We start from the raw sequence: 52,110 nt of genomic DNA, 5'->3' as shown, positions 1-52,110 counted from the left end.
GCCACCCGCTACGACAAGCGAGATGATAACTTCCTCGCGTCAGTCCAACTTGCATCCATACGGATTTGGCTGCGACATAATGAGTCGGTGGCCTAATGCGGCGCCATGCTCAGTACTCGATGCCCGCCTGGGCCTTCACGCCCTGTTCGCGGAACGGGTGCTTGACCAGCGTCATCTCGGTGACGAGATCGGCGGCGGCGACCAGTGCTTCGGGCGCGTTGCGGCCGGTGACGATGACGTGCTTCATGGCCGCGCGCCCGGTCAGCACCGGCAGCACTTCGTCGAGCGACAGGTAGTCGTAGCGCAACACGATGTTGAGCTCGTCGGCCAGCACCATGTCGTAGGCGGGATCGGCGACCATGCGCTTTACCTCCTCCCATGCCTCCCGCGCCACCGCGATGTCGCGGGCACGGTCCTGAGTGTCCCAGGTAAAGCCTTCGCCCATCGGCTTGAACTCGACATGAGCGGGGAACGCATCGAACACCGCCTTCTCGCCGGTCGTCATCGCGCCTTTCACGAACTGGACAACGCCCACCTTCTTGCCATGGCCGATCGCGCGCACCACCATGCCCAGAGCCGCGGTGGTCTTGCCCTTGCCCTTGCCGGTGTGGACGATCAGCAGGCCTTTCTCGGCCGTCTTGCCGGCCATGATCTTGCCATGCGCGGCTTGCTTCTTCTTCATCTTCTCTGTGTGGCGTTCCTCGGTGCGTTCGATCATGTTCACTCTCCTGCCGCGCCGCCGACCAGTCGGACCGGGCCGGCCGGGAGGCGCGAAGGCGCACGCCGGCGAGCGACACACGTGCGGCGGGCGGGCGCAAGCAAGCGCCCGACGCGAAGCGTGCCGATGCGGCCCGGGCCGCATGCATGACGTCGCTCAGACGGAAAGACACCGTGCCTTGGCCATCCCCTGGGCCACGGCAAGAGCGACCAGACGCCGGCAGGTCTCCTGGCTCGCGGGTCAAGGCTTGATGCACGCCTTCCCAGGTGCCGCCTCGATGGAGGCGGTCGACCCAGTGGCTGTCCTCCTTGCGGCAGGACGTGTGCATCGCGCTCGCCGCTTACAGTTGCAGGGACAGCCGCGGAATCGAGAGCGAACCCTCTCACCGCATTCCCATTGAAGCCTCTTGCGAGGCACCGGCGCGATCTGTGTCCACCTCGACCAAAGCCGACGCGGACACCAGCCTCGTACGCCGCGTCAGTGGCAGCGGCAAGCCGTCACGTGCGCGGCGGGCGGTCGGACCGCCCCGGCATTTCGCTTGACGCGGGAGGCGCTCCGCCGTCTGGCTGGTACCCGTACGGCGTTGCCGGGTCCGCAAGGCCAGTCGGCACTGGGAATGAGGGTAGGGCCTGTCAGCCCAAAGCCTCAGCCACCCCCGCGACTGCAAGCGGCGAGCGAGAAGCACGTGGCAGGACATTTCCTGCCGGCACTAAGCCGGACGCTGAGACCTGCGAGGCCTGAGAAGGTTCGCTTCGAGCGTCGACCCGCAAGCCAGGCTACCGGCCGTGCATGATCCAGTGCCTGCTTTTCGCGACTTGCGACCTGCCGCGGTTCGGCATGAACGTGATGACCCTGCTTGCATCAACGCGCTGCACGGGATGCGCGGCCGGGGATGGGTCGAGCGGCGCGGCTACGGCGAAGCGCGTTGACCTGGCGCAGGCTTCCATGCTCCAGTGCGCCAATCCATTCGCATCGTTGCGAAATTGCGGATGGTGCAGCGATAGGCCGAGGAAATCGGTGACGCGGGAGAGTGCGTGATGATTTCGGAACACCTGACGACATGCCGGCTCTGCCCCGCGTTCTGCGGCATGAAAGTGGAGCTGGACGGAGATACCGTCGTCGCCGCCAAGGGGGACCCGCTTCATCCGATCTCGCGCGGCTACCTCTGTCCCAAGGGCCGCAACGTCGGCGCCTTCCACCACCATCCGCAGCGGCTCGACCACGCGATGGTCGATGGCGTCCGCTCGGCCTGGGATGTGACCTTGGACGATCTCGCTTCGCGGATGAAAGCCATCGTCGCGCGCGATGGGGCGGAGGCGATCGGATACTACACCGCCAGCGGCGGCGCATACGACACCGCCGGTCGCGCCTCCATCGGGACGTTCTTTCGCAAGCTCGGATCCAGTCAGCGCTATTCGGCGGTGACGGTGGACTGTGCGCCCGGCATGCGTGCCCAGCAGATCGTCACCGGCGGAAGCGCCGAGATCACGCCTGAATGGTTCCCCGACGATCAGGCGCCCAAGCTTGCCGTGACCATCGGCAGCAACCCGGTGGTGTCGCATGCGCAGCTGGGTATGATGCTGTCGGATCCGGTGCGCTGGATCCGCGACTATCAGGCGCTCGGCGGCGAATTGTGGGTGGTCGACCCGCGACGCACCGAAACCGCTCGCTTCGCCGATCACCACATGGCCATCCGACCTGGCAGCGACGCGCACCTGCTTGCCTACCTGTGCCGTGAACTGTTGAAGGACGGTGCGAACCAGAGCGAGCTGGACCATCATGTCGCCGCCGCCGATCTCGCCACTCTGCGCCACGCCCTGGGACCGTTCGACCTGGAACTCGCGGCGACCCGGACCGGCCTGGAGGGATCGCAGATCGACGACCTTCTCGCCGCGATCCGGCGCGCCGGCAAGCTTGTGATCACTCTGGGAACCGGCCTGAACTTCACGCCCGATGCGTTGCTGACGCAGTTGCTGCGTTGGGTGATCCTGGTGATCACCGGCTCGGTGGATCGCGAAGGCGGCATGTGGGTCAACGTCGGATGGTACGACCAGCTCGAGAAGCGCGAGCGGCGCTCGGTGTCGCAAGCCGCTCCGGAGCCCAAGACGCCACGCAGCAGGCCGGACCTGCCCATGTGGCTGGGCGAGGTGCCCTGCGGCGCGATGGTCGACCAGATCGAGAACGGGCACCTCAAGGCGCTCTTCATCAACGGTGGCAGCCCCTTGACCGCGTTTCCGGAACCCGAGCGGCTCCGCAAGGCGCTGCGCTCGCTCGAACTGCTCGTGGTAATCGACGTCATGGCGAACGAGCTGACCGAGATCGCGACGCATGTGCTTCCGGCGGCGGCGATGCTGGAGCGCAGCGACTTGCCCGGCGGGTGGTCCCAACACATGGCCTACACCGCGCAAGTCGTGCCGATTGGCGCAGATCGGCGCAAGACCTGGTGGATGTTCGCGGAACTCGGTCGCCGGCTCGGCTTTGGCGTGATGGATGGTATCGATCCCGATACATCGACGGACGACGACGTCCTGATGGCCATTGCCGCGAATGGGCGCCAGCCGGCGGAGGACCTGTTCGCCGCCGGTCCCCGCGGCATCATCCTGCCCCGGATATACGGCTGGGTCCACGACCGTGTGCTCCCCGGTGGCAAGTGGCAGATCGCGCCTGACGCGCTGATCGATCGGCTTCCGGACTTGCTGAAGCCGGTCGAGCGACCCGACAGCTTGCGTCTTGTCAGCGGGCGCGAGTTGCACAACCACAATCGCATGGCTTACGGCAGGTACGGCCACAAGCGGTTCGATGCCAACGATCTGCCGACGATCGGAATACATCCCGAGGATGCCGCTCGCCAAGGCGTGAGCCAGGGCGACGCGGTGACCGTGAAGGGCGATCGCGGCAGTCTGTCCGGCACCGTACGGATCGACCACAGCCTCCTGCGCGGCACGCTGCACCTCACTCATGGCGCGCTTGGCCGGAACGCGTGCGAACTGGTCAGCAGCGAAATCGATCCGGCGACCGGGCAGCCGGTCATGATGTCGGCCATTCCCGTCGAGATCGCACTCGCATCGTGACGCGGCATGTGGATCGGCCGGTAGACGCGGAAGCGCAGAATGCCCCCGCGCTTCAGGTCGTGCCCGAGCAGGCCGGCGTTACGGTGCCGACGATCTGCCGGCTCTGTCCGGCGCATTGCGGTGTCCTGGCCACCGTCCAGAGCGGCGTGTTGGTGGAAGTCAAAGGCGATCCCGAGAACCCCTTGTTCAAGGGCTATACGTGTCCCAAGGGCCGTGCGCTGCCTGAACTGCACAACAGTCCATCGCGCTTGCTGCACAGCCAGAAGCGGCAGCTGGACGGATCGTTCGCCCCCATCCCGATCGAGCAGGCGATGGACGAGATCGCAGACAGGCTGCGGGGGATCGTCGCCGAACACGGCGGGCGCAGCATCGCTGTCTACACGGGGACGAGCGGCCAGGCCTATCCCGGCGGCGCGAACATGGCGGCGGCGCTGCTCCAGGCGATCGGATCGCCCATGTTCTTCACCCCGAACCCGATCGATTCGCCCGGAAAGCAGATCGCCGCCTCCGCGCACGGCAACTGGCTCGCTGGCGATCTGCCGTTCAGCGGCGCGGATACCTGGCTGCTGGTGGGTCTGAACCCTGTCCTCTCAAAAGCCAACGGCGTGCCCTTCAACAACCCCGCGCAAAGATTGAAGGACGAAGTGGCGCGCGGCATGAAACTGATCGTCGTCGATCCGCGCCGCACTGAGACGGCGAAGCGAGCCACCATCCACATCCAACCCCGGCCGGGCGAGGATCCGACGATCCTGGCCGGCCTGATCCACGTCATCGTGGCCGAAGGACTGGTCGATCACGCGTTCATCGCCAGCGATGTCGATGGCTTCGACGCGCTGGCGAGGCAGGTCGCGCAGTTCACGCCCGAATACGTGGGAGCCCGCGCGCAGGTGCCGCCCGAGCAGATCGTCGCTGCCGCGCGCCTGTTCGCGACGCGGCGCGGTGGCATGGCGAATTGTGGAACCGGTCCCAACTTCTCGCAGCATGGCAATCTGACCGAGTACCTGGCGCTTTGCCTCGCCACCATCTGCGGGCGCTGGCCGCGCGCCGGCGACAAGGTACACCGGCCCAATGTCCTGCTGCCTGCCTACACCGCGCGGGCGCAGGCCAGCGGGCCGTTCCAAGGCTGGGGCTACGGCACCAGGCTGCGCGTGCGCGATCTGGGCGATGCCGCTTGCGGGCTGCCGACGGCAGCGCTGGCCGACGAGATCCTGCTGGAGGGGGAAGGGCAGGTCCGCGCCCTCATCTGCAACGGCTCCAACCCTATGGCCGCCTGGCCCGACCAGCGCCGCACGCAGCAGGCGATGGAAAAGCTGGATCTGCTCGTCTGTGTCGATGTCGAGATGGCTCTGACCGCCAGACTGGCGGATTACGTGATCGCAACGAAGATGACGCTCGAGACGCCCGGCATGACCCAACGAGTGGAGGCTTTAAAGTACTATACCATCGGCATCGGCTACCCGGTTCCGTATGCGCAATATAGCCCGCGAGTGGTCGACCCGCCCGCAGGATCGGACCTAATCGAGGAGTGGCAATTCTACCATGGCATCGCCAGGCGTTTGGGGCTGAACCTGACGATGGGCGTCAAGTACGGCTTCGGCCGCTATGATGAGGCGCCGCCCACGGTGATCGACATGGCGCAAAGCGACGACCTGACCACCGAGGGCCTCTACGAGAAGATCTGCGCGGGCGGCCGCCTCACGCTCGACGAGGTGCGTGGCTTCCCGCACGGGCGCGTCTTCGACGTGGACGAGGTGGTCGCAGGCAAGGAGCCGGGCTGCACCGAGCGGCTGGACGTCGGCAATGTGCCCATGATGGCGGAACTGGCTGAGGTGCGGAGCTTCGATTTCAATTCCGAGCAATCGGGCGAAGACTATCCCATGCGGCTGATCTCGCGAAGGTCCAACCAGTTCCTCAACTCTGCCGGCCGTACCCTGCCGGGGGTCAGGCTCACGCGGGGAAAACCGTATAACCCGCTCTTCATGCATCCCGAGGACATGGCGCATCTCGGCCTGCGATCAGGCGACGCCATAACCATCGCCTCGCGCCACGACCGCATCCCCGGCATCGTCGAACCGGACGAAACCTTGAGGCGTCACGTGGTGGCCATGTATCATTGCTTCGGAGGCCTCGTCGAAGAGGATGACGCCTACGCGCTCCACGGCAGCAACGTCGGCCGCCTGATCGCCGCAGACCACGAGTACGATCCGATCACCGGCATACCGCGGATGAGCAATGTCGCCGTTTCCGTGTCGCCCGGCTGGGTCGGATGAGGTCGGGTCGCCAGACCGATCGTTCGCGCGTTCTGGTGACGGTTCGATGGCGGTGGCACGCTCGCCAGATGACGCGACTGCAGGTCACAGCTGCGCGTGCGCTCAGTTGCGGGCTCTGCGGAGGGGAAAGGAAGGCTTCGCCGGGCGGGAGGGACTGTCGAGGAGCCATGCCCGCAACAGCGCCGTCACCTCGCCGGGGCGCTCCATCGGCGCAAGGTGGCCGCAACCTGACAGGACTTGAAAGCGTGCTCGCGGGATCTGATCGGCAAGGGCGCGGGCATCGTCGGGCAGGCACACGCGATCGCGGTCTCCTACCGCGACGACCGTGGGCACGGCGACAGCCTGGATGGCGGGTCCGATGTCCGGACGAGCCAGCAGAGCGCGCTGCTGTCGGGCGAACACTGCGGCGCCGACGCGCTCGGCCATGGCCTGCACCGGTCCGCTGATGTTGGCCGAGAGCATCGGGTCGGATGCCGGAGCGGTTGCCAGCGTGCCCTGCTCGGCAACTGTCCGCGGCCGGGTCTGCATCGAAGCGCGAGTGGCGAACAGGGCGATGCGCTCGATCCGATCTGGCGCCTGGCGGATCATCTCGAGGGCGACGTAGCCGCCCAGGCTCACTCCTGCCACCGCGATGCGCGGGGGCGCATGGGCGAGCACCCGCGCGGCCATGGCGGCGAGCGTGTCGTCGACGGTGAGATCGCCCAGCTCGGGATGAGCGATGTCGGCAAGGTCGACCACCTGGCGCGCCCAGAGCTGGCCGTCGCACCCCATCGCGGGAAGCAGGACGAGGGGAACGGGCTTGCGGGTCATTGTCGGGTCTCCGGGCGAAAGGCGAGCGGCGCGGCGACGAGCACGAAGACCACGCGCGCAAGGTGGTGAACGACAACGACGCCGGGTTCGAGCGCGAGGCTGAGCGCCACCATGCTCATCTCCGGCAAGCCGCCTGGCGAGTAGGCGAGCGCGAGCAGCGCGAAGTCGAGCCCCATCAACCGGCCGATCGTCACGGCAAAGGCGAAGGTCAGCGCCAGGAGGATCAGGGTCGAACCGGCCGCGAGCGCCAGGATGCGGGCAAAGGCCGGGAGCGTCAGCCCGGCGAAGCGGCAGCCGATCGTGGCGCCAAGCCCCACTTGCGCGGCCGAGAGCAGCCAGGCGGGCACGCGAAAGTCGGTGAGGCCGGACAAGTGCAGCGCGGCGCTGACCGCAAGCGGCCCCATGAGGTGCCACGCCGGCAGGCGCAAGGCGCGGCCGAGCGCCAGGCCGAGGATCCAGCTGCCGCCACCCCACAGCAGCAGCGAGGCATCGGGCCAGGCTTCGGGCGCGGTGACGGCGATGGGTGCCGACCTGGCGGGCGCGTGCAAGTGGCGGATGACGAAGGGCAGGGCGAACACCACCAGGAAGATGCGCGCGGCATGGATCAGGCCGACAGTGCGCTCGTCGGCGCCGCGTTCGCCGCCCATCAGCACCATCTCGGCGATCCCGCCAGGCATGCCGGCGAAGTAGGCGGTCGCAGGGTCGAAACCGGCGACGCGGCGGAACCAGGTGACGCACAGCAGCGCCGCGATCGCCAGGAAGACGGGCAACATGATGAGTGGCAACCACCAGTCGCGCACCAGTCCGGCAAGGCCCGGATGAAACGCGCAGCCCAGCACGACACCGATCACCGCCGCCATCGGCCGACGGGTGGCGGGTCCGGCGGCGATGGGAAGCCCGGCGATGCTCGCCACCGCGCAAACCGCCATCGAGCCGAGCACCCAGGGCAGGGGCGCGTGCACGGCCGCGAACAGCGCGCCGCCGGTCGCGCCCACCGCCACTGCCGCGGCGAAGCGCAGGACGATGCGGGCGCTGTCGCCCTCTTGTCTCTCGGTCGGGGCTGCGTTCATCCGTTCATCCCACCAGCGGGAAGGCGAGGACGAGCATGCCCACGATCGTCATCACCACGCAGACCAGCGTCGCCGGGATCAGGGTGAAGCGCTGGTGGTCGGCCAGGTCGATGCCGGCCAGGCTGACGAGCAGGTAGGTCGAGGGCACCAGCGGGCTCATCATGTGGACCGGCTGGCCCATCAGCGAGGCGCGGGCGATCGCCATCGGCTCGATGCCGTAGTGCGCGCCGGCTTCCGCCAGGATCGGCAGCATGCCGAAGTAGAACGCGTCGTTGGAGATGAAGAACGTGAACGGCAGGCTGAGCGCGGCGGTGATCGGCGCCATGTACGGCCCCAGGACCGGAGGGATGAAGCCGACGACCTCGCGGCTCATCGCCTCGACCATGCCGGAGCCCGAGAGGATGCCGGTGAAGATACCGGCGGCGAAGATCAGCGAGACGACCGCCAGCACGTTGCCGGCGTGCGCGGCGATGCGCTCCTTCTGCTCGGCGACTTGCGGGTAGTTGATGATCATGGCGATCGCGAAGGCAAGCATCATCAGGATGGAAAGGGGCAGCACGCCCAGCACCAGGCCCGACAGCAGCGCGATCGTCAGCAGTGCATTGATCCAGCGCAGCTTGGGGCGGCGCGCCTCGGGAAACTGCGAGACCGCCATGCCGGTGAACGCGGTGGGCTCGTTGGTGGGCACGTGGCCCAGGCGATGACGCTCCTTGCGGCCGAACCAGGCGGCGAGGCCGATCAGGAAGGCGATGCCGGCGATCATGCCCGGGATCAGCGGCAGGAACACCTCCGCCGGATCGAGCTTGAGGGCACTGGCGGCGCGCGCGGTCGGGCCGCCCCACGGCGTCAGGTTCATGACCGCGCTGGTGACCATCAGCAGGCAGCACAAGTAAAGGCGGTTCATGTCGAACCGCTTGTAGAGCGGCAGCAGCGCGGCGATGGTGATGATGTAGGTCGTCGAGCCGTCGCCGTCGAGGCTGACCAGCGCGCAGAGCACGACGGTGCCGATCAGGATCTTCATCGGATCGCCGTGAACGATGCGCAGCAGGCGATTGACCAGCGGATCGAACAGGCCGGTGTCGGTCATGATCGAGAAGAACAGGATCGCGAACAGCAGCATGACGCCAGTCGGCGCCAGGTTCTTGATGCCGTCGATCATCATGTCGCCAAGCCCCGTGGAGAAGCCGGCGATCAGTGCGAAGACGGTCGGCACCACGATCAGCGCGACCAGCGGCGTCATGCGCTTGGTCATGATCAGGGTCATGAAGGTGGCCACCATGAGGAAGCCGTAGAGAGCGAGGTTCATCGCGAGTATCCCGGTGTGTGTGGTCAGGTGGCAGTGGTCAGAACGTCACGCCGATGCGCGTGCTGACGGTCTGGCCGTTGTCGGAGCCCACGAAGGCGCCGGCGCGATTGTCGGTGTTCCAGTGGATGGCGTTCAGCTGGATGCGGGTGAAGCTGTTGAGGTACCAGTTGGCGCCGATGGTCGCCGCCCAGCCTTGTCCTCCGGTGAGAATGTCGGTGTAGTCCAGGCTTTCGTAGCGCGCGGTCAGCTCGATCGCGCCGGGGCCGCCGTCGAAGATCGGCGAGAGCACGGTGGGCTGGCCGAAGCTGCCCAGACGCGGGTTGTAAGGCGGCAGGTCGCCGGTGACGAACCACCCGCCCGACACGCTCCAGGCCTTGCTGACGAAGTCGGGCCGGTCGTTGTCGAGCCGGGCATGGCGCTGGCCGGCCTCGGCCATGATCCAGAGCGGGCCGACATATCCGCCAAGCTCGGCGCCGTAGCCGGTGGTGCCGGTGCCGCCGGTCAGGGTGCCGCTCGACACGCGCAGCGCGCCGTTGAAGCGGCCGCCGATCACGGTGTTGCGCGTCAGCGTGGTGGCAGCGTCGGACAAGTGCTCGTCGAAGCCCCAGAGCCCCAGGTGCAGCACGCCGCGGTCGGTCTTGACCGGGTTCCAGTGTGCGCGGGCGAGTACGGTGCGGCTGTCGCTGGTGGTCTGGTTGCCGTCGACCCGGTCGCCGGTGACGGTGAGCGAGGCGTGGCCGGTCTTCCAGAACAGGCGCGGCATGATGCCGATCCCGTAGAAGCCGCGCTGCGGGATGATCGCGGTGGAGACGGTGCCGCGCTCCAGGAACGGCGTCGAGTCCGAGCCGGTAGAGCCTTCGAAGGCGCGGTCGTTGAACAAGTGGCCGGCGCGCACGTCATAGTCGAGGCCGGGCGCGATGCGGTCGCGCCAGCCGATGAAGGCGGTGACGATGTCCACTTCGTTCTCGGAAAAGTCGGTTTCGAACTGGTAGAAGAAGTGCGTGCCGACGCCGCCCTCCACGCCCATGCGCAGCGCGCGCATGCCGGTGATCGTCAGGTTGCGATCGTCGTAGCGCGAGCCGAAGGTGGAGCTGACATCGGCCAGGATGCGGCCGCGCGGCTTGAAGGTGAAGTTGCCGTCGGCGGAGTGGAACACCGGCAGTCCCGCGCCCCACTCGGTGGTGACGCCGGCGGTATTGGCCTCCTGCGCGCGGCCGATGTCGCGTTCGGCCGGTCCAGGGGGGACGATCTGGGGTGCGTACGGCGTGGTGACGGCAACCGCGCGCGGGAGGCGTCCGCCCGGAGATGCAGGAGCCGCTGGAGGGCTGCTGGGCGCGGCGGCGGCAAGCACCGGCGCGGCGGCAGGGGCCTCGCGCGCCTCCAGCTTGTCCAGACGCGCCTTGAGCGACGCGATCTCGGCCGCCTGTGCGCGAACCAGCGCGGCAAGATCGTCGTCACTGGGCGCTTGGGCGAGGGCGGGGGTTGCGGCCACGAGCGCGAACAGCGCGCAGCCGACGGGTACGAACTTCATTTCAGCTTGGCCCCTTCGCTAAGGATCGCGCTCCAGTCGGCCAGGAACCGCCGGCGCTTGATGGTGTCGAGGTGAACGAGAAGCTGTGGGCCGACCCGGATCGGTCGGGCCTTGCCGGGAGCCAGACGGGGCGAGCTGACGTCGCCGCGCACCGGCAGCAGCCACTGGCGCGCGAGCAGCGATTGACCGGTGCGAGACAGCAGAAAATCGAGAAACAGCTTGGCGGCCGCCGGATGTGTCGCATCGCGGGCGATGAAGGCGATACGCGAGGCGACGATCGTGTAGTCACGCGGGAAGACGACGCCAACGCGCGCGTCGCGGCGGGCAACCCGGATCGCATAAGGGCCGACCACGTTGTAGGCGATCGCCGCACGCCCTTGCGCCACCGCATCGAGCATCGGCTTGGTGGTGCGCGCCAGCAGCGGGCGCGTGGCCGCCATTGCCTGCAGCAACGATCTCGTGTCGCGGGTGATCGCGTAGTCCTCGACCAGATACTGGTAGCCGACGTCGGAGAGGGCCGGATCGTAGGTGGCGATCTTGCCGGTGAGCGCGGCGCGCCGGTTACGCAGCAGGCGTTCGAACGCCTCGTGCGTGCGCGGCACCTGGGCAGGGGGGACGAGCCGCTTGTTGTAGATTATCGCGACGGGTTCGGCGGTAACGCCATAGCCCATGTTCTTCCACACCGCGGTCGCGGGCAGGGCGGGCTTTTCCGGGCTCTGGTATGCCTGCGCGTAGCCGTCGTTGATGAGCTTGGCTTGCAGATCCATCGCGGACGACCAGACGAGGTCGGCGCTGGGCCGACGATCCCGCTTCTCTGTGACGAAGCGGCGATAGAGGGCGGTCGAGCCCAGGTCGCTGTACTGCACCTGCACGCCGGGGAAGGTGCGGTGAAAGGCGGCGATCAGCGGCGCCATCGTGCCGGCATCGGCATTGCCGTAGACGCACACGACCCGTTCTGCCCGCGCGGTCGCGATCAGGCTTTCGTAGAAGCGCGGGTACCCCGACGGGCGCTGCGCGGCCGCCGGCACGGCAAGCACCGCTATCGACAGCATGACGATCAGGTTACGCATCTCTTGCAAGCTCCTCTGGCTTCCCGGCTCTGCGATCGGGTAAGCTCGCAGTCATGGGCTATCGCACCAACCTGTCATCAACCTTTCACGCACCCGGCATGCCATGCGGATCCTGATCGTCGAGGATGACGCGGCTCTCGCGCGCAGCATCGTCGCCTTGCTGCGGGGTGCCGGTCATGCGGTGGACCACGTCGCCACCGGCGAGGACGCACTGATGGTCGTGCCGGACGAGCCGTATGGATTGATCGTGCTGGACGTCGGCCTGCCCGGGATTGACGGCTTCGAGGTGCTGTCCACGCTTCGCCGGCGCGGCGAGAAGGTGGCGGTGCTGATGCTGACGGCGCGCGATGCCCTGGACGATCGCGTGCGCGGGCTGGACCTGGGTGCCGACGACTACTTGCGCAAGCCCTTCGCGCCTGAGGAGCTGGAGGCCCGCATCCGCGCCCTTGGCCGGCGCCGCGGTGGCGATCCCACGCCGGAGCTGACGGTGGGCGCGCTGGTGCTAAACCGTTCCACTGGCGAGGCGCGGGTCGGCGAACGTCCGCTGGAACTGCGCCGGCGCGAGTGGGCCGTTCTCGATGCGCTCGCCACTCGGGCGGGTCAGATCGTCTCGCGAGAGACACTGCAGGCCGAAGTCTTCGGCTACGACGAGCCGGTCGGTCCCAATGCGATCGAGGTGAACATCACCCGGGTGCGCGGCAAGCTGGCGCCCGACGGGCCCGCGATCCGCACGGTGCGCGGAGTGGGCTACCTGCTCGATGGCCGCTGAACCGTCGGAGCGCGCGCTGGCGCTGCGCACGCGGCTGCTGGCGACCTTGATAGCGCCCCTGCTGACGATCGCGATCGTGCTCGGCCTCGCTGGGGCGACGCTGATCGCCGACGTGGTGCGCCGCACCAACGACCGCGTGCTGGGCGGTGCGCTCGGCGCGATCTCGGAAACGGTGCAGGTGGAGCGGGGCGAAGTGACGCTGGACCTGCCGCCCGCCGCTTTCGGCATGTTGGAGAACACCGAGCGCGACAACGTCTACTATCGCATCGCCGTCGGCAGCGAACTGTTGACGGGCTATGCCGACTTGCCGGCGCCGCGCATCAATGAGCTGAGCCTGGACGAGCCGCGCTTCCGCTTCGCGAGGTTTCGTGGACAGGGCATCCGCATCGCCGAAGTGCGCCGCTCCCTGCCGCGGATCGAACAGCCGGTGGTGGTGCAGGTGGCCGAGACGCTGGAGGGGCGCAACGTCCTGTGGCGCCGGCTGGTGCTGGCGCTGCTGATCGGCGAGGTGGTGCTGGTCGGCGTCGCGGTGCTGCTGGTCCGACCCGCGCTTGCCTGGAGCCTGCGGCCTCTCGACCGTCTGCGCGACGCCGTCGCTGCCCGCGACACGCATGCCACGCCGGACTTGTCGCCACTGAAACCCGGGCCGCTGCCGGTGGAGTTGCGCCCGCTCGCCAGCTCATTCGATAACCTGCTGGCGCGACTTGAGCGCGCCACTGCGGGTGTGCGGCGCTTCACCGCCGACGCTTCCCACCAGATGCGCACGCCGCTCGCCGTGCTCAAGGTGCAGGTCGCCCTGGCCCGGCGCGGCGATCCGCATGCCTTGGGTGAGATCGCCGATGTCGCCGATCGGCTCGAGCATCTCGTCACCCAGCTGCTCGCCCTGGCGAGGGCGGAAGAAGCGGGTACCTCGCCCCCGGTCGAGGAAGTGGACCTGCGGGAAGTGGCGGTCGCGGTCATCAACCGCCGCATCGCCCAGGCCATCGATGCCGGCATCGAGATCACCCTGTCCGCGCCCGAGGAGGGCGTGCTCATCGCCAGCCACCGCACGCTGCTGTTCGAGATCCTGTCGAACCTGGTCGATAATGCGATTCGCTACAATCACACAGGACGCATGGTCGCGCTCACCATCACGTCGGGCGATCGACACACCATCCTTGCCGTCGCCGATGACGGCCCCGGCCTGTCGGACGCGGACCTGGCGCGGGCGGGGGAGCGCTTCGTTCGGCTGACCACATCGGGTATCACCGAGGGCAGTGGCCTGGGGCTGGCGATCGCGCATTCCGCCGCGCAGCGCCTTGGCGCGCAATTGCAGCTCACCAATACCCACCCCGGTTTGCGCGCCGAGCTGGTATTCGAGACGCCGAAGCGATCGGGCGCGACTGCGTCGCCGCGACGGTAGCCTTCAGGACCGCTGCGGGATTTAGATATCAGGCCGTTACAGGCCTTCGCCGGTCGGGTCATTAGATGCTGCTGGCGCTGGAACACGAAGTCCCACCGTAGATGGCTGAAGCAGATCAGTAGGGTGCTTGCTTGCGGTCATCTAACAGATGGGACAGGTCCCGGGTCCAGACCCCAACAGACATGCTACATTCTCCGTGACCGTGCCTTTATGGGAACACGGGCCGGGGCGCGATGTTCGCTGGCACATGGAACCGGCATGGCAGGGTTCACGGCCATGATCCCTTCAGATAGATGGCCAGGCAAACATGACGGTCGTGCTACCATCGAGATGGTTTACGTGGCTGCCAAGCTGATCGCATACGAGTCAAATCCATGAGCGTTGCATTTCGACGGGAAAGTGATGACGAGCATCTCGAGCCCAAGTTCGAGATCCCCATTCCGCCCGGCCCCAACCTGGTCACTGCGCGGGGCCTTGCCATGATCGAGGCCAGGGTCGTCGAATTCGAAGCCGCCCTGCCTTCCTCTGGCGAAGAGGCGCAGGTCGCCAAGCTCCGCCGCGAATTGCGCTACTGGCGAACCCGGCTGGCCACTGCCCGGCTTGCCGAGGCGCCCGATGGCACGCACGTGGCGTTCGGATGCCGCGTGCGCATCAGGATGAACGGCCGGGAGCAGGACATCAGCATCGTCGGAGACGACGAGGCCGAGCCGCAGGCCGGACTGCTGGCGTTCTCGGCCCCGCTTTGCCGGGCGATCATGGATGCCGAAGTGGGCGAGCGTGTCGCCTTCGCCGGGAGGCCCGACGCGATCGAGATCCTGGCGATCGAACTGCCGCCGCAGCGCTGACCCCAGGCTACGTCAGGGCGCGCTAAGTCCAGTAGAGGATCCGCGCCGTGGGCAGTGTCTGCGCGATCCGGTCCTCCAGGAACGTGCGCAGCGCGCGCATCGTGGCGGTGTCGTAGACTTGCTTTTCGGTGCCGAACTTGGTGCGCTTGGTGACGCGGTTGGTTTCGGTCATGTCCAGCGACGAGCCCGGATACCAGCTGTCCAGCACCGCCTTGGAGCCGGCATTGTAGCGATGGGTGATCAACTCGACCGTGAGATCCAGTTCGGCCAGGCCAGACAAGGCCGAGCCTGCATCGTCCAGCAGCGCGCCATAGGCGTCCTGCCAACCTTCGGCGGCGATGATCGGGGCGATGGTCAGGCCGATGGGATAGCCGGCGATCGCCATCTTGCGCAGGGCTTGCAGCCGTTGCGCGACGGGTGCGGTGCCGCCTTCGAAGCGGGCGTAGGCACGCGGGTTCACAGAGGCGCGCATGCGGGTGCGCCCATTGTGCCGCAGGCCGAGCAGCGGCTCGACATCGGCGAACTTGCTGGTGAAGCGCAGCTGCGCCTCGGCGTTCCAGCGACCGAACCATGCGATCGCGGCCGAGAGCGAGCCGGTCAGCGCCTCCAGCGCCAGTGGGTCGGTGTAGCACGACGCCTCGAACGTCGTTCCTTCGCTGCTGCGGGCGGCATTGCGCGAAGTGATGGTGCCCTGGCCGAGATAGTCGGGCGTCACGCCGAGGATCTCGTCGAGGTTGGCGTAGACGCGCGTGATCGGCGGTCCCTTCAGCGATCCGGCGAGATAGCAGTAGCTGCAATGGGCCGGGCATCCTTCGGCAAGGTCGACGCGCCAATCGGCGCTGGGTGCGATCGGCTGCAGGCGGCGCTTGGAAGGCGGTGCTACGACCACGGCGAGCGTCGACTTCGCTTCGGCATAGGCGCGGCGGGGATCGTCAGGGAAGGCGAGGTTCAGCCGATCGCCCGGCAGTTCGACGATCTCGATGCCTCGTGCGGCGGCGCGCTCCAGGATCGCGCGGCCGTGCGCAAAGGCGCGGGCCGAGCGCGTGGCCAGCACGCGGCGTGGACGCCAGGTGGCCGCTTGCGTGCGGGTGCGTTCGGACAGCGCTTCCATGGCAGGGGAACGAGTGGGACGCAGGCGTGGTTCGCGTCTTGCCCGCAATGTCATCGCGCGCGGCCTGCCCAGGTCTTCCGTCCCTGCATCGCGCGGGCTGTGTCGCGGTATCCCGGGAACATCCGGAAGAAAGGTCCGTTACCGGCAGCAAGGCCTGGCAGGAGTCCGGTGCAACGTCGCTGCCCGGCGGCAGTTGTGCACCAGCCTCGCCTGGTTGGCGCCGGCGCCGTACTGCCGACGATGTGCAAGACGGCGCGGTTCTGGCAATCGATGAACGTGATCTTGAAATTGCCTCGCCACCGAGCCCGCCCTCGCACGATGATAGACGTGACCTGCCGACCGTTCGACGCGTGGCCATCCGGGCCGAGCCACCGCCCCGTGCCGGTGTTCGGCGCAGTGGAGAGCTGAGGTGGCGCGGTGGCTTTCCCGGCGCTCGGCCGTCGTTCCTCAGTACGAGTTCAAGCCGCACGAGCGGCCGACGATGCCCGGCTCGCCTGCCAATCCCGAGCATCCGACCTGGCGGCGCTACGCCTACTTCGCCATCGGCATCCTGATCGGTCTGACCGGCGGCCTCGGCAATGCGCTGGTCAGCGTCAACCTCAACTTCGCGCAAGGGACCCTAGGCCTCGACAGCGACCAGGCGGCCATGCTGACCGCGGTCTACCTGATGACCAACACCACCGCCAACCTGCTGCTGGTCAAGTACCGCCAGCAGTTCGGCCTGCAGCCGTTCATCCGCTATATGCTGCCGATCTACGCCGCGACGACCGTGCTGCACCTGGCGTTGCACGGCTTCTGGTCATCGCTGGCCGTGAGGGCGGCCAGCGGGTTCGCCGCTTCGGCGCTGTCGACGCTGACGCTGCTCTACATCATGCAGGGGATGCCCGCGGCCAAGCGTCTCGCGGGGATCATGATGGGCATCTCGATCCCGCAGCTGGCGACGCCGCTTGCCCGCGCGATCTCGCCGGGGCTGTTGGTCAGCGGCGACTGGCACATGCTCTACTGGTGCGAGCTGGGCCTCGCGCTCGCGACCCTTGCGGCGGTGATGTCGCTCCCGCTGCCGCCCAGCGAGCGGACCGAGGCTTTCGAGAAGGGCGACTTCATAACCGTCATGCTCCTGGCTCCGGGTCTGTGGCTGCTGATCGCGGTGCTGACCGAGGGGCGGATCGAATGGTGGACCGAGCGGCCGTGGATGGGCTGGAGCCTTGCCGCCTCGGTGATCATGATCGGCACCGCCCTGGTGCTGGAACACAAGCGAGAAAACCCGCTGATCCACACGCGATGGCTGGGCACGCGCGAGATGGGGCGGCTGATCCTGACCGCGGTGGCCGTCCGCGTGCTCCTGTCCGAGCAGGCGTTCGGCTCGATCGGGCTGCTGACCACGCTGGGCATGATCAACGACCAGATGATCGGCCTCAACCTGATCGTCGTGGTAGCCTCCGTCGCCGGGATCGTCGCGGCGGTGAAGCTGTTCGACCCGGCCGATCCCAGCCGCGCCATCCCGCTAGCGGTGCTGCTGATCGTGCTGGGCTCCTTCATGGACGCCAACACCACCAACCTCACGCGCCCGGCCAACCTCTATCTCAGCCAGGCGCTGATCGGGTTCGCCTCGCTGCTGTTCCTGGCGCATGCCATGGTGATCGGCATCTCGCGCACGCTGCTCGCAGGGCCCAAGCACTTCGTCAGCTTCATCGTGCTGTTCGGGCTCAGCCAGAGCCTGGGCGGCCTCCTCGGCAGCGCCCTGCTCGGCACTTTCCAGATCGCGCGCGAGAAGTTCCATTCGCACGAGCTGGTGCAATCGATCGTCCTCACCGATCCGCAAGTCGCCGCGCGGGTGCGGGGCACCGGCGCCAGCGTGGCGAGCGTGATCGGCGATCCGACGCTGACCAGTGCCGAAGGGGCCGCGCTGCTCGCCCGCACCGTTGCGCGTGAGGCGAACATCCTGGCCTACAACGACGTGTTCCTGCTGATCGGCGTACTTGCCACCTTGACCTTCGTGTGGAGCCTGTCGATCAGATCGGCGATCCGGCGCAGGCACGAGCTGTCGCCGGTCCTCGAATTGCAGCAGCGCGCGCAAGGTACACGGGCGGCCGCGGAGACATGATGGACCAGACCAAGCAATCCGAGCGACCCGCACCCGGGCCAGAGCGGGCCGAGCAAGCCGCGCCGGTGGCCGAGCAGTTGCCGCCCGAGGTCCAGCACCATGGCTGGCGTCCGCCTGCGAAGGGCCCCCTGACGATCGTCGCCATCGTCGTCATCGGCATCGCCGCGGTGCTGGCGATCCTCTACGCCTGGCAATTGCCGCCTTTTGCCGGGTGGGCGCAGGAAACCGACAATGCCTATGTGCGCGGCAGAGTCACGGTGATCAGTCCGCAGGTGAACGGATACATCACCAGCGTACCGGTGCAGGACTTCCAGCAGGTTCGGCAAGGCCAGATCCTCGCCACGATCGATGACCGGATCTACGCCGCGCGGGTCGCCCAGGCCAAGGCGAACGTCGCGGCGCAGCTGGCTTCGCTGGCGAACTCGCAGCAGTCCGAGCGTTCGCGCCAGGCCGCCCTGGCCGGTCGGGCGGCCGGGGTGGCGAGCGCGCGGGCGCAGGAGGTCCGGGCCGAGGCCGACATGCGCCGCGCCCAGGCGCTGGTGTCCGACGGCTCGATCTCCGCGCGCGAGTTCGATCAGACCCGCGCCGCGCTGCTGGCGGCGCAGGCCGCTGTGCGCCAGGCGCAGGCGCAGCAGGGCGTGGGCGAGCAGGACGTGCGCTCGGTCGTCGTCGGTCGCGGCGGGCTGGAGGCAGGAGTCGAGAACGCCCGCGCGGCGCTGCGGCTGGCGCAGATCGACCTCGACAACACCCGCATCCGCGCGCCGGTCGACGGTCGCTTGTCCGAAGTGGGCGTGCGGCGCGGTGCCTACGTCACGGCGGGCACGCAGCTGATGTTCCTGGTACCGCACGATCTGTGGGTCATCGCCAACTTCAAGGAGGCGCAGACGCACACCATGCGGCTGGGCCAGGCGGTGACGTTCCGTGTCGACGCGCTCGGCGGTCAGCGCCTGCGCGGCCGGATAGAGAATATCGCGCCCGCCGCCGGTTCCGAGTTCGCGGTGCTGAAGGCGGACAACGCCACCGGCAACTTCGTCAAGGTGGCGCAACGCATCGCCGTGCGCATCCGCATCGATCCGGATCAGGCCCTGGCGCAGCGCCTGCGGCCGGGCATGTCGGTCGAAGTGCGCGTGGCGACCGGGGGATGAGGCGGGCGTTCGCAAGCCTGAGCCTGGCACTACTGGCTGCGGCTTGCGCCGGGCCACGGGTGCAGACGGCGGAAGTGGAGCCGGTCACTCCACCGGCGGACTGGCGCACCCGGATTGCGGCCGAGGCTCCGATCGAAGCACGATGGTGGCGCGGCTTCGGCGATCCGCAGCTCGCAGCCGTGGTCGAGCGTGCGCTGGAGCGCAATCCGGACATCGCTATCGCCATCGGGCGAGTGCGGGAAGCGCGCGCGGCCGAGCTGAACGCACGCAGTGCCTTGTTACCGACCGTGGAGGCGTCTGGCGGAGTCAGCCAGGCGCGCTCCGTCAATGCGTTCGGCCTGCCCACCGAGGCGACCGGCGCACAGCCACAATTTCAAGCTGCCTGGGAAATCGACGCATTCGGTCGCCTGGCCGATGGCCGGGCCGCGGCGCGTGCGCAGTGGATCGCCAGCCAGGCCGCGCGCGATGCCGTGCGCCTATCGATCGCCTCCACGGCGGCCAGCGGGTACCTGACGCTGCTGGCGCTCGACGCACGTTTGACCGTTACGCGTGAGACCCTGGAGGCACGTACCGACTCCTTGCGCCTGATTCGTCGGCGTGTGGAAGAAGGGTACTCACCCAAGCTGGAACTGGAGCAGGCCGAGGCCGATTATCAGGCCGCCGCCAAGCTGGTGCCGGCGGCGCGAGAGGCGATCACGCGCCAGGAGAATGCGTTGCGGCTTCTGACCGGTGACTTGCCGGGGCCGGTCGATCGCGGCGCCTCGCTGAGCACCCTGGTCACCGCTCCGATTCCCGAAGGGCTGCCGTCGCAGCTCCTCGCCCGTCGCCCCGACGTGGCGCAGGCGGAGCAGACGCTGGTCGCCGCCGATCGGTCGCTATCCGCCGCGCGCAAGCGCTTCCTGCCGACAGTGCGGCTGACCGGCGCTGCGGGCGCGGCAATCTCGTCCTTGCTGGACGATCCGGTCACGATCTGGTCGATCGGCGGCAGCGTGCTCGCGCCCCTGTTCCAAGGCGGCCGGCTGCGCGCGGGCGTGGAGGGCGCTGCCGCTCAGCGCGATCAGGCGGCCGAGAGCTACCGCCGCACCGCGCTGACAGCTTTTCGCGAAGTGGACGACGCACTCGCCGGCGTCATCAGCGCCGATGCCCAGTTGCGCATTGGCACCGCCCAGCGCGCTGCGCTCGCCGAAAGCTACCGCCTCGCCCGCAACCGCTATCGTGCGGGCTATTCGCCCTTTCTGGAAGAACTCGACGCCCAGCGCGGGCTGCTCGCCGCCGAGCTGGCGCTGGTGCAGACCCGCGCCGATGCGCTCACGGCAAGGGTGACGCTCTATCGTGCGCTGGGTGGCGGGTGGAGTGGGGAAGCGCTGGAGCGGTGAGGTTAGGACAAGGTCAGGCTGCAGCGTAGATCGCGGGCCGGTATCGCGCTTCGGGGATCGGCAGGCCCCGCTCTGCGGCGATCTCAAGCCACAAGGCTACCGCAACCTCCGCTTCCGCGACTGCCTCTGCTGCGGTGTCACCATGCGCCGAGCAGGGCTTCAGGTCGGGAACATCGGCAATCCAGCACCCGTCATCTGCGGCCCAGAATACATTTATGTGATAGTGGTGGCTCATCGGTCCTTCAGTGTCAGTCCGAACTCCTCGATCATATCGAGTAATTCCCGAACCTGATAGCGTTTTGCGTCAGCACCCTTCGGTTGAACGACGAGGAGCTTGGTGCAATCGGGGTGTGCAAAGCAGCGATGACTGCCGCGTTGTCGCGCCTCCTCAAAGCCGAAAGCCTCGATCAAAGCAATAAAGTCTCGGAAGGCTACTGATCGAGAAGTCGATTGTAAAAGCAGCTCATAAAGTTTGGCGGGTCTGACCATGTTGCCTCGCGAAGGGATATGACGCGATCAAACTGGACCGGAGTTGCTATGTCAAACTGCGGCAAACGGCTGGATCTCCCGATCCGTGACGCCCCTTAACCTCTTAATACGTTCTTAGGCTTCCGAGGAGTTCCGAACGTCTGAACGGTTGTGCCATTTGGGTGAGGGTGCCGGAACTTTTTTCCACAGCTGAGTACTCACTTCCCGAACTTCCGTTGCGTCTTGCCGTATCGCATCTTGCGGGTGCCCGGCTTGCCCTCGTTGCTCCGACCAACAAGCGGCGCCTTCTTGTCCTTGTCGGGCAGGCCCAGCTCCTCGCCTTCCAGCTTGCGGATCTCGTCGCGCAGGCGGCCGGCTTCCTCGAACTCGAGGTCGGCGGCGGCGGCGCGCATCTTCTTTTCGAGTTCCTCGATGTAGCCGCGCAGGTTGTGGCCGACCAAGTTGTTCTGGCCTTCCGCATCGATGTCGATGAGCACGCCGTCGCGGCTGGCGGTGTCGGCGACGATGTCGGCGATGCGGCGCTTGATCGTCTGCGGGGTGATGCCGTTGGCCTCGTTGAACTCCTGCTGCCGGGCGCGGCGGCGGTCGGTCTCGGCGATCGCGCGCTCCATGGAGCCGGTCATGCGGTCGGCGTATAGGATCACGCGGCCTTCCACGTTGCGCGCGGCGCGGCCGATGGTCTGGATCAGCGAGGTTTCGGAGCGCAGGAAGCCTTCCTTGTCGGCATCGAGGATGCAGACCAGGCCGCATTCGGGGATGTCGAGACCTTCGCGCAGCAGGTTGATGCCGATCAGCACGTCGTAGACGCCGAGGCGCAGGTCGCGGATCAGCTCGATACGCTCCAGCGTCTCGACGTCGGAGTGCATGTAGCGCACGCGCACGCCCTGCTCGTGCATGAACTCGGTCAGGTCCTCGGCCATGCGCTTGGTCAGGGTGGTGACGAGCGTGCGGAAGCCTTCCTTCGCGGTCTTCTTGCACTCCTCGATGCAGTCCTGCACCTGGTCCTCGACCGGACGGATCTCCACCGGTGGATCGATCAGGCCGGTCGGGCGGATCACCTGCTCGGCGAAGACGCCGCCCGATTGCTCGATCTCCCAGCCGCCGGGCGTGGCCGAAACGGCGATTGTCTGCGGGCGCATCGCGTCCCATTCGTTGAACCGCAGGGGGCGGTTGTCGATACAGCTGGGCAGCCGGAAGCCGTACTCGGCCAGCGTGATCTTGCGCCGGTGGTCGCCCCTGGCCATCGCGCCGACTTGCGGCACGGTCTGGTGGCTCTCGTCCACGAACAGCAGGGCGTTGTCGGGCAGGTACTCGAACAGCGTCGGCGGCGGCTCGCCCGGCAGGCGGCCGGTGAGGAAGCGGCTGTAGTTCTCGATGCCGTTGCACGATCCGGTGGCGGCGATCATCTCCAGATCGAAGTTGGTGCGCTGCTCCAAACGTTGCGCCTCAAGCAGGCGGCCTTCGGCCTCCAGCTCCTTCAGTCGCTCGGTCAGCTCGAACTGGATGGCGTCAGCCGCCTGCTTCATCGTCGGCCCGGGCGTGACGTAGTGCGAGTTGGCATAGACGCGCACGGAGCTCAGGCTCTGGCCCTTCTTGCCTGTCAGCGGATCGAACTCGGCGATGTCCTCGATCTCGTCTCCGAAGAAGCTGATGCGCCAGGCGGTGTCCTCCAGGTGCGAGGGGAAGATCTCCAGGCTGTCGCCCCGCACGCGGAAGTTACCGCGCGCGAAGGCGACGTCGTTGCGCTTGTACTGCAGCGCCACCAGCTTGCGGATCGTCTCGCTCTGGTCGGCAGTGCCGCCTTTCTTGAGGTCGAAGATCATCGCCGAGTAGGTCTCGACCGAGCCGATGCCGTAGAGGCACGAAACGGAGGCGACGATGATGACGTCGTCCCGTTCCAGCAAAGCCCGCGTCGCCGAGTGGCGCATGCGGTCGATCGCCTCGTTCACCGAGCTTTCCTTCTCGATGTAGGTGTCCGACCGCGGCACGTAGGCTTCGGGCTGGTAATAGTCGTAGTACGAGACGAAGTACTCGACCGCATTGTCCGGGAAGAAGTCGCGGAACTCGGCATAGAGCTGCGCGGCCAGGATCTTGTTGGGCGCCAGGATCAGGGCAGGGCGCTGCAGTTCCTCGATCACCTTGGCCATGGTGAAGGTCTTGCCCGAGCCGGTGACGCCCAGCAGCGTCTGCGTTTTCTCGCCTTCTAGCGCCGCGGCGACGAGATCGGCGATCGCCGTCGGCTGGTCGCCCGCGGGTTCGTAGTCCGACTGGATGACGAACCGCTTGCCCGGCAGCGACTTCTCGGGCCGCTGCGGCTTGTGCGGCACGAAGTTGCCAGAGGTATCCGGTTCTTCGAGACCGCGGCGAATGACGAGTTCTGACATGGCGGAACATATGGGGTATGTGGACGGCGGCTGCAATGTGGCCGCGGCATCGCCTCGGCAGTCATCTTCCATTCACGCGGTGCCGGCGACAGGCTATCACCTATTCGATCGCGACGACCTTCCCAGGAACAAGAGGGAGGCGCCGGGATCGCACGTCATGCACGGGTCGCGCAAAGGGAAGGAACCGTCATGATCGCCGTGCGTCGTACCTGCCTGCTGTTCCCGGTCGCCGCCGCTATGGCGTTGGCCGGTTGCGGCATGTGCAAGGATCCCAAGGTGCGGTTCGACGGCTACTACCTGGCGGCAAAAGAGCCTTTGGGCGCCGCGCCCACACTTGGATGACAGTTTGATTACACTCGTCTGGTTCAGGTGACGTTGCTCACGCCATGCGATAGCGGAAACCTTCGATCCCCGCTCGGCGTTGGCTGGCGGTTGGCATGTACCGACGGTGAGCAGGCAGGCAAGTGGCGATAACCGCGAACGATTTCTGGAGACTGGCAGGCGAGCGGGCGGTCCGTGCGCGCGGGGAAATCGCGCGGCGTTCGGCCTTGGCGCGCGAGCCGCGACCCGAAGGCGTGCGCGCACCGCCGTTGCGCTTCCTGTGGGGCGAACTGGCATCGCTGCGGCGCGGAGCTGGGCGCAGGGGAACGAGTCAACCCGCCCTGGCTCTGCGACCGCAGCCCGTCATGCTTCTGCCCGGCTTCGGCGCGCACCCTGCGCGCATGCGGCCGCTTGCCGATGCGCTGCGCGCCGCAGGGCACGAGGTGCACGAATGGGGCCTGGGCTTCAACTTGGGCCCGTCCGAGCAGAACTTCGCCTTCCTCATGCGCCGCGTCGGCATGCTGGCGCGCCAGCACCAGGCGCCTGTCGCGCTGGTCGGCTGGAGTCTCGGCGGCCTGTTCGCGCGCGAGATCGCGCGGCGGCAGCCCGATTCCGTGTCCTGCGTCATCACCATGGGGACGCCGTTTTCGGGCAGCCTGCGCGCCAACAATGCCTGGCGCGCCTATCAGGTGATCACCGGGCACTCCGTGGATGCGCCGCCGGTCGAGTGCGAGCTGCGCGGCAAGCCACCGGTGCCGACCATCGCCTTGTGGAGCCCGCGCGACGGCGTCGTGCACCCACGCTCCGCGGCCGGCTGGCCGGATGAGCGCGACCAGGCGGTGGCGCTGCGCTGCACCCATCTGGGGTTCGCCTCCGCGCCCGAAGTCAGCGCGGAGATCGTGCGGCAGCTCGATCGGGTCTGACGCTGCCGCGCAGGAGCGGTTCGTTCCGGACCCGATAAGGGGCGTTTCGTGGCTCGCACTGTCCCAGCGTTTCTCGCGCTTACCCAAACGTTTCGTCGCACATACCAACGGTCCGCCTCATCTCCCGGAACGATCGGACTCGCCTCCCGGTTAAAAGCCTCGGCTGCTCCAGCCGAACGATAAGGGAGACGATCCATGACCAAGGCATCCGCGATCTTCGACACCCATGCCGAGGCCGAACGCGCCGTTTCCGAGCTGCGTGGGCTGGGCATCAACGACACCGACCTCTCGGTCATCGCGCACCATGGTGGCACTACCACCGCGCGCTCCGGCGATGGCGAGATCACCGATGAGCACCACCGCAACGTCCTGCGCGGTATCCTCGGCGGCGGCGCTCTGGGCGCGGGCCTCGGCGTCGCGGCGCTTGCCATTCCGGGTGTCGGCCCGCTGGCTGCCGCGGGCGCGATCGCGGCCTCGGCGGTTCCCGAAGCGGTCGGCCTCGGCGCCCTGATCGGCGCGATCGGCGGCACGCTCAACGAGACGCTCACCAAGCACGGCGTCAGCGAAGAGGATGCGGGCTACTACAACGATCGCCTGAAGAACGGCGCGGTGGTCGTCACGGTCGAGGACACCGGCGCGGACTCCGAGCAGGTGCGGCAGGTGCTCTACCGCAACGGCGGGCACAATGCCTCGCAGGCGCGTGCCTCGGCATACTGAGGCGCTGCGAACAGTCGGGCCGGTCCACGAGATGGTAGCGATGCACAAGCGGACGATCCCAGTGATCCTCGCCGGCCTGGTGCTTGCCGGCTGCGGCAGTTCGGCAACCACCAATGCGGGCGAGTTGCCCGGCGAGGCGCAAGTCTCGCCCGCACCCATGCCGGAACCCGTGGCGGTCCGGTCGACACAGCCCGCCCCACGTCAACGGTCCGCACCGATCGCATCGACCCAGAAGGGGGTGGTGGGTGCGCAGGCGATCCTGGCAACGTGGGCGCAGGCGCTGGAAACCCACGATTTCGGGCGGGCCTGGGTCCAGTTCAGCCACCCGCCAGCGGCCCGCGACGCCTTCGCCCGCTGGTGGCGTCGCTATCGCACGATCCGCGTCACGACAGGGCCTGGCGAGATGGAGGGGGCGGCGGGTTCAAGCTACTACACCGCGCCCGCCACTATAAGCGGAGTCGACCTGCGGGGACGCGCCTATCTGCTGCAGGGCGATGTCGTGCTGCGGCGGGTCAACGATGTCGACGGCGCGACTCCGGCGGAGTTGCGCTGGCACATCGAGAGCGCCGACCTGAAGAACGTGCTTCCCTGACGCTCAGGTATCGATATCGCTGAGCACCGCAGCGCGCAGTTCGGCGATCCCCAGGCCCTTTTCCGAGGAGGTGACATGCACCATCGGGAACGCGGCCGAGTGCTTACGCGCCTCGACCTGCGTGCGCGCGGTGACCTCTTCGAGCTCGCTGGCCTTGATCTTGTCCGCCTTGGTGAGGACGATGCGATAGCCGACCGCGGCCTGGTCAAGCATCTCCATCATCTCGGCATCGACCGACTTCACGCCGTGGCGCGCGTCGACCAGCAGCAGCGTGCGCTTCAGCACCACGCGCCCGCGCAAATAGTCGCGCACCAGGCGGCGCCACTGCTCGACTACCGCGGTCGGGGCCTTGGCGAAGCCATAGCCGGGCATGTCGACCAGCCGGAACACACGCGGCTCGCCCACGTCAAAGAAGTTCAGCTCTTGCGTGCGGCCCGGCGTCACTGAAGTGCGCGCGATCGCCTTGCGGTTGGTCAGCGCGTTCAGCAGCGAGGACTTGCCCACGTTCGAGCGACCGCATAGCGCGATCTCCGGGCTCTCCGGCTCGGGCAGGAACTTGAGCTGCGGGGCGCTGAGCAGGAACTCGACCGGACCGGCAAACAGCTTGCGGGCGCGTTCGAGGTGTTCGGTTTCGTCGGTCATGAATGAAGCTCCGACTCGCATATGATACGCGGGCAAATGTATCGTCGCCCCCGCGCAGGCGGGGGTCCCGCTTCTTGTTGGCATGCCGCTCGCAAGAAGGAACAAGCGGGGTCCCCGCCTGCGCGGCGGCGACAAAGATCAGGAGCTCCAACTAAGGCCGGCACGGGCGTCCCGAGCAGCTGCAATCCAGCAAGGCCCGGCGTCACCCCTTCGCCGCCGCCCGCTTCTTGTCGGCCGCTTCCTTTTCCGCCTGCGCCCGCAATGCCGGATTGCGGCTGTAGAGGAACTGCTGCTGCGCGATCGTCAGCAAGTTCGACGTGCACCAGTAGATCAGCAGGCCCGCCGCGAATGGGGCCATGATGAACATCATCAGCCACGGCATCAGCATCATGACCTGCTGCTGGGCCGGATCGCCCGTCGCGGGGTTCAGCTTGAACTGCAGGAACATGGTGATGCCCAGGATCACCGCCAGCACGCCGATCGCCAGGAAGCTGGGCGGCGTGAACGGCAGCAGGCCGAACAGGTTGAGGATGTGCAGCGGATCGGGCGCCGACAGGTCCTTGATCCACAGCACGAACGGCTGGTGGCGCATTTCGATCGCCAACATCAGCGTCTTGTAGAGCGCGAAGAAGATCGGGATCTGCAGGAAGATGGGCAGGCAGCCGGCGAGCGGGTTCACCTTCTCCTGCTTGTACAGCTCCATGATCTTCTGCTGCTGCGTTGGCTTGTCGTCCTTGTAGCGGTCCTGGATCGCCTTCATCTTGGGCTGGATCGCCTTCATGGCGGCCATGGAGGCGAACTGGCGCTGGGCGACCGGGAACATGATCCCGCGCACGATGCAGGTCAGCAGGATGATGGCGACGCCGAAGTTGCCGGTCAGGCGGAACAGCGAGGTGAGCAGCCAGAAGATCGGCTTCTCGAACCAGCGGAACCAGCCCCAGTCGATCGACAGGCCGAAGTTGGTGATGCCACCTTCCTCATAGCGGTCGAGCACCAGGTGTTCCTTGGCGCCGGCGAACAGCTTGGTGGTGCGCGCCAGCTGCTGGCCGGGCTGCACCACCGCCTTGTCATAGACCAGATCGGATCGGAACAGCGAGTTGCCGAGCGATCGGAACGTGCCCGCCGCCGTGTTGCCGACGGGGGCGAGTGCCGACATCCAGTAGACGTCGGTGAAGCCGATCCAGTCGGTGCGGCCGGGTTTCGCCACGGTGCCGCTCTCGAGCACATCGGAGTAGTTGGTGTTGAACGCCACCGATCCGTCGAAGGCGCCGATCGGGCCCGAGTGGACGTTCCAGGTGTCGAGGCTGGCGGTCTGGTCGGTGCGGTTGATCAGGCCGAAAGGCTGCACGGTGACCGGCTCCTGGCCGGCGTTGGCGACGCGCTGCGTGGCGGTGATCAGATAATCGTTGTCGATTGCGAACGTGATCGCGAACGTCTGCCCGGCGCCGTTCTGCGCGGTCAGTGTCACTGGCGATTGCGGGGTCAGCTTCGCGCCGGCCGGCGCGGTCCAGACGGTGTTGGCGTTGGGCGTGGCGACGCCATCGCCGACCCAGCCGAACTGCGCGAACTGCTGCGCCGGAGTGCCCGCGGGTGAGTAGATGCGGACCGGACCCGAGTCCTTCTTCACCGTCTCGCGATGGCGGTTGAGAACCAGGTCGTCGAGAATCGCGCCCTTGAGGTTGATCGAGCCCGAGACGCCCGGCGCCGCGATCGGCACCCGGCTCGCGGAGGTGAGCGCGGTCTTGAGGTCCTGCGCCTCCAGCTGCACTTCGGCCGCATCGCGCAAGCCGCCTTCGCGGCTCGGCTTCAATGGGCTAACTGCCTTGTCGGCGCCGCCGTTCTGGACCACTTGCGTGGGCGTCTTGCTCTGCGGGTAGAAGTAGCCGACGCCTGCGTCCCATCCGAACAGGACGAGCGCGGTGAGCAGGACCGCCAGGATGATGTTACGCTGATTTTCCACGAAGCCTGCTTTTTTCCGTTACTTGCGGCCGCCAGATGGCGACAGGGCACGAGGTTCAGGGCCTATGGCCTAAGGAACCGGATCCGGCCCGTGCCCACCCCATGGGTGGCAGCGCAATATACGCTTGATCGCCAGCCAGCCACCCTTAATCGCACCGTGCTTTCCCAGCGCCTCGATCGCGTACTGCGAGCACGAGGGCGCGAAGCGGCAGGTCGGCGGCATGATTGCGGACGGTCCCAATTGCCATGCCCGCGCGACCAGGATCAGCGTGCGGCGGGGCAGGTCCGACAGCTTCACTTGCGCTTGCCTCTTCTCGGCCGCGGTAAATCGCCTTTGCCGGCCTGGGCGCGGGTAAGGGCGGCCACGAGTTCGTCACGGAGCAGCGCGTAGTCCCGCTCGACCCCGCCATCGCGGCCGATCAGCACGTGATCGGTGTCGGCAAGGCCATGGAGCGGCAATACCTCGCGCGCGAGCGCCCGGAAGCGGCGCTTCATGCGGTTGCGCACCACGGCGTTGCCGATCTTCTTGGTGACGGTAATGCCCAGGCGCCGGCCCTGGCCCTGGTTGCCACGCGCCAGCAGCACGAAGCCCGGCCGCGCCACGCGCAAGCCGGCGTTTGCGGCCACGAAGTCGGCCCGCCGCGTCATCATGATGAAAGGTGCAGCCACGAGCCTGCCGCTTGCCGCCGCGCGTTCTGCACCAAACAAAGCGGCACCGCACCTCGCCCCCGCGCCCCATCACGAGGCCAACGGAGGCGAGATGCGGCGCCGCCAAGCAGGGGCATCACGCCCCGGCGCGAGCCTGAATCAGGCCGACAGCTTCTTGCGGCCGCGTGCACGACGCGCGCGCAGCACCTTGCGGCCGCCGGGGGTCGCCAGACGAGCACGGAAGCCGTGACGGCGGGCGCGGACGAGGCGGCTGGGCTGGAACGTGCGCTTCATGACGAAACCTCAAAATGGGCGCCATCGCGGCGCATGCAAACGGGACGAACAAAAGGGCCGCCCTTGCGAGCGACCGTGATCAGGCTGGCGCGGTTAGATGAGGTGGCGATTCGAGTCAAGGTGACGCTGTCCTCCCCGGCACGGGGAGGGGGACTATGCGCAGCATGGTGGAGGGGAGTCTCGTCATGCGGAAGGGTACTTGAATGCGCGCCAACTGTCTGCTTGCGGACGTGAGTCCCCTCCACCACTCGCTGCGCGAGCGGTCCCCCTCCCCGTGCCGGGGAGGACAATGTCGCCCCACTTACAAAGTTGTAACTCGACACCTCCCCGCCGCCCTCGCACAGTCGCCCGGCGCAGGGGAGGGCAAGCCGGATGGTCGCGCTGGTATCGACGGTGGCCTACCTCGGCCTGGAGGCGCGTAGCGTCGAGGTGCAGTGCCAGGTCGCGCCGGGCATGCCGGCCTTCCACGTCGTCGGCCTGCCCGACAAGGCGGTGGGCGAGAGCCGCCAGCGCGTCACCGCCGCGCTCTCCGCCATGGGTTTGGCGCTGCCGCCCAAGCGCATCACCATCAATCTCTCACCCGCCGACTTGCCCAAGGAGGGCTCGCATTACGACCTGCCGATCGCGCTGGCGCTGCTCGCCGCGATGGGCGTGGCCGATGCCGAGCAACTGGCTGACTTCGTCGCGGTGGGCGAGCTGGCGCTCGATGGACGGGTGATCCCGTCGCCCGGTGTGTTGCTCGCCGCGCTCCATGCCAGCGCCGCCGACAAGGGGCTGATCTGCCCGGCCGCGCAAGGCTCCGAGGCGCGTTGGGCGAGCGGAGTGCCGGTGGTCGCCGCGCCCAACCTCATCAGCCTCCTGAACCACCTCAAGGGCACGCAAGTGCTGCCGACACCCGAGCCCGGTCATGCCGATCCGCCCACACGCGGCCCGGACTTGCGGCAGGTCAAGGGCCAGGAAACCGCCAAGCGGGCGCTGGAGATCGCCGCCGCAGGATCGCACAACCTCCTGCTGATCGGCCCGCCCGGCTCGGGCAAGTCGCTGCTGGCAAGCTGCCTGCCCGGCATCCTGCCGCCGCTCACCCCAGCCGAGGCGCTGGAAACCTCGATGGTGGCGAGTGTCGCGGGCACGCTGGAAGACGGTCGCATCAGCCGTGCGCGCCCATACCGCGCGCCGCATCACTCCGCCTCCATGGCGGCGCTGACCGGCGGCGGCTTGCGGGTGAAGCCGGGTGAGGTGTCGATGGCGCATCTGGGCGTGCTGTTCCTCGACGAACTGCCCGAGTTCCAGCGTGCCGTGCTCGATTCGCTGCGCCAGCCGCTGGAAACCGGCGAAGTCTCCGTCGCGCGCGCCAACGCGCATGTCACCTACCCGGCGCGGGTGCAGCTCGTCGCCGCGATGAACCCGTGCCGCTGCGGGCACCTGGGCGACCCGGCGCTGGGCTGCAGCCGTGCGCCCCGCTGCGCCGCCGACTACCAGGGCAAGGTGTCGGGACCTCTGCTCGACCGCATCGACTTGCACATCGAAGTCGACCCCGTCAGCGCTGCCGACCTCTCGCTCCCGCCACCGGCCGAGGGCAGCGAGCACGTCGCCGCCCGCGTCGCCCGCGCCCGCGCGATCCAGACCGCGCGGCTCGAGGGCACCCCCGCGCGCACCAATGCCGAGCTCGACGGCGAGGCCCTCGACAGCCATGCGACCCCCGACGAGGCCGGCCGCAAGCTGCTCATCCAGGCGGCCGAGGCCATGCGCCTCTCGGCCCGGGGCTACACGCGGATCCTGCGCGTCGCGCGCACGATCGCCGATCTGGCCGGTGCGGAACGGGTCGGCCGCATTCACGTGGCCGAGGCGCTGAGCTATCGCCGGCAGGCGCCGCGGGCCTGATCCTCTCGCGCAGGGGAGTCAGCGGGGCAACGACTGCCGTTCATCCTCGACACGCCGTGGCTGAACCTCTAGGCGCGGCCATGCAGCAAGAGGGACGCCGCCCATGAAGCTGATCATCGGCAACAAGAACTATTCGAGCTGGAGCCTCAGGGCCTGGCTCGCCGTGAAGCAATCGGGGCTGGGCTTCGAGGAACTGACCGTGCCCATCCTCGGGGAGGATTGGGAGGAGCGCAAGCGCAGCGCCGAGGAACTCGCGCCCTCGTCGGGCAAGGTTCCCGTGCTGTGGGACGGCGACGCGGTGGTGTGGGACAGTCTCGCCATCATCGAATACCTGGCCGACAAAGTCGGGCGCGATCGGTTCTGGCCCAAGGATGACGCGCCGCGGGCCATGGCTCGCTCGATGGTGGCGGAAATGCACTCCAGCTACCTCCCGCTGCGCCGCACCTGCCCGATGAACGTGCGCGGGCAAGTGAGTGGGCTGGAGATCGACGGCGACGTGCGCGCCGACATCGTGCGCATCCTGACGCTCTGGGCCGAGGCGCGCGCACGCTTCGGCAAGGGCGGCCCGTTCCTCTTCGGCACGTTCTGCGCCGCCGACGTGATCTACGCGCCGGTGGTGAGCCGCTTCCGCACTTACGGCGTCGGCGTGCCGGGGTTCGCCGCATCCTACATGCAGGCGGTTTGGGAGCACGAATGGATGCGCCAGTGGGTGGCCGCCGCCGAAGCCGAGCAATGGGTGATCGAGCAGTACGAAGTGCCGGCCGGCCAATGATGCGCCGGCCAATGATGCGCCGGCTTGCCTTGCTGCTGGCGGCATGCGCGAGCCTGTGGACGGCGCCGGTGCTGGCCTGGGGCGCTTACGGCCACCGCACCGTCGCGGCGATCGCGCTGGAGAACGTCAAGCCGGCGACCCGTGCGCGGATCGCCGTGCTGCTGCGGCAGGAGCGCCAGCTCGGCACGCCCAAGTGCCGCGTGCGCAGTCTTGAGGACGCAGCGGTCTGGCCCGATTGCATCAAGGGCGAGGGCTGGCGCTGGGGCTATGCCTCGCCCTGGCACTATCAGGATGAGCCGGTGTGCGGCACGTTCGACATCAAGCGCGACTGCGCCAACGGCAACTGCGTGACCGCCCAGATAGAGCGCAACCGCCGCATCTTGACCGACCGCACGCTGCCGCAGGCGCAGCGGCTGGAGGCGCTGGCGTTCCTGGCGCACTTCGTCGGCGACATCCACCAGCCGCTCCACGGCGCCGACAACCACGACCAGGGCGGCAATGCAGTGAAGTCCAGCTACGGCATCGTGCCGGGCAAGAACCTCCATTCGATCTGGGACACGGTGATGACCGAGCGGGCGATCTCGTCCGCGCGCCCGCCGCTGGTGCGCCGCTACGATGCGGCCGAGCGCACCAGGCTGGGCGGAGGAACGCCCGAGGACTGGCTGCGCGAGAGCTGGCAGATCGCACGCGACTTTCTCTATCCGCTGGCATTCGGGGGCAAGCTGCCGTGCGCGCAGGACGGCAAGGGCGAGGAGCCCAGGCAGGTGACCTGGCCCGAGCCGGCAATCGAAGCGAGCCTGCCGATCGTCGAGCAGCGCATCGAGCAAGCCGGGTTGCGCCTGGCGCGAATGCTGGATGCGGCTTTGGCGTGAGGGTGAGGCGAGCGCGCAGGCCCTTCTACCACCGCCTATCGCTCACAACCCGTGCAGCGCGCGCATGCAGTTGGCGAGCCAGCGTCCGGAGCTAGGCCTTCGGGTACAATGTCCCATCCTTGTGCAGGTAGTTCTCGCCGGCGAACATCATGTCGATGTCCGCGTAGCCGCCGCTCCCATACGGGTTGCCGGCGCTGACCGCCACGAAGGTGCAGGGCGCGTCGCTTTCGTTCACCAGATGGTGCGAGATGCCATCGCCGGCCGCCCACACGCACGTATCGCCCGGCCCCAGCCGCGTGCGAGTCGGCGGCTCGCCCTCCGGTCCCTCGATGAGCACGGCTTGCCCTGTGATCATCACCAGCAGTTCGTCCTCGTCGTCGTGCCAGTGGCGCTGGCTGGACCAGGCGCCCGGTTCCAGCGTGACATGGCTGGCGCCGAGCGCGGTGAGGCCGAACGCGGGGCCGATCCGGCGGTACCAGCGGCCCGCCACCGGCGCGTCGAAGGGCGCGGGGTAGCCGGTGCGGTTGGTGGCGGCGATCGCTTCGGGGTCGAGCCTGGGCATGGGTCCTCGCGCACTTGTGTGGGGTGACACGCATATGCGATGGGACCGGCATGAGCCAGACCGCTGCGACCTCACCCGCCCCGACCGTTGCGCAGATGGCGCAGGCACTCATGGCTTGCCCCAGCGTGACGCCGGCGACCGGTGCGGTGTTCGACTGCCTGGAGGGCCAACTCGCCCCGCTCGGCTTCGAGGTGATCCGCTTCCTGGCCGGCGAGGCGCCCGACGGTCCGGTCGAGAACATGCTGGCGATCCGGCGCGGGCCGGAGGGTTCGCGCCACTTCGCCTTCGCCGGCCACCTCGACGTGGTGCCACCCGGCGAGGGCTGGACCAGCGCTCCGTTCGCGCCCGAGGTCCGCGGCGAGCTGCTCTACGGTCGCGGCGCCGTCGACATGAAGGGCTCGATCGCCGCGATGGCAGCCGCCGCGCGCGAGATCCCGGTCGAGGCGGGTACGCTCAGTTTCGTGATCACCGGAGACGAGGAGGGCCCGGCCCGCTTCGGCACGCTCGCCCTGATCGAGCGAATGCGCGAGCTCGGCGCTATTCCGGACTTGTGCCTGGTCGGCGAGCCGACCTCGGTCAACCGTCTGGGCGACACCGTGAAGATCGGCCGGCGTGGGTCGATCAACGTGTTCCTCGATGTCGAGGGCGTGCAGGGCCACGTCGCCTATCCGCACCTTGCCGACAATCCGATCACGCGCCTGGTGGCCATGCTCGCCGAGCTCAAGGCCATGCCGCTGGACGATGGGACGGACTGGTTCCAGGCCTCCAACCTCGAAGTGACGGACCTCACCGTCGGCAATCCGGCGCATAACGTAATCCCCGCCAAGGCGAGCGCGCGCATCTCGATCCGCTTCAACGACCGGCATACCGGCGCGGGCCTGGCCGAGCGGGTCGCCGAAGTGGCCGCGCGTCATGGCGGCACCGCCCGGCCGCTGATCTCGGGCGAGGCGTTCCTGACGCCGCCCGGCGCGTTCTCGGACATGGTGTCGGGCGCGATCGCGGCAGAGACCGGGGTGACGGCAGAGCTGTCGACGAGCGGCGGCACATCCGATGCTCGGTTCCTGAAGGACCTGTCGCCGGTGATCGAGTTCGGGCTGTGCAACGCGACGATGCACAAGCTGGACGAGGCCGTGGCGGTGGCGGACCTCGAGGCGCTGGCGCGTATCTATCGGCGGATCGCCGAGGCGGCGCTGGCGGGGTGATGTGGCCACCCCGGATCGGGGAGGCCAACGGCGCCTGACCTAGATCCTCCCCTGGAAGGGGAGGGGCACCGCCAGCGCAGCTGGTGGTGGAGGGGTGTAACCCTCTCGGTCGGGCGCTACTCGGGCGGTGACACTCCTAAGTCACGCACTACGTGCGCGCCACCTCCCCTTGCAGGGGGGGATCTGGGCGACTTACCCGTCCCTTCCATAAACATCAGGCCGGAACGCCAAGCCCGTCTTGTCGCCGGTTGCCGTCAGATAGGTCAGGTACACCGGCACCTGCAGCGGCAGCGGCACGGCCTGCTCGCGCTGCCTGGTGGCGGTGGGCACCGGCCTTTGCAGCAGCCAGCGGCCAAGCAGGCCGGCGTTCTCAAGCCGGATGCAGCCGTTGCTGAAGTGTCGGTCCGGCTTGGCGAGCAAGTCGCGTCGCGGCGTGTCGTGGAGGTAGATGCCCTCGTCGTTGGGGAACAGGAACTTGACGCGGCCCATCGAGTTCGCCGTGCCCGGAAGTTCGCGCAGGCGCACTTCCTGGGTGCCGGCGGCAACCGCCTGCCAGTCGATCGCGCTTTCGGGCACGACGCGGGCGTTCGCGCTCCAGTCGGTCAGCGCTTCCATGCGCAGGGACGCCAGCGAGCGTCCTGCCAGCACCTTGGGCGCGATCGAGTTGCGCGCCAGGTAGGTGGGCACGTTCCAGTAGGGATTGAGGATCGCCCACTGCAACGAGCCGGCCATCATCGGCGTCTGCGTTTCCCGGGCGCCGACCACCACGCGCATGGTGCCGACCTGACGCCCGGCCTCGTAGAACCACAGCTGGCCGGAGGAGGCATCGACCTCGATGTGCCGCACGTAAGGCCCGGGCAGCAGCCGCGCACGGTCGAGGTTCAGTGCCAGCCGGTCCCAGGTATCGTCGGACGCGTGGAGCGCCTGGCCGGCCAGCTTGCGCAGCCGCACGTACTGCGGGCTCATCCAGCCCATCTGCGCCACGTAGTCGCCGAAGGAGTCCGGGAAGGCGGCGGCACGCAGCGCCTCGTCGGGCCGCAGCTTGTCGGGCTTGAGCTTGGGATCGGCCCAGATGATCCGCACGTTGGACCGCTTCTGGTCGGCCACATAGCGGGCGAAGGCTTTCGAAAGCAGCACCTCGGCCCGCGCGATATCCGTGAACGAGCCGCTGAGCGCCTGCGCGATGGCTTCGCGCAGCTTTTCGGGATCGTAGCGCGAGGGATTGAGCCCGTCTTGCTCGGCGGTAACGAGATAGTCGATGAAAATGCCGGCGGTCGGGCCGATGCGGTTGCCGACTGTCCATAGCGGGTGATAGCCGCGCTCGGCGTAGAAGCGCTTCACGTCGCCGCCCGCTTCCTCGCGAATGGCGGCGAGCAGGGCAGGATCGACAGGTGCGGGCTTGGGCTTCGGCTTGGCGGTTCGCTTCGGGCTGGCGCGCTTGGCCTTGGCCTTGCCGCGCTTCGCAGGCGCCTTCGCCGTGGCTTCGCTCGCCACCAAGGCTCCCGCCGCCAGAACGGCGACGGGAGTGCTCAGTGTGAGTAGAAGGGTCGCGAAACGGAGTTTCAGCCCTTTTCCCCCATGCGCCTCGGCGGCGGTGGCGGAGGCGGCGGAGGCGGCGGCGCGGAGGGATGATAGATGCCGTCCGAGGTATAGTAGCCGTCGACGATGCCATCGCCGTCACGGTCGGCCGCGGTGCTGCCGATCACGGAACCGGGCGGGGGCGGTGGCGGCGGAGGCGGGGGCGTCTTCTCGGCGCAGGCGGCGAGCGTTGTCGCCCCAAGTCCCGCGAGCAACAAGTAACGAATTCGCATCGTGCTTACCTCCCTTTATGACGGCCCGTCGGTGTCCTGACGCGCCCGGTGCCGTCGGTGTCGGTGCGCAAGTGAACGCCGGATGACCTAAGTAGGTTCCTGAGGGACGGGCTGAGGGCGGGGCGCGGTGAATGGAGCGCGGCTCCTTCTAAGCGAGGTATGCGCCGCTCTGCCCCGCAACTGCGGCCTTGCCTTATGAGTGCGAGATTGCTTCGCTCTTCCCCAGCATTCCGGAGAGCCTTACTGCATGACCGACGCCGCCGTATCCCACACTCCGGTCGAGACGCATGCTAAAGGCTTGCAGTGGCGCATCCTGATCGGCTTCGTCGCCGGGTTGGTCGCTGGCCTGCTGGTCTACACCTTTGCCGCCGGTGCGCCGTGGGTGACGAGCGTGGTGACTTACGTCACCGGGCCGATCGGCCAGGTGTTCCTGCGTCTGCTGTTCATGCTGGTGCTGCCGCTGCTGTTCTCCGCGCTTGTGATCGGCATCGCCGAGATGGGCGAGATCCGCGCGCTGCGCCGTGTGGGCCTCGCCACACTGGCCTATACCATCGTCGTGTCCGGGATCGCCGTCGCGCTGTCGCTGCTGCTGGTCAACGTGCTGCGCCCGGGGGCCGGTGTCGACCGGGAGGCGGCGCAGGCGCTGTTGGCGCAAGGCGGCAAGGCGGCCTCGGGCATCGTCGCCGCCTCACGGGACGCCAAGAGCGGGGTCGAGGCGGTGCTCAGCCTGGTGCCGACCAACGTCGTGACGGCCATGAGCCAGAACGACATCCTGGCGGTGATGTTCTTCGCGCTGTTCTTCGGCATCGGCATCCTGCTGGTGCAGTCTCCCAAGACCGAGGTGCTGAAGGACTCGATCGAGGGGATCTTCGAAGTCGCGATGAAGCTGATCGGCATCGTCATCCAGTTGGCGCCGTTCGCGATCTTCTGCTTCATGTTCAACCTCGCCGCGCAGTTCGGCTGGGACCTGCTGTTCAAGCTCGCCGCCTACGTGGGCGTGGTGCTGCTGGCTTTGGGCCTGCAGATGTTCGGCGTATTCTCGCTGCTGCTCAAGTTCGTGGCGAAGAAGAGCCCGCTCGCCTTCTTCCGCCAGACGCGCGAGGCGAGCGTCATGGCGTTTTCCACCGCCAGCTCGAACGCGACGCTGCCGACCTCGCTGCGCATCGCGGAGGAGGAGCTGAAGCTGCCGGCCAAGGTCGCGCGCTTCGTGCTGACGATCGGAGCGACCGCCAACCAGAACGGCACCGCCATGTTCGAGGGCGTGACCGTGCTGTTCCTGGCGCAGTTCTTCGGTGTCGACCTGAACCTCGGCCAGCAGGTCTTCGTCATGCTGGTGTGCATTCTTGCCGGCGTAGGCACCGCGGGCGTGCCGGCCGGCTCGCTGCCGGTGATCGCGCTGATCCTGGCTGAGGTCGGCGTGCCGCCGGAGGGGATCGGCCTGATCCTGGGCGTCGACCGCTTCCTCGACATGTGCCGCACGACGCTGAACGTGGTGGGCGATCTGGTGGCGGCGACGGTGATCTCGGCGGTGAGTAGGGAGGACTAGGGTTCACGCGGAGGCGCGAAGGCGCGGAGGAAGAAAAGAAGGTTTGACGCGCGCAGAGGCGCAGAGGCGCGGAGAGAAGAAGAGAGGAGTTGCTCTTGCGGCGAAGCCGCCTTGTCATTCGTAGCCAGCGATCAAACGCTCACGAGTGATAAGGGGCCGGACGGCCCGGATTGATCTTCTCCCTTTTTCTCTCTGCGGCTCTGCGCCTCTGCGCGCGCAAATCTCTTCTTCTTCCTTCCTCCGCGTTTCCGCGCCTCCGCGTGAACCTTTACTTCCGCCCCGGCTTCGCCAACACCTTCGCCTTGAACGCACACAAGTCCACAACCGGACAGCGCCAGCACTCGGGCGTGCGTGCCTTACAGGTGTAGCGGCCGTGCAGGATCAGCCAGTGATGTGCGCCGACGCGAAACGGGCCGGGGACGTTCTTCTCCAGCCCCATTTCGACCGCCAGCGGTGTCTTGCCCTTGGCGAGGCCGGTGCGGTTGCAGACGCGGAAAATGTGGGTGTCGACCGCGAAAGTCTCAGCCCCGTGCGCCGAGTTCAGCACCACGTTGGCGGTCTTGCGGCCGACGCCGGGCAGGGCGGTCAGCGCCTCGCGATCGGCCGGCACCTCGCCGCCATGCTCGCGCACCAGGATCTCCGACAGGCCGATCACGTGCTTGGCCTTGGAGTTGAACAGGCCGATCGTCTTGATGTGCTCCTTCAGGCCATCTTCGCCCAAAGCCAGCATCTGGTCGGGGCGGGTGACTTCGCGAAACAGCGCCCGCGTCGCCTTGTTGACGCCCACGTCGGTGGACTGGGCGGAGAGCACCACCGCGACCAGCAGCTGGTAGTCGTTGCCATATTCCAGCTCGGTGACCGGATCGGGATTGAGCTCGGCCAGGCGGCGGAAGAACTCGAAGATGGTGGCCTTGTTCATGCGCAGAGCTCGATCACACAAACCCTCGTCGTCCCCGCGCAGGCGGGGACCCCGCTTCCTTCTGCCCAAGCGCGATGTCGAAAGATCGAGCGGGGCCCCCGCCTGCGCGGGGGCGACGGGTACGTGTGCAGGGGCCGGCCCCTCACAACCCAGGCACCTCGAGCCCCAGCACCTCGGGCATCGAGTACCGCCCGACGGGCTTTCCGACCAGCCACTGGCACGCCCGCACCGCGCCCTTGGCGAAGATCTTGCGGTTTTCCGCCAGGTGCGAGAGCGCCACCCGCTCGCCATCGCCCAGGAACAGCACCGAATGATCGCCCGCCACGGAGCCGCCGCGCAGCGCCGCGAAGCCGATGGTGCCGGTGCCACGCCTGCCGGTGATGCCGTCGCGTCCCCGCTCGCTGTGCGCCGCAAGGTCGATCCCGCGGCCCCCTGCGGCAGCCTCGCCCAGCAGCAGCGCGGTGCCCGATGGCGCGTCGACCTTCATGCGGTGATGGGTTTCGACGATCTCGATATCCCAATCCTCGCCGAGCCGGGCCGAAGCCTCGCGCACCAGATGCGCCAGCAGCGTCACGCCCAGCGAAGTGTTGCCGGTCTGGAGCACGGGGATGCTCTCGGCGGCATGGTCGATGAGGAAGTGGTGCCGCTCCTCCAGCCCGGTGGTGCCGATCACCACCGGCACCCCGGCCGCGACTGCCGCGTCGAGGTTGCCTTCCAGCGCACCGGGCGAGGAGAAGTCCACCAGCACGTCGCTCTGCGCGGCGAGCGCGGCGACATCGCCATCCTTGTCGATACCGCCGGCCAGCGTCTCGCCCGCTTCGGCAATGGCCGCCGCGATCGCCTGCCCCATGCGTCCGGCGCTGCCGATGATGCCGATTCTTGTCCCAGAACTTGTCATTGCACTGTTCCCTTCGGGCGTGTCTCATGGCGGCGATGAAGGACATCCGCAACATCGTGATCCTCACCGGAGCCGGCATCAGCGCCGAGAGCGGGATCGACACCTTCCGCGCCGAAGGCGGCTTGTGGGAGCAGCACCGGGTAGAGCAGTAGTAGAGGGTTGTAACCACAAGATTGATGCGGTAGGTGTCTGGCAATGCAGGAGTTTCCATGACGCTGGCCTACATCTACGCGCGGTATAGCGACGACAAACAATCGTTCGACTCCATCGAGAGGCAGGTCAAGCTCGGCACAGACTTTGCCAGAGAGCATGGTTGGGAAGTGGATGACAGTCGCATACTGATCGATGAGGCGAAGTCAGCGTTCAAGGGGCACAACCGCAAGGACGGCTCGGCTCTAGCTGCATTTGAAGCCGCCGCGCGTGAGGGAAAGCGTGTTGGCTCGGTGCTCGTCTTCGAGAACATCGACCGCCTGAGTCGTCAGGGTCCGATTGCCGCCCTTAAGCTCGTCTGGTCCCTACAAGAGCAGGGTGTGACGGTCGCGAGCACTCACGACCGAGAGGTTTATGAGCCCACCGCAAAGAGCGCGGCATTCGATCTCGTCAGGATCGCGCTCACGGCAGAGCGCGCACATGAGGAGAGCGCCACCAAAAGCAAGCGCTCTAACGCTTACTGGGAGAGGGTGCGCGAGGGCATCCGGAGCGGGCTGAAGAAGGCCGTGGCTGGCAATGTCCCTGCTTGGATCGATGTTGCTGATGATCTCACAATGTCGCTCAACGATCAGCGCTGCCAAGTCCTAAACGAGATTTTCGACCTGTATGGCGATGGCATAGGCGTGAACCGGATAGCCAAGCTATTGAACGAACGTGGCGAACCCACGTGGGGTGTCGAGTACCGAACTGGAGGCAAGGGATGGGCAGAGACCTACCTCCACAAGCTGCTCAAGAACCGCGCCGCCGTTGGTGAGAAGTGGTCCGCGCGCAACAACGGTGGCGAGCTTTTGGCCAGCGACTTCTACCCGCAAGCCGTCATAGCGGCGAAGTTCGACCGTGCCCAAGCGGTTCGCGCCCGTAAGTCCAAGGCTGGTACGGGTGGCGCAACGACATACGCGGGTGGCAATCTCTTCCGCTCGATAGCGACGTGCGGCGAATGTGGCTCGCGAATGCACTACATCCGGAAGGGACCTACTGCCGGTTACACCGCAAAGGACGGGACGGTTCGCCACTACGAACGCAAGCTTGCCTCGTACCTCCAATGCGACCGCGCACGCCGCGCCGCAGGATGTCAGAACAAGACGCAGTACCCGTATGACACCCTCGAAGCTGCGGTGCTGCACTGGACCTTTTCGTTCGCCCATGACGATACGAACTTCGCGGTGAACAATCGGATGGTAGCCTTGGAGAACGAACTGGCTGAAGCGTCTCGCAAGCTTACCCATCTGGAAACCGCCATGGCCAACTACATCGAGACGCTTGAACTCGCACCGTCGCGAACCATCGGCCAGAAGATCGCGTCCCTAGAAGTCGAGATTGATGCCGTCACGGCAGACCGTGAAAGGCTCACGAAGGAGCTTGAGCAGGAACGTGCCGAAGGATCGCGTATGAGCCAGCTACAAGCGATCGAGGCGTTATGGCGCACGGTAACCGGTGCTGATGATGAGGCACGCCAGCTTGCCCGTATAAAGACAAACGCTGCACTGGCGCGCTTGGTGTCGTCGTTCCGCTTCTATGAGTCACAGGAAGCCACGCTGGTTACAGACGAATTCGCTCTAACTTTCGATCGCGGCGGCAATCTCATCGATAGCGCGCTCTTAGGCCACATCGAGGATGATGACTCACCCGAGCGAGAGGAAATGGATCGCGCGAGCACCGCGCTGATCTTAGACCGGATCAAAGCTCGCCAAACGGTGGAATGAAAGAAAGCGCCTCGATCAGAGTGAAGGAATAGTGTGGATCGAGGCGCGGAGTTTTGGTTCAAGCAGGGCTCTTGCGAGCCCATGCTCCAAGATCATGACAACCCGATGAGTTCCGCGCCCGATTTGACGAGCAACATCTTTGGTACGAATGAGCCCACAGTGGGGTATCACTGTGGGCTCAAACGATATGCACCTGAAGGCGCACGCCACCCATGCGGAGGAAGCGTGCACTTGAATAACTCTGGTGAGCTTAGTTTGGTTTGAGGCTGAACAACCGTTCATCGTCTGGCTTAACCGGTTAGCCTCGCGCGTACCGGGTCAACCACCATCGTATGGGTCGCGCCGCGCCCAACACCTTGCTCGACCATATCCCTAAGAATGTGTTAACCAAGCGAATAAAGAGGCAAAACGGGGGTGGGCTGTGACGGAGATCGAAGTTCTGATCGAAGGCACTTGGCAGCGTATACTTCTTGCTGATGGATGGCGGTACGACGGCAATCCTATGCGATGCTTGTCGTGTCGCGGTGAAGCATACGTGTCCCGGAGCCATGTCACCTCAAAACCATCGCGGGTAAATCACAAGCGGCGATGGGATGGTTGCCACGGTGGCGAGTACGAGGACCGGAATCGACATCCTGCCGCAATGGATTGACCCGACTATTCGAGATCGCTCTACGGCGCTCCTGAGACCGGGTGCGGCTCGACGCAGGGTGGGGGAGCGTCGAGCCGCAACAGTCGCTTGTCATCAGGGATGCGGCTCATGCAGAGCCACAATCCGTCAACGTCGTGCGCGCGTCTTTGGTTCCCGAAAACGGTGCCCCGGCGTGCGAGAGTGTGGACGGAAAGAGCGCGCCGGGGCAAAAAGGTGGGTCCAATTGATCCTTGCGAGGATCGACCTAGCAACGCCGCAAAATAGATATCAGTTCCTAGCCTCTAGCCTGCCGGATGAGCCTTCTCCGTGCACGGTCATCGCGCGCCCGGTCCCACTCACCTTGATCCACACCCATCGGCGCTGATGCACGTGTGAATCTGGCGCGGGGTGGCGGATCATCAGGCGGTGGTGGTGGTGGCGTTGGCATCCACTGAACATATGGATTCCTCGAACCACAGCCCCTTGGGGGATCGCACCGGATATGCCTCGCGAAGTTTGGCCATGAACGATCCCAGCCCTTCTTCGTCCAGTGACTACGAATCTCTTGCGGATCGAATATCCCGACCCGATCACACTGACGGCAGGTTACCTTGATTGAGCCACCCTTGCGGCAGATGTCGTTGAGATCACGCGGAGCTTGAACCATGGATCAAAGCGGAAGCGCCAGTTGCTGGTCATCCTCTCCGGGTTGGTAGATGACCTCATAGAGGTGCTTCCCTATCTCAAGCCGCGCATCTTCTCTCAGCCGCTGACTAGGCATGGTAAGAGCAACCTTCGCCCATGAGGGCGCTGTTTCAAGAGCATCGGCAAGGGTTTCAGGGTTGATGAGCATGACTGAATCTCCGTTCCAGCGGTTTAGAACAAAACCGGAACTTATTTCAAGGCTTTGGTGCCGGGGCCGTTCCCAGAATGTGGATAGAAAATTTTTAAACCGCTGATTTCTTTATGTAAGTGCGCCGACCGTTATCGGAAAACGCGCACCACAACCTTGACCATCTGCCCGATTCGGGGCAGCCATTCCGAAGGAATTGAACTCCTGACGGCGGTAAGACGGCCCCAGCCCTTCGATTAGTATCGGGCGAAGAAGGGTTGTGTATGGACCGGTATCAAGCGTCAGTGCTGAACAAGATTACAGAGAAGGGTGGCGCTCGCCACACGCTTGTGGCGCTATTGATCTTACGGCTACCCCTCATATGCGGGGCGATCGGTGGAAGTGGCATCGTAGCTGCGGCTACCAAGGTGGGTGGGTACTGGTGACCGCCTCTTGGCTGCACACTATGTTTCTAACAGCCGAGGTGGCTTGCTGCCCTGAGACGATCCGGTAAGCTAGTCCAATGATCGAGCTTCAGACTATCACTCTCACCCTAGCAGACGGCAAGCCTATTCAGGTGGTGGTGGCGCACCTTGCGGCATGGATACCGTCTGACGAAGGGACGCTCCTACTGTTCGTCGGTGGTGGTACCCAGACCGTCTCAGAGGATTTCGATCTCGTTAGCGAGATGCTGAACCCGGAACAGCAAGCTGGGTGCTGAACGCATCAACCGGAACATTGAACGAACATCACGGGCCGCTTCGCTAGATATGCTGCTGGCGCGCCTGTGGACAAGCCGATAGTGCCTGCCCGGACCCCTCCCAATTCGCTCCGAAAGCAGTAACAATGGGGGCACCCGTCGAGGTCCAAACTCGAAGGTGGAGAACGGTGAGCGATTGGCCTCGTAAACCCGGTCAACCCTTCCACAAGGTTGATCCCGCCGCTCACCGTTCTCCATTTTTTCTGCCTCACAATCCGTAGCGCTTCAAGCCGGGTCGATCCTTTTCGAGGCAGCGGTGGCATGAGTTATCACCGACTTCGACAACGAGATGGTGCAGGGTGGTACCTCGTCTGCAACCTGCTGCACACTTGCGGCTAAATACGTGATGAGCAACCTATTCACCGGACCGGGGGCAGAGTGGACCCCCATCGAGATCGATCGCGATGCGATCCTAGACACCCTCATAACGATGACCGACGATGAGCGGTACGAACTCGGCGCATCCGACTGGCACTTCCGGCAAGCTGCCGAGCGTGAGGCTGATCAGCGCCGCCTTCGTCGGTTCGCCTTGGATGAGGCACGAATGTGGCTGGCGCTTGCAGAGCATGAGCAGAACCACAGCGCCGCCTCGAAATACCGCTTCAAGATCGCGGCGTTGGAGATGATGGATGAGGCCGACGATCTCACTGCGATCTTACGCGATGAGCCCGTGGCCGAGGTCCAGACCACCGATGATCTCAGAGCGCTTATCCGATCGGCAGAGTGATCAGCCGAAAGGTGCCATCCCCGCGTTTACGCTCCCACGAGACGAACTCGGCCTGAGGGAACAGCAGCGCCGCTGCATCGCGCCACTGGCCCAAGGTGAGCGGCTTCCCGATCCACCCTGAGAGGTAAAGCTTCCGGCCCTCATCCAGTTCGGTGACCACGATCAATCGATCATAGTCGAGTCCAGCAGGGTGAAACCGCACCAGATGCGAGGATGAGGGTAGGGCGGTGGCGACCAGTTGATCGCCGCCCAAAGCCACAGCGCGGTGCACATCAGCAGCCATCGCCTGAAATCACGAAGTTCTTCATCGGGTATTTAGCAGACTAACGGGTCTGCCAGCGGCACCGCTTACGCAACGGTGATCGTGTTGCTGGTCGCTTGCACGTAACCTGCGGCACCCAAGACGTATAGTTCTACAACATACTGGCCAGCCGCCGAAGGCGTGTAGCTGGCAGTGAAGTTTGCACCGGCCGCATTCCAGACGCCACTTCCGACATTCACGGTGGCACCATCGCGTTTCCAATGGAACAGGTATCTCGTGGCATCCCGCGCTTTCGCACCAACGGTATGCGACGTGCTCACCGCACCGCTGCCAGTGATGACCGGCGCGGAAGTAATTACCGGGAGCGGTAGGGTAGCGGGCAGCGGGATGACAGTCTGTCCACCGATGGGGCTAAAGCCGGAAGGCAGCGCACCAGTCATCTGAGACCCGGCGAAGCGCGACGTGACCTGCGAGCCGTTGTTGGCACCCACGATGCTAACCGCCGCAGAGATGTTCGGGTCGGTAAGAAACGAGAAGTCCACGCCTTCTGCGCCGGTTGACGGGTTAGCAGTGGCGCTGCCGTTCCACTGACCACCATTTTTGCGGAACCACACGCGCTTCGCAGTAGCATCGAACGCAACCCCGATCACATCACCCGTCGTGGATGTGCCCGCGTTGATGATTGCGGTGCTTGACCCATGGAGAACCGCACCAGTCGAAGGCACATAGCCCATGGCCATACCCGCTCGTTGGTGGAGAGCGCTCGCGAGGACTGTCTCGAATTCGCGGGTGGCGAGACCGATCATGATCTTGCTGGCAGTGCCGATCGCATCGATTGCGACTTCGAAGTACCACTTTCCAGAGGTGACCGAACGAAAGCCCATGGCACCGGTCGTACTATTGTTGATGTAGTTGTTCTGAAGCGTGCGACCACCATTCGTCTTGAGTACCGCCGCCACGTCATACGCGTGCCACGTGGTCGGGGGCAGGATGCGTCCCGGTGTCGTCTGAGTAACTGTCTCGACTACAGGGTCGGCAACGGCTGCCATCTTGGCGTAGCCTGCGGTATTGGGGTGGCGATCGTCCCAGAAGTACGCCTGATCAAACACACCCAAGCAGCTTGGCGCACCGAAGTCGAACAGACCATCTGAGTCCAAATCGCTGTTCCAGAATGACCGGATCATCTGGTTAGTTACGATATCCGCGCCTTCGTAGTTGTCGCGGAAGGCCACGTTTGTGGACACAACCGTGCGGTTGTAGCCAGCCGCGCGGCACTTACGGACCCACGTACGGTAACCGCCATAAATTGCGCCCTGATCGCGACCTGCGCCGTCGTTAGTGCCTGCCAGCAGACTGGCGAGGCGCACGCTCTTGGTCATATCCAGACGATCGAGAACGCGCGTCTGCTGGTTGGCCAGAATGCCGTTGAGCAGAAGCGAAATGCCGCTCGAACCGTTGTTGCGGAAGTTGGTTACGTCGTCCTTGTTGCTCAACAGAGCGAGCGTCTGATGCGGATACGACAACGTGCCGTTGTCCGCACCCATACCCTGAGTGATCGAGTCACCTTCAGCAACCCACTGGACGCCACCCGATGAGGCGATGGCGATTTCGTTCGAGATAGCGGGTGCGGAGCCGCCCGCGTTCGTAGCAGTGACGCGGGATGTAATCGCTTTGCCAGCATCGCTGGCCTGAACCACGTAGGTGGACGCGGTCGCTCCCGTAATGTTTACGCCGTCAACCCGCCACTGGTAGGTGTAGGTGGGATTACCCGACCAAGTGCCATTATTGGTGGTGAGCGTTGAGCCCACGGCAGCCGTACCGGTGACTACCGGCGCGACGCTGTTGACAGGCAGCGCGACCGTCGCGGCGATGACGACTGCCGAGGCGGCGCTGGTGGCGCTTGTCGATCCAGTCTCGTTGTTGGCGGTGACCCTCGCTGTGATTGTAGCGCCGATGTCCACCGAGGTGAGGATGCGGGTCGAGTTGATCGAGCCCGAGATCGCAACACCATCGCGAAGCCACTGGTAGGTGTAGCTGGTCGGTGAGCCGGACCATGTGCCGTTCGAGACGGTAAGCGTCTGTCCTTCCTGCGCAGTGCCAGTGATGGTCGGCAGAGCGATGTTGACCGGGGCAGGGGCGGTGACCGTGTAGATGCCGTCGCTGGTGCGCGGTGAGTTCGAAGCCGCTGCATTGGTCTCGGTAACGGATACGATGCCGGTCGCCGTGGGAGTGCCGGTGATGTTGCCCGCGCTATCGACCGAAAGACCGGGGATGTTGATCGTTGCTGTGGAACCAGCCGTGTAGCCCGAGAGCGATACTCCGCTCGCTGGAACGCCAGTGTAGAGTGTGCCGTTGAGCAAGAGCGGGTTAAGGGTGATCGAAACCGGCGCAACCACGAATGCTGCGCTGGTCTGTGTGGTGGTGCCGCCAGCGCCCGTAAGGATGACGCGGTAGGTATAGCTCCCAGCCTCATTCGGCGTGTAGGTGGCCGAGGTCGCACCGCTGATGACAACACCAGCCTTGAGCCATGCGCGAGCCGAAACCGTGCCGTTTGCGTACGTGCCGTCATGGCCGGTCAGCAGGTTGCCGACCGTGGCAACGCCTGTGACGCTTGGGGCGACGGAGAAGGACGGTGCCGGGGCGACAACCCCAGCCAGCGGGTAGGGGAGATAATCGACAAGGAATTCTGGGCTGATCAGCGTCAACGGATTATTCTTACGCGTAATGCGCGCCTGAGTCCGGGCGATCTGGACCGCGTTGTTGTCAGGGACCGCTGATGCTGGCGCGGAAGCGCCGACCACGAACGAGCCTTGCGCGATAACCTCGCGAGAGTCGTCCAGTGCTTCCGACAACTCCCAAAGCAAATTGGCTTTGCCCACGAGCCCAGCCGTGATGAGACCGGACAAACGCCAGTAGACCGCGACATCAGAGCCGCTGGTTTCATGGATGCCCGGCTCACCATAGTGCACCTGATTACCCGTGTAGATGACAAAGACGAACTTGCGTCCTGTCAGGTCCTCACGAACGCCATCGGCGTCTGTCGGGACGTAGCTGAGAATAGCGGCTTCAGATGCGCTAAGCGACATCTGCTTGAGGGATTTGGCGATCTGGAACATGCTGTATTTAGCATGCGGCGATCTTTCAGGTGATCAGCTTGAGCCAGTCGTCTGCATACATTGCGACGACTATCGGCCTGCGGTCCTGCTTCATAAATGCGACTGGGGTGAGCCCGTCGCCGCGTTCGGCCTGCTCAAGCGCGGCGTAGACTGGAGTGAACCCGTTCGCCTTGGCTTTACACTCGACAGAGTAGGGAAGGGCGCGCTTGCCCGCTGGGCTCAAGATGATGTCAGCGCCTTGGGAGCCCATGGGGCACGATCTCACGTCATCGGGCTCAAGCTGGGGGCGGATACTCAAGAGGAGATCGCGCACGGCCTGCTGGAGGCGACGGCCTTTTGCCTTTGCACTCTGGATCGAGATGCGGGGCATCAAGAACCGGCGTAACCAGCCGCAAGGTAGATCACAAATCCGGCGATCTGGGCTGAGAATAGGCCGCATATGACCTTGGCAAGTAGGCCGATCAAGCTGACCTTCGCATCGGCCTTCGCCATCCATGTTTCGATCTTACGGATGCGGCCTTCGTGATCATCCTGCGTTAGGACCACTCGAACCATGTCAGAACGCAGAGAATCGACCTTCTCCTCAGTCCGGACGCCACCGGCCTCAATCCTGATCAAGATGGCGTACATTTCGTGCGGTATGCCGCTCGGCAGATTGTCAGGCATCGGAGCCACCGCTGGTGGGAATGACCGCGCCGAGCACGCCTACCGCAGCCGCGACGTAGGACCATGGCTCTGCAAGCGCCGATGCGCCGATGATGCCAGCGCTGATCGCGGCCCATGTGGAGCGCTCATCGAAACGGGCTTTGAGGTAGGCGACAGATCGCGCCAAGGACTTCATCATGGACATGTGGGTATTTAGGCTGCTGCCTCAATAGCCCGTCTCGGTGCTCGATCTGACGCAACTGGGATTCTCACCGCCCGATAATGTGGAAAAAGAAATCTGCTGAGTCGTGGTTTTCCTCCTTGCGCTTCCTCAAACCTTAGGACTTCCGGCGCGTTGCGGACGATCTGGTTAAATTCTGTTTGTCAAACGCAGGATGGAAGCTTTCCCCGGCCCCCTTGCGTCCGAAGTCCAAACCGGCACTATGAGGGTGTGAGCAAAGAAAGGCCGACCCCAATCACTTGGAATCGGCCTTTCAGAGATCACCAGCCGGGTACGTGGTTCGACACGGCTTGGGTCACCCTCTGCAAGTCGCATACTGTGCGATTGGATGCCCTGCCGTCAACCTACGTACTCCGGCTGCCATGCAGCAAGCCGCCGTATCTGCGGCCACGGAGTCTACTTCAAATGACCAATGAGGTTTGTACTGTGATGCGGGAGGGACCCGAGCAAGCCCGCCGAGTTGTAGGTTTTCGCCTACGCGACGGGTCGGAGATCATGCTTCATACCGCTCGCGCGTTGGCTAAGTTTCGAGGCGAACGCTACGTTCAGTTCGTAAATGGCCGGTATCGTGACGTGCCGCTTTTTGAACAGGATATTTCGCCGGGTAGCCGGACTTGCGACTGACCCGGTGTGTCCGTTACGCCGGGTCAGTTGGCTACATCGGGTACTGCCGCCGACCAATCCACCACCATGGCCTGTGCGATCTCTGCGAGGTTGGCTGCCTGCTGGATCGTCAGCTTGCGTGACATCCGCAGGGCCTCGATCTGGGCACCGATGACGGTCCAAGAGGCGGCACGCGCACTCACCTCAAGCGCGAGGTCGGCAACCGTCATTCCGCACGCCTGCGCTTCCGCGCTGAGGAACGGAACGGGCGCTGTATCATCCGCCAGATACGCCACAGCCTCGGCAGCCTTGGTCTGGTAGGTCATGGCCTGTGCCGCGCCGGGCGTGATGAACTGGAGGCGAAAGGCTTCTGCCGCTTGGTCCAACCTTGCGGCAGCCACCGCCTTGATACCATCGAGATCAACCGGGTAGCTGTCCCAAATGCTATAGGGCACAACGAAGTTGCCGCGCTCCTCGTTGTTCGAGCCAAGTAGCGATGCGCCCTCAGGTCCGGAGTTGCGTGCCAGAATCTCGCCAGTCGCCCGGCTGTAAACAAAATAGTACTCCATGTGTTACCTCTTAAATTCGCGAACAATCATATGATAAAGCCCGTTGGTAGAGCAATTATGTCCGCTCGTCCGTTCGATGCTGAAACGAGCCTCATAGTTGCCTGCGGGCAGATTGAAGAAACAGTGCTGGTAGACGAACGGGAGATAAGTCTCGTTATTTCCGTCCACTTCCATGCGAATGCCACGGTTCTGTATCAGCGTGCCGCCCTGCCACACATCCAACCAAGCGTTGATCTTGACCGCATCCGTTCCGAACAGCGGGACCTGTACGTCATACTGCACTACGGACTCGGAGCCCGCATACTTGGCGAATCCGGTCGATAGCGTCGAGATGATCCCAGTCGGATACTGGATCACGTCACTACGTGAAGTGTACCAGACCTGAGTTGCCGCGTTGGGTGCAATCTTGCTGGTGTAAACAGTGCCATCGACGAATATATCCCCCCGGACCGATAAGTCGCCGATGATGTCTACGCCAGCTTGAGGGGTGCCATTCTGGTCTAGTGAGTAGACCGTCAATTGTGCGCGCCCGGCAGGCGATATGGCCTCTTTGCTCCAGCGCGCGCCCGTGGTTCTGTCGAATGCCACGGCGGCAACCTGCTCAACGGTGTTGAGGCGCGCGCTCGCGCCGTTAACATCAACCTGTAGAGTGCTTTTAATTTGAGCAACTGCGGTGTTGGCCGTTGCCGCGACGGTGGAGACTTCCTCGATCCGCGCGCTCGCATCTTTGAGGCCGTCACCGCCGCCGCGCGGAACGTACGGGCTCGGGTCGGTTTGATCAGCAGTTGCCGGTGCCAACATCGGACGCATCATGAAGGCCCAAGATAGATCAGGGGTACCGTTGTTGATCCAGCCGCCCTTACGCCACACCAATCGAACATATCGAGCGTTAGCCGGTGTCTGCTGCTTGACGAAAACTCGCGAGAAGTTCTCTAGGTTCGACCAGCCGCGCGGGTTGTTATACATCGAAGGACTTTGATTGCTGTCCGACAAGTAGGTGGCATTTGCATCAGCATACTGTAGGTAAACAAAGGTGACGCATTCGCGCGAAGCTAGCCATGCGGAAGCTTGCCACCACTCACCGCCATTACACGCTGCCCATGACGAATAGACATCCGTGTAATGATCGCCGTTCTTGTCTAAACCGAGAATCCCGAAATAATTCTCGTTTGCAAATTGGAAGTCTGCGTTATTAGCATTCCATTGCTGTCGATGGATAGCATTACCCGCGATATTCCACCCAGACTTGCCAGCGGCAAAGTCACTGGTGACACGGTTGCTCGATCCATTGGCATAGCGTGCCGATAGTGTGGCGCTGGTAGCCGCTTCAGAAGCCTTTGCTGTGGCTGTAGCTGCCGACCCGGACGCTGCACTTGCGCTCGTGGCAGCGTCACCGGCTCGCAATCCAGCCGTGTTCGCGCTACCGCTGGCAGCGGAAGCGAAGCCTTCGGCCTGCCCCTTGGCGATATTAGCATTGGTGTAGCTGGTGCTGGCTGCGTCTGCGTAGTCCTTCGCAGCCCGCTCGCTGGTTATATCCTCTACCCGGATGCGCCGCCAATTCACTGCCAAATCGGTCGCATCGTTGGGACCATCGCAGACCAGCCAAGGCCGCGCGGCAACTACACCAGCCGGGATTACGAACTCACCCGCGAAGTCCGCATAACCCATCTTAGGCCCCCCTGCGGGGTAAGCGTCCGGTGAGCGGTTCTGCTCAGGCGGCGCGGTAGTTCCAAGGCAAGAGATCGTCGATTTGACGGTTGGGGTGGTCGGCGATGCGGTTG

At 65.7% G+C, this 52,110-nt stretch carries 49 protein-coding genes, 2 pseudogenes and 2 riboswitches; of the genes and pseudogenes, 23 read left to right on the top strand and 28 right to left on the bottom strand.

Annotation, left to right across the window (positions count from 1 at the left end):
* Positions 1-96: pseudogene (locus HNO88_RS18475) on the top strand (IS5/IS1182 family transposase); the annotation flags it as partial.
* Between the two features lie 13 nt (positions 97-109).
* Here HNO88_RS18475 and cobO read toward each other — a convergent pair.
* Positions 110-718, bottom strand: coding sequence for a cob(I)yrinic acid a,c-diamide adenosyltransferase (cobO, locus tag HNO88_RS18470; RefSeq protein ID WP_184249168.1), 609 nt, complete (start codon positions 716-718; stop codon positions 110-112).
* A 201-nt stretch (positions 719-919) separates the two neighbouring features.
* Positions 920-1,154, bottom strand: a riboswitch (cobalamin riboswitch).
* Between the two features lie 125 nt (positions 1,155-1,279).
* Positions 1,280-1,520: riboswitch (cobalamin riboswitch) on the top strand.
* A 235-nt stretch (positions 1,521-1,755) separates the two neighbouring features.
* On the opposite strand from cobO, the gene HNO88_RS18465 reads away from it, so the two are divergent.
* Together HNO88_RS18465 and HNO88_RS22890 are read left to right on the top strand one after the other, a co-directional pair.
* Positions 1,756-3,789 (top strand): molybdopterin-containing oxidoreductase family protein, encoded by a 2,034-nt coding sequence (locus HNO88_RS18465; RefSeq protein ID WP_184249165.1) that lies wholly within the window; start codon positions 1,756-1,758, stop codon positions 3,787-3,789.
* Positions 3,786-6,059 (top strand): molybdopterin-containing oxidoreductase family protein, encoded by a 2,274-nt coding sequence (locus tag HNO88_RS22890; protein WP_221420096.1) that lies wholly within the window; start codon positions 3,786-3,788, stop codon positions 6,057-6,059. Before HNO88_RS18465 ends, HNO88_RS22890 begins: the two co-directional genes overlap by 4 nt.
* Positions 6,060-6,161: 102 nt before the next feature.
* On the opposite strand, the gene HNO88_RS18455 is transcribed toward HNO88_RS22890, so the two are convergent.
* The 5 genes from HNO88_RS18455 to HNO88_RS18435 are packed head-to-tail and all read right to left on the bottom strand — an operon-like array spanning position 6,162 to position 11,846.
* A complete protein-coding gene (locus HNO88_RS18455; protein ID WP_184249162.1) occupies positions 6,162-6,869 on the bottom strand; it encodes an alpha/beta fold hydrolase in 708 nt (235 codons plus the stop codon).
* On the bottom strand, positions 6,866-7,939 hold the full coding sequence (locus HNO88_RS18450; protein ID WP_184249159.1) for an AbrB family protein: 1,074 nt from the start codon (positions 7,937-7,939) through the stop codon (positions 6,866-6,868). Before HNO88_RS18450 ends, HNO88_RS18455 begins: the two co-directional genes overlap by 4 nt.
* Before the next feature lie 4 nt (positions 7,940-7,943).
* Positions 7,944-9,245, bottom strand: coding sequence for a CitMHS family transporter (locus HNO88_RS18445; RefSeq protein WP_184249156.1), 1,302 nt, complete (start codon positions 9,243-9,245; stop codon positions 7,944-7,946).
* A 37-nt stretch (positions 9,246-9,282) separates the two neighbouring features.
* Complete coding sequence (locus HNO88_RS18440; protein WP_184249153.1) at positions 9,283-10,776, bottom strand: OprO/OprP family phosphate-selective porin; 1,494 nt, start codon at positions 10,774-10,776, stop codon at positions 9,283-9,285.
* Positions 10,773-11,846 carry an ABC transporter substrate-binding protein gene (locus HNO88_RS18435; RefSeq protein WP_184249149.1) on the bottom strand — a complete coding sequence of 358 codons (1,074 nt, stop codon included), beginning with the start codon at positions 11,844-11,846 and terminating at the stop codon, positions 10,773-10,775. The genes HNO88_RS18440 and HNO88_RS18435 overlap by 4 nt, the downstream gene beginning before the upstream one ends.
* Positions 11,847-11,949: 103 nt before the next feature.
* Between HNO88_RS18435 and HNO88_RS18430 the strand changes: the two genes are divergently transcribed.
* The 3 genes from HNO88_RS18430 to HNO88_RS18420 all read left to right on the top strand — a co-directional run bounded on the left by HNO88_RS18430 (position 11,950) and on the right by HNO88_RS18420 (position 14,862).
* Positions 11,950-12,615, top strand: coding sequence for a response regulator (locus HNO88_RS18430; RefSeq protein ID WP_184249146.1), 666 nt, complete (start codon positions 11,950-11,952; stop codon positions 12,613-12,615).
* Complete coding sequence (locus HNO88_RS18425; RefSeq protein ID WP_184249143.1) at positions 12,605-14,017, top strand: sensor histidine kinase; 1,413 nt, start codon at positions 12,605-12,607, stop codon at positions 14,015-14,017. The genes HNO88_RS18430 and HNO88_RS18425 overlap by 11 nt, the downstream gene beginning before the upstream one ends.
* Positions 14,018-14,391: 374 nt before the next feature.
* Positions 14,392-14,862: a GreA/GreB family elongation factor gene (locus HNO88_RS18420; protein WP_184249140.1), complete on the top strand. Its 471-nt coding sequence runs from the start codon at positions 14,392-14,394 to the stop codon at positions 14,860-14,862.
* 22 nt (positions 14,863-14,884) lie between these two features.
* Here the strand turns inward: HNO88_RS18420 and HNO88_RS18415 are convergent, their stop codons facing one another.
* On the bottom strand, positions 14,885-15,973 hold the full coding sequence (locus tag HNO88_RS18415; RefSeq protein WP_184249138.1) for an SPL family radical SAM protein: 1,089 nt from the start codon (positions 15,971-15,973) through the stop codon (positions 14,885-14,887).
* 409 nt (positions 15,974-16,382) lie between these two features.
* Between HNO88_RS18415 and HNO88_RS18410 the strand changes: the two genes are divergently transcribed.
* From HNO88_RS18410 to HNO88_RS18400, 3 genes are read left to right on the top strand one after another with little or no spacing between them, the layout of a single operon-like run.
* A complete protein-coding gene (locus HNO88_RS18410) occupies positions 16,383-18,077 on the top strand; it encodes an MFS transporter (protein ID WP_184249136.1) in 1,695 nt (564 codons plus the stop codon).
* Positions 18,077-19,222 (top strand): HlyD family secretion protein, encoded by a 1,146-nt coding sequence (locus HNO88_RS18405; RefSeq protein ID WP_184249133.1) that lies wholly within the window; start codon positions 18,077-18,079, stop codon positions 19,220-19,222. The genes HNO88_RS18410 and HNO88_RS18405 overlap by 1 nt, the downstream gene beginning before the upstream one ends.
* On the top strand, positions 19,219-20,598 hold the full coding sequence (locus HNO88_RS18400; protein ID WP_184249130.1) for an efflux transporter outer membrane subunit: 1,380 nt from the start codon (positions 19,219-19,221) through the stop codon (positions 20,596-20,598). Before HNO88_RS18405 ends, HNO88_RS18400 begins: the two co-directional genes overlap by 4 nt.
* A 13-nt stretch (positions 20,599-20,611) precedes the next feature.
* Here the strand turns inward: HNO88_RS18400 and HNO88_RS18395 are convergent, their stop codons facing one another.
* The 3 genes from HNO88_RS18395 to uvrB form a co-directional block, all read right to left on the bottom strand.
* On the bottom strand, positions 20,612-20,833 hold the full coding sequence (locus HNO88_RS18395; RefSeq protein ID WP_184249127.1) for a type II toxin-antitoxin system HicB family antitoxin: 222 nt from the start codon (positions 20,831-20,833) through the stop codon (positions 20,612-20,614).
* Positions 20,830-21,087, bottom strand: coding sequence for a type II toxin-antitoxin system HicA family toxin (locus HNO88_RS18390; protein ID WP_184249123.1), 258 nt, complete (start codon positions 21,085-21,087; stop codon positions 20,830-20,832). The genes HNO88_RS18395 and HNO88_RS18390 overlap by 4 nt, the downstream gene beginning before the upstream one ends.
* A 197-nt stretch (positions 21,088-21,284) precedes the next feature.
* Positions 21,285-23,471 (bottom strand): excinuclease ABC subunit UvrB, encoded by a 2,187-nt coding sequence (gene uvrB / locus HNO88_RS18385; protein ID WP_184249119.1) that lies wholly within the window; start codon positions 23,469-23,471, stop codon positions 21,285-21,287.
* Between the two features lie 189 nt (positions 23,472-23,660).
* On the opposite strand from uvrB, the gene HNO88_RS18380 reads away from it, so the two are divergent.
* From HNO88_RS18380 to HNO88_RS18365, 4 genes are all read left to right on the top strand, one after another.
* Entirely contained in the window at positions 23,661-23,813 is a 153-nt protein-coding gene (locus HNO88_RS18380; protein ID WP_184249116.1) for a hypothetical protein, read from the top strand.
* 122 nt (positions 23,814-23,935) lie between these two features.
* Positions 23,936-24,715, top strand: coding sequence for an esterase/lipase family protein (locus tag HNO88_RS18375; protein WP_376768787.1), 780 nt, complete (start codon positions 23,936-23,938; stop codon positions 24,713-24,715).
* A gap of 195 nt (positions 24,716-24,910) precedes the next feature.
* Positions 24,911-25,432, top strand: coding sequence for a hypothetical protein (locus tag HNO88_RS18370; RefSeq protein ID WP_184249112.1), 522 nt, complete (start codon positions 24,911-24,913; stop codon positions 25,430-25,432).
* A gap of 40 nt (positions 25,433-25,472) precedes the next feature.
* Positions 25,473-26,024: a hypothetical protein gene (locus tag HNO88_RS18365; RefSeq protein WP_184249109.1), complete on the top strand. Its 552-nt coding sequence runs from the start codon at positions 25,473-25,475 to the stop codon at positions 26,022-26,024.
* Positions 26,025-26,027: 3 nt separating this feature from the next.
* On the opposite strand, the gene yihA is transcribed toward HNO88_RS18365, so the two are convergent.
* From yihA to rpmH, 5 genes are all read right to left on the bottom strand, one after another.
* Positions 26,028-26,666, bottom strand: coding sequence for a ribosome biogenesis GTP-binding protein YihA/YsxC (gene yihA, locus HNO88_RS18360; protein WP_184249106.1), 639 nt, complete (start codon positions 26,664-26,666; stop codon positions 26,028-26,030).
* A gap of 202 nt (positions 26,667-26,868) precedes the next feature.
* Positions 26,869-28,626 (bottom strand): membrane protein insertase YidC, encoded by a 1,758-nt coding sequence (gene yidC, locus HNO88_RS18355; protein WP_184249102.1) that lies wholly within the window; start codon positions 28,624-28,626, stop codon positions 26,869-26,871.
* Between the two features lie 69 nt (positions 28,627-28,695).
* Positions 28,696-28,908, bottom strand: a complete 213-nt coding sequence (yidD, locus tag HNO88_RS18350; RefSeq protein WP_221420097.1) for a membrane protein insertion efficiency factor YidD — start codon at positions 28,906-28,908, stop codon at positions 28,696-28,698.
* Between the two features lie 11 nt (positions 28,909-28,919).
* Positions 28,920-29,273 carry a ribonuclease P protein component gene (rnpA, locus tag HNO88_RS18345; RefSeq protein WP_184249179.1) on the bottom strand — a complete coding sequence of 118 codons (354 nt, stop codon included), beginning with the start codon at positions 29,271-29,273 and terminating at the stop codon, positions 28,920-28,922.
* Between the two features lie 159 nt (positions 29,274-29,432).
* Positions 29,433-29,567 carry a 50S ribosomal protein L34 gene (rpmH, locus tag HNO88_RS18340; protein WP_184249098.1) on the bottom strand — a complete coding sequence of 45 codons (135 nt, stop codon included), beginning with the start codon at positions 29,565-29,567 and terminating at the stop codon, positions 29,433-29,435.
* A 372-nt stretch (positions 29,568-29,939) separates the two neighbouring features.
* Between rpmH and HNO88_RS18335 the strand changes: the two genes are divergently transcribed.
* From HNO88_RS18335 to HNO88_RS18325, 3 genes are all read left to right on the top strand, one after another.
* Positions 29,940-31,448, top strand: coding sequence for a YifB family Mg chelatase-like AAA ATPase (locus tag HNO88_RS18335; protein ID WP_184249095.1), 1,509 nt, complete (start codon positions 29,940-29,942; stop codon positions 31,446-31,448).
* 103 nt (positions 31,449-31,551) lie between these two features.
* Positions 31,552-32,220, top strand: a complete 669-nt coding sequence (locus tag HNO88_RS18330) for a glutathione S-transferase family protein (protein ID WP_184249092.1) — start codon at positions 31,552-31,554, stop codon at positions 32,218-32,220.
* Between the two features lie 11 nt (positions 32,221-32,231).
* Positions 32,232-33,092 carry a S1/P1 nuclease gene (locus tag HNO88_RS18325; protein ID WP_312857118.1) on the top strand — a complete coding sequence of 287 codons (861 nt, stop codon included), beginning with the start codon at positions 32,232-32,234 and terminating at the stop codon, positions 33,090-33,092.
* Between the two features lie 91 nt (positions 33,093-33,183).
* Here HNO88_RS18325 and HNO88_RS18320 read toward each other — a convergent pair whose 3' ends face one another.
* A complete protein-coding gene (locus HNO88_RS18320; protein ID WP_184249088.1) occupies positions 33,184-33,654 on the bottom strand; it encodes a cupin domain-containing protein in 471 nt (156 codons plus the stop codon).
* Between the two features lie 50 nt (positions 33,655-33,704).
* On the opposite strand from HNO88_RS18320, the gene dapE reads away from it, so the two are divergent.
* Positions 33,705-34,856: a succinyl-diaminopimelate desuccinylase gene (gene dapE / locus HNO88_RS18315; protein ID WP_184249084.1), complete on the top strand. Its 1,152-nt coding sequence runs from the start codon at positions 33,705-33,707 to the stop codon at positions 34,854-34,856.
* 192 nt (positions 34,857-35,048) lie between these two features.
* On the opposite strand, the gene HNO88_RS18310 is transcribed toward dapE, so the two are convergent.
* Together HNO88_RS18310 and HNO88_RS18305 are read right to left on the bottom strand one after the other, a co-directional pair.
* Positions 35,049-36,350 carry a L,D-transpeptidase scaffold domain-containing protein gene (locus HNO88_RS18310; protein ID WP_312857117.1) on the bottom strand — a complete coding sequence of 434 codons (1,302 nt, stop codon included), beginning with the start codon at positions 36,348-36,350 and terminating at the stop codon, positions 35,049-35,051.
* 68 nt (positions 36,351-36,418) lie between these two features.
* Complete coding sequence (locus HNO88_RS18305) at positions 36,419-36,667, bottom strand: hypothetical protein (RefSeq protein ID WP_184249081.1); 249 nt, start codon at positions 36,665-36,667, stop codon at positions 36,419-36,421.
* 247 nt (positions 36,668-36,914) lie between these two features.
* Here HNO88_RS18305 and HNO88_RS18300 point away from each other — a divergent pair, with 247 nt between their 5' ends.
* Positions 36,915-38,213: a dicarboxylate/amino acid:cation symporter gene (locus HNO88_RS18300; RefSeq protein WP_184249078.1), complete on the top strand. Its 1,299-nt coding sequence runs from the start codon at positions 36,915-36,917 to the stop codon at positions 38,211-38,213.
* Positions 38,214-38,481: 268 nt separating this feature from the next.
* Here HNO88_RS18300 and nth read toward each other — a convergent pair whose 3' ends face one another.
* Positions 38,482-39,132 carry an endonuclease III gene (gene nth, locus HNO88_RS18295; protein WP_184249075.1) on the bottom strand — a complete coding sequence of 217 codons (651 nt, stop codon included), beginning with the start codon at positions 39,130-39,132 and terminating at the stop codon, positions 38,482-38,484.
* A gap of 142 nt (positions 39,133-39,274) precedes the next feature.
* Entirely contained in the window at positions 39,275-40,030 is a 756-nt protein-coding gene (dapB, locus tag HNO88_RS18290; RefSeq protein WP_184249071.1) for a 4-hydroxy-tetrahydrodipicolinate reductase, read from the bottom strand.
* A gap of 35 nt (positions 40,031-40,065) precedes the next feature.
* Between dapB and HNO88_RS18285 the strand changes: the two are divergent.
* The 3 genes and pseudogenes from HNO88_RS18285 to HNO88_RS23240 all read left to right on the top strand — a co-directional run.
* A pseudogene (locus HNO88_RS18285) lies at positions 40,066-40,176 on the top strand (Sir2 family NAD-dependent protein deacetylase); the annotation flags it as partial.
* 63 nt (positions 40,177-40,239) lie between these two features.
* Entirely contained in the window at positions 40,240-41,943 is a 1,704-nt protein-coding gene (locus HNO88_RS18280) for a recombinase family protein (RefSeq protein WP_184249068.1), read from the top strand.
* Between the two features lie 421 nt (positions 41,944-42,364).
* Positions 42,365-42,595 carry a hypothetical protein gene (locus HNO88_RS23240; RefSeq protein WP_512698572.1) on the top strand — a complete coding sequence of 77 codons (231 nt, stop codon included), beginning with the start codon at positions 42,365-42,367 and terminating at the stop codon, positions 42,593-42,595.
* A gap of 649 nt (positions 42,596-43,244) precedes the next feature.
* Here the strand turns inward: HNO88_RS23240 and HNO88_RS18275 are convergent.
* The gene (locus tag HNO88_RS18275; protein ID WP_184249064.1) at positions 43,245-43,427 is read right to left on the bottom strand and encodes a DUF6771 family protein; all 183 of its coding nucleotides are present in this window, start codon (positions 43,425-43,427) and stop codon (positions 43,245-43,247) included.
* 502 nt (positions 43,428-43,929) lie between these two features.
* On the opposite strand from HNO88_RS18275, the gene HNO88_RS18270 reads away from it, so the two are divergent.
* Together HNO88_RS18270 and HNO88_RS18265 are read left to right on the top strand one after the other, a co-directional pair.
* Positions 43,930-44,127: a hypothetical protein gene (locus HNO88_RS18270; RefSeq protein ID WP_184249061.1), complete on the top strand. Its 198-nt coding sequence runs from the start codon at positions 43,930-43,932 to the stop codon at positions 44,125-44,127.
* 328 nt (positions 44,128-44,455) lie between these two features.
* Positions 44,456-44,893 carry a hypothetical protein gene (locus tag HNO88_RS18265; RefSeq protein WP_184249058.1) on the top strand — a complete coding sequence of 146 codons (438 nt, stop codon included), beginning with the start codon at positions 44,456-44,458 and terminating at the stop codon, positions 44,891-44,893.
* Here HNO88_RS18265 and HNO88_RS18260 read toward each other — a convergent pair.
* The 7 genes from HNO88_RS18260 to HNO88_RS18230 form a co-directional block, all read right to left on the bottom strand.
* Complete coding sequence (locus tag HNO88_RS18260; RefSeq protein WP_184249055.1) at positions 44,874-45,176, bottom strand: hypothetical protein; 303 nt, start codon at positions 45,174-45,176, stop codon at positions 44,874-44,876. The genes HNO88_RS18265 and HNO88_RS18260 overlap by 20 nt on opposite strands.
* A gap of 65 nt (positions 45,177-45,241) precedes the next feature.
* Complete coding sequence (locus HNO88_RS18255; protein WP_184249050.1) at positions 45,242-48,271, bottom strand: GDSL-type esterase/lipase family protein; 3,030 nt, start codon at positions 48,269-48,271, stop codon at positions 45,242-45,244.
* 25 nt (positions 48,272-48,296) lie between these two features.
* A complete protein-coding gene (locus HNO88_RS22060) occupies positions 48,297-48,641 on the bottom strand; it encodes a hypothetical protein (RefSeq protein WP_221420095.1) in 345 nt (114 codons plus the stop codon).
* Positions 48,641-48,937, bottom strand: coding sequence for a hypothetical protein (locus tag HNO88_RS18245; protein ID WP_184249043.1), 297 nt, complete (start codon positions 48,935-48,937; stop codon positions 48,641-48,643). Before HNO88_RS18245 ends, HNO88_RS22060 begins: the two co-directional genes overlap by 1 nt.
* Positions 48,930-49,103: a hypothetical protein gene (locus HNO88_RS18240; RefSeq protein ID WP_221420094.1), complete on the bottom strand. Its 174-nt coding sequence runs from the start codon at positions 49,101-49,103 to the stop codon at positions 48,930-48,932. The genes HNO88_RS18245 and HNO88_RS18240 overlap by 8 nt, the downstream gene beginning before the upstream one ends.
* Positions 49,104-49,804: 701 nt before the next feature.
* On the bottom strand, positions 49,805-50,329 hold the full coding sequence (locus tag HNO88_RS18235) for a hypothetical protein (RefSeq protein ID WP_184249037.1): 525 nt from the start codon (positions 50,327-50,329) through the stop codon (positions 49,805-49,807).
* Between the two features lie 3 nt (positions 50,330-50,332).
* Positions 50,333-52,110, bottom strand: a 1,778-nt coding sequence (locus HNO88_RS18230; RefSeq protein ID WP_221420093.1) for a hypothetical protein, incomplete at its 5' end; no start/stop codon positions are given.

The sequence above is a fragment of the Novosphingobium chloroacetimidivorans genome, from assembly GCF_014204535.1.
GTDB lineage: Bacteria > Pseudomonadota > Alphaproteobacteria > Sphingomonadales > Sphingomonadaceae > Novosphingobium > Novosphingobium chloroacetimidivorans.
Note: the sequence above shows the minus strand (reverse complement) of the source record. Positions and strands in the feature narration are given on the sequence as shown.

Coding starts and splice junctions, on each gene's coding strand:
- cobO (WP_184249168.1), bottom strand. CDS start 718: ATGATCGAACGCACCGAGGAACGCCACACAGAGAAGATGAAGAAGAAG.
- HNO88_RS18465 (WP_184249165.1), top strand. CDS start 1,756: ATGATTTCGGAACACCTGACGACATGCCGGCTCTGCCCCGCGTTCTGC.
- HNO88_RS18455 (WP_184249162.1), bottom strand. CDS start 6,869: ATGACCCGCAAGCCCGTTCCCCTCGTCCTGCTTCCCGCGATGGGGTGC.
- HNO88_RS18450 (WP_184249159.1), bottom strand. CDS start 7,939: ATGAACGCAGCCCCGACCGAGAGACAAGAGGGCGACAGCGCCCGCATC.
- HNO88_RS18445 (WP_184249156.1), bottom strand. CDS start 9,245: ATGAACCTCGCTCTCTACGGCTTCCTCATGGTGGCCACCTTCATGACC.
- HNO88_RS18440 (WP_184249153.1), bottom strand. CDS start 10,776: ATGAAGTTCGTACCCGTCGGCTGCGCGCTGTTCGCGCTCGTGGCCGCA.
- HNO88_RS18435 (WP_184249149.1), bottom strand. CDS start 11,846: ATGCGTAACCTGATCGTCATGCTGTCGATAGCGGTGCTTGCCGTGCCG.
- HNO88_RS18430 (WP_184249146.1), top strand. CDS start 11,950: ATGCGGATCCTGATCGTCGAGGATGACGCGGCTCTCGCGCGCAGCATC.
- HNO88_RS18425 (WP_184249143.1), top strand. CDS start 12,605: ATGGCCGCTGAACCGTCGGAGCGCGCGCTGGCGCTGCGCACGCGGCTG.
- HNO88_RS18420 (WP_184249140.1), top strand. CDS start 14,392: ATGAGCGTTGCATTTCGACGGGAAAGTGATGACGAGCATCTCGAGCCC.
- HNO88_RS18415 (WP_184249138.1), bottom strand. CDS start 15,973: ATGGAAGCGCTGTCCGAACGCACCCGCACGCAAGCGGCCACCTGGCGT.
- HNO88_RS18405 (WP_184249133.1), top strand. CDS start 18,077: ATGGACCAGACCAAGCAATCCGAGCGACCCGCACCCGGGCCAGAGCGG.
- HNO88_RS18400 (WP_184249130.1), top strand. CDS start 19,219: ATGAGGCGGGCGTTCGCAAGCCTGAGCCTGGCACTACTGGCTGCGGCT.
- HNO88_RS18395 (WP_184249127.1), bottom strand. CDS start 20,833: ATGAGCCACCACTATCACATAAATGTATTCTGGGCCGCAGATGACGGG.
- HNO88_RS18390 (WP_184249123.1), bottom strand. CDS start 21,087: ATGGTCAGACCCGCCAAACTTTATGAGCTGCTTTTACAATCGACTTCT.
- uvrB (WP_184249119.1), bottom strand. CDS start 23,471: ATGTCAGAACTCGTCATTCGCCGCGGTCTCGAAGAACCGGATACCTCT.
- HNO88_RS18380 (WP_184249116.1), top strand. CDS start 23,661: ATGATCGCCGTGCGTCGTACCTGCCTGCTGTTCCCGGTCGCCGCCGCT.
- HNO88_RS18370 (WP_184249112.1), top strand. CDS start 24,911: ATGACCAAGGCATCCGCGATCTTCGACACCCATGCCGAGGCCGAACGC.
- HNO88_RS18365 (WP_184249109.1), top strand. CDS start 25,473: ATGCACAAGCGGACGATCCCAGTGATCCTCGCCGGCCTGGTGCTTGCC.
- yihA (WP_184249106.1), bottom strand. CDS start 26,666: ATGACCGACGAAACCGAACACCTCGAACGCGCCCGCAAGCTGTTTGCC.
- rnpA (WP_184249179.1), bottom strand. CDS start 29,273: ATGACGCGGCGGGCCGACTTCGTGGCCGCAAACGCCGGCTTGCGCGTG.
- rpmH (WP_184249098.1), bottom strand. CDS start 29,567: ATGAAGCGCACGTTCCAGCCCAGCCGCCTCGTCCGCGCCCGCCGTCAC.
- HNO88_RS18335 (WP_184249095.1), top strand. CDS start 29,940: ATGGTCGCGCTGGTATCGACGGTGGCCTACCTCGGCCTGGAGGCGCGT.
- HNO88_RS18330 (WP_184249092.1), top strand. CDS start 31,552: ATGAAGCTGATCATCGGCAACAAGAACTATTCGAGCTGGAGCCTCAGG.
- HNO88_RS18325 (WP_312857118.1), top strand. CDS start 32,232: ATGATGCGCCGGCTTGCCTTGCTGCTGGCGGCATGCGCGAGCCTGTGG.
- HNO88_RS18320 (WP_184249088.1), bottom strand. CDS start 33,654: ATGCCCAGGCTCGACCCCGAAGCGATCGCCGCCACCAACCGCACCGGC.
- dapE (WP_184249084.1), top strand. CDS start 33,705: ATGAGCCAGACCGCTGCGACCTCACCCGCCCCGACCGTTGCGCAGATG.
- HNO88_RS18305 (WP_184249081.1), bottom strand. CDS start 36,667: ATGCGAATTCGTTACTTGTTGCTCGCGGGACTTGGGGCGACAACGCTC.
- HNO88_RS18300 (WP_184249078.1), top strand. CDS start 36,915: ATGACCGACGCCGCCGTATCCCACACTCCGGTCGAGACGCATGCTAAA.
- nth (WP_184249075.1), bottom strand. CDS start 39,132: ATGAACAAGGCCACCATCTTCGAGTTCTTCCGCCGCCTGGCCGAGCTC.
- dapB (WP_184249071.1), bottom strand. CDS start 40,030: ATGACAAGTTCTGGGACAAGAATCGGCATCATCGGCAGCGCCGGACGC.
- HNO88_RS18280 (WP_184249068.1), top strand. CDS start 40,240: ATGACGCTGGCCTACATCTACGCGCGGTATAGCGACGACAAACAATCG.
- HNO88_RS18275 (WP_184249064.1), bottom strand. CDS start 43,427: ATGCTCATCAACCCTGAAACCCTTGCCGATGCTCTTGAAACAGCGCCC.
- HNO88_RS18270 (WP_184249061.1), top strand. CDS start 43,930: ATGATCGAGCTTCAGACTATCACTCTCACCCTAGCAGACGGCAAGCCT.
- HNO88_RS18265 (WP_184249058.1), top strand. CDS start 44,456: ATGGTGCAGGGTGGTACCTCGTCTGCAACCTGCTGCACACTTGCGGCT.
- HNO88_RS18260 (WP_184249055.1), bottom strand. CDS start 45,176: ATGGCTGCTGATGTGCACCGCGCTGTGGCTTTGGGCGGCGATCAACTG.
- HNO88_RS18255 (WP_184249050.1), bottom strand. CDS start 48,271: ATGTTCCAGATCGCCAAATCCCTCAAGCAGATGTCGCTTAGCGCATCT.
- HNO88_RS22060 (WP_221420095.1), bottom strand. CDS start 48,641: ATGCCCCGCATCTCGATCCAGAGTGCAAAGGCAAAAGGCCGTCGCCTC.
- HNO88_RS18245 (WP_184249043.1), bottom strand. CDS start 48,937: ATGCCTGACAATCTGCCGAGCGGCATACCGCACGAAATGTACGCCATC.
- HNO88_RS18235 (WP_184249037.1), bottom strand. CDS start 50,329: ATGGAGTACTATTTTGTTTACAGCCGGGCGACTGGCGAGATTCTGGCA.